The following is a 47,385-nucleotide window of genomic DNA, read 5'->3' on the forward strand; positions in this document are numbered from 1 at the left end:
GCAATTGAAGCTCGGATCGTTATCGCTTCCGTTGAAACCTACTTGAAGTATGCTGAAGCAGTTGGTTTGACCCAATCAGCAGCAGTACCTGCTTAATTAAGCAAGTTCCCAAGTCAGAGAATAACCATGACTCATATTTATAGTTATTCTCCTCATTCTAAACATTCCATAACCACAAATAACAAGGAATTAAAAAAATGGCAGTTGAAAAAACCAATTCTTCCTCCAGCTTGGCAGAAGTTATTGATAGAATCCTCGACAAAGGTATCGTAATTGACGCTTGGGTTCGTGTTTCCTTAGTTGGTATCGAATTACTAGCAATTGAAGCTCGGATCGTTATCGCTTCCGTTGAAACCTACTTGAAGTATGCTGAAGCAGTTGGTTTAACCCAATCAGCAGCAGTACCTGCTTAATTTAATTAAGCTCCATAATATCAGGATTAATTAATCCTGATATTGGTTCTGCTTTTTTTAATTATCTAGATATTTGGAAATCAACGCTTCTCAAAGGATATTACAAAAAAGTACGAATCCTTATAATGTAGTACCTGGAGAAGCAATTTCTGTTAGGTCTGGGCTAATTTACTATTTTTTGGAGAACTTCATGATTTCTTTAATGGCAAAAATCCGGCAAGAACATCAGTCAATAGCAGAGAAAGTGGCTGAACTATCTCTTGAGACCAGAGAATTCTTGTCCGTCACGACAGCGAAAAGACAAGAGCAAGCTGAAAAACAAGCTCAAGAACTGCAAGCATTCTACAAGGATCTTCAGGAAACAAGTCAGCAGTTTTTATCAGAAACAGCCCAAGCAAGAATTGCTCAAGCTGAAAAACAAGCGCAAGAACTGTTAGCATTCCACAAAGAACTTCAAGAAACAAGTCAGCAGTTTTTATCAGAAACAGCCCAAGCCAGAATTGCTCAAGCTGAAAAACAAGCGCAAGAACTGTTAGCATTTTATCAAGAAGTTCGGGAAACAAGTCAGCAGTTTTTATCAGCAACAGCCCAAGCAAGAATTGCTCAAGCTGAAAAACAAGCTCAAGAACTGTTAGCATTCCACAAAGAACTTCAAGAAACAAGTCAGCAGTTTTTATCAGCAACAGCCGACGCAAGAACTGCTCAAGCTAAGGAACAGAAGGAATCTCTCCTGAAATTCCGTCAGGATTTGTTTGTGAGTATCTTTGGTTAATAAATACTCTCATTACCTGTAGTCCATTTGTTGGACAATGGGGCTACATAATAAAACCCCCTGATATTCCAGTTGCAAGACTGGTAAGACAAGGGGGCGATTAATAAAATTCAACAACAATGACTCTTGGCGTGAAGTTTCGGTTGTCTATATTTATACTCCGTATTCGTTAACATAGAAAATCTGTCTAGCATTAACGTTGATACTCTTATTAAACTAGGCTTCGTGCTTCATATACAAACCCAAGTTTGGCAATAATATCCGCACAAACATAAACTTTTTTACCATCTTTAAATTATGACTACTACCAAGGTTAATCATAAAAGAGCCGTTCTTCGTCTTCGTCCAGGGCAGTTTGTCGTCACACCTGCTATCGAGCGAGTCGCAATTCGGGCGCTACGTTATCTCAAATCGGGGTTTCCTGTTCACTTACGCGGACCAGCCGGCACAGGGAAAACAACCCTAGCCATGCACTTGGCTAACTGTCTGGACAGACCAGTCATGTTACTGTTTGGAGACGACCAGTTTAAGAGTTCGGACTTGATTGGTAGTGAATCTGGTTACACTCACAAAAAGGTACTAGACAACTATATCCATAGTGTTGTTAAACTCGAGGACGAATTTAAGCAGAATTGGGTTGATTCCCGATTAACCTTAGCTTGTCGTGAAGGTTTCACCTTAGTTTATGATGAATTTAACCGTTCACGACCTGAAGTTAATAACGTCCTGCTGTCAGCATTAGAAGAAAAAATTCTCAGTCTTCCTCCTAGCAGCAATCAGCCAGAATACTTGAGTGTTAATCCTCAATTTCGGGTGATTTTTACATCGAATCCAGAAGAGTATGCGGGAGTTCACTCAACCCAAGATGCTTTGATGGATAGATTGGTAACTATTAGTATGCCAGAACCAGATGAAATCACTCAAACAGAGATATTAATTCAGAAAACAAATATAGATCGAGAATCTGCTAACTTCATCGTGCGGTTAGTTAAGTCATTTCGTCTAGCTACCGGCGCGGAGAAAACTTCCGGCTTACGGTCTTGTTTAATGATTGCTAAGGTCTGTGCTGATAATAATATTCCGGTGACAACAGAAAGTTTAGATTTTCCAGATATTGCTATAGATATTCTGTTCAACCGCTCTCATTTATCTATGAGCGAATCCACAAACATTTTCTTGGAGTTACTAGAGAAATTATCAGCCGAAGAACTGGAAATATTAAATAATAGAGTCACAGGAGACAATGATTTTCTGATTGACAATTCCCAATTTTTATCCCAACAATTAGCTGGTCAACCAAATTAGCTTAGAAAGTAGAAGCCTCTCACCTACCCGACCGGGAGGTGATGCGATCAATGCGGGCGGAGTCACTACTTGAGCGACTCGCGAAGTTGAGCATCGCTCAATCAACAGTGTTAGTCGCTGCGGAATGAACACTTTCTTGGTCAGTTTTTCTGCCGAATATTTGATATAATATTAAGCAAATAGGTGTAACTCAATAAATGTTGAGAAGCAACCTATCGAAAAAGTTAAAGCCTCAACTCTGCTCGGCTTTAAACCTGGGCAAAGCCTAAGAGGTTGTTTGAAAAGTTTTAGGTTGTGATTTTAGGCACTTACAGATCCCCCCTAACCCCCCTTAGCAAGGGGGGAACTAGAGTCAAAGTCCCCCTTTTTAAGGGGGATTTAGGGGGATCTGAAAATATTTGATACACCATGAGGGACTTTTCAAACACCCTCTAAGGGTTAAAAATTATTTCCAAAAGTCCAAGACTGTTGGTCTGTCACACTTACTTTGACGGGTTTTTGGTAGTGCGGGCATACTATGGCTAACGCCACGCTGCGCTATCGACAAGCTCAGTACAAGTCTTGCCCGCGTGAGGGTTTCGCTCACACTACAGCCCATCATTGTTATCTTGACAAACTACTAGTGGCCTGTCAAATTTCTATTTGTTGATGAGGTTTATAGTTTATAGGCTCTCTATTTTCCCTCAAAATCACAATTTTTAGCCCGACAGACCACTAGCGCGAATGCAAAAAAAGTTAATTTTTGCCAACTAATAATCAATGCTTTATTTTCTTTAGAGCAGGAATTTTTAGTCTGTAAAATCAGATATGAGTCCTATACCATTCAAGAGTTGAATTATTTGTGACTTCTACCCCAATACTGCCAACACGTCCTCAGACTAACTCAAGTCGAACTATTAACACATCTACCCAAGGTTCGACTTTAGCGGACATTCTCGAAAGGGTTTTAGATAAGGGCATTGTGATTGCTGGCGATATTTCTATATCTATCGCATCCACCGAACTTGTACATATTCGGATTCGCTTGTTAATTTCCTCTGTGGATAAAGCCAAGGAAATGGGCATCAATTGGTGGGAAAGCGATCCTTATCTCAGCACTAAGGCTCAACGTTTGGTTGAAGAAAATCAACAACTTCAGCATCGTCTAGAGAGTCTAGAGGCAAAGCTAAATTCACTGACATCTTCTAGTGTGAAAGAGGAAATCCCCTTAGCAGCAGATGTTAAAGATGATTTGTATCAAACCAGTGCAAAAATTCCATCACCTGTAGATACACCAATTGAAGTTCTAGATTTTCAGGCTCAATCCAGTGGGGGAACTCCACCATATGTAAATACATCAATGGAAATTCTCGATTTCCAGGCTCAAACCAGTGAAGAAAGTTCATCACCTGTAGGTTCAACCGTGGAAATTCTCGATTTCCAGGCTCAAACCAGTGAAGAAAGTTCATCACCTGTGGTTTCAACCGTGGAAATTCTCGATTTTCAGGCTCAAACCAGTGAAGAAAGTTCATCACCTGTAGGTTCAACCGTGGAAATTCTCGATTTTCAGGCTCAAACCAGTGAAGAAAGTTCATCATCCGTAGATCCAGCGATTGATGTCTAACCTAAACTATCTAGGCTTGAAGTATCTGAAACTCCTGAAACTTTAATAATCAAATTGCATCAAAGACATTTAAAACTTTAGGTTGCATCATAAAAATGGTTTGCACTCCCGCTGAAAACTTCAACAATTCACTGACCATTGCTTCTAAACCCAAGAATGAAGCGGGTTTAGCTCCTTTACTTTTGACTGTATTGGAATTGGTGCGTCAGTTGATGGAAGCTCAAGTAATTCGGCGCATGGAAGAGGATTTACTGAGTGAACCTGACTTAGAACGGGCAGCAGACAGTCTGCAAAAGTTAGAAGAACAAATCTTACATTTGTGTGAGATGTTTGAGGTTGACCCGGCAGATTTGAATATAAATTTGGGGGAGATTGGGACTCTTTTACCATCTTCCGGTTCTTATTATCCAGGTCAACCCAGTAGTCGTCCTTCTGTATTAGAGCTATTAGATCGACTTTTAAATACTGGAATTGTTGTAGATGGTGAGATAGATTTAGGTATCGCTCAAATCGATCTTATTCACGCTAAATTACGTTTAGTTTTGACATCAAAACCAATTTAATCCCAATTTATCAATCATAAATTTAGGTTTAATTTATTCACAGCTTATGAGTATTCCTCTTTATTTGTACGGCATTTTTCCAAATACAATTCCTGAAACTCTTGATCTTGAAGGATTGGATAAGCAACCTGTTCATAGTCAAGTGGTTGATGAGTTTTGTTTCTTATATTCAGAGGCTCGTCAAGAAAAATATTTGGCTTCTCGCCGTAATTTGTTAACTCATGAAAAAGTTTTAGAACAAACAATGCATGAGGGTTTTCGTGTTCTTCTCCCCCTGCGGTTTGGATTAGTGGTTAAAGATTGGGAAACTATCATGAGTCAATTGATTAATCCCCATAAAGATCAATTGAATCAATTGTTTCAAAAATTGGCAGGCAAAAGAGAGGTAAGCATTAAAATTTTCTGGGATGCTAAAGCGGAATTACAAACCATGATGGAGTCTCATCAGGATTTGAAGCAGCAGCGCGACAACATGGAAGGCAAAAAGTTGAGTATGGAGGAAGTCATCCAAATTGGACAATTAATTGAAATTAATCTCCTAGCCCGCAAACAAGCTGTAATTGAAGTTTTCTCTCAGGAGCTAAATCCTTTCGCTCAGGAGATTGTAGTCAGTGAGCCTATGACGGAAGAAATGATTTACAATGCAGCCTTTTTGATTCCTTGGGAAAGTGAATCTGAATTTAGCGAACGTGTTGAAGTGATTGATCAGAAATTTGGCGATCGCTTACGTATTCGCTACAACAATTTTACTGCTCCCTATACATTTGCCCAGCTTGATTCATAGGAGTTATTACGATGCTGACGAAACTGTTACTACTGCCCATCATGGGTCCTCTGAATGGAGTTGTCTGGATTGCAGAGCAAATCCAAGAGCGGACTAACACTGAATTTGACGCCCAAGAAAATTTGCATAAACAATTATTAAGCTTGCAACTTTCCTTTGATATTGGCGAAATTGGTGAGGAAGAATTCGAGATTCAAGAAGAAGAGATTCTTTTAAAAATTCAAGCCTTAGAAGAGGAAGCACGCTTGGAACTAGAAGCTGAACAAGAGGAAGCACGCTTAGAATTAGAAGCTGAACAGGAAGACTTTGAATATCCACCTCAATTCACAGCAGAAGTTAATAAAGATCAACATCTCGTCTTGTTACCTTAGTATTGATGGGCGCAAGTAAGCGACTTCTTTTTATATTCAAAACCCTTAGAAAACGGTAATTGGGAATTATCCTATAGGAATCCTATTTGATTGTTGAAAAAGTGAGAAAGTCCAAGCCTTTCCTGATCGGTGTTACAATCTAAGTATATTGAGTAAAATTCAAATAGGATGGTTATATAACTAGTAGTTTGTCAATATAAAAATGATGGACTGTAGTGTGAGCGTCTCGCTCACGCGGGCAAGATGCCCGCACTACCAAAAACCCGTCAAAATAAATTTGACAGATTACTAGTACAGAATGGATCTTAATATTCAACCTCAAAAGTTTGGTAATTATTCGACTCAACAAAAATATTTGAACGCACTATATTTTGAGCAGTATTTGAGTGAGGTTGACGCAATTTATGAATCGTTTTTTCTGTCGCTTCTATCTGTTGATTGAGGATATCTAAGCGTTGTTGAAGTAAACCCATTCGTTCTTTAATAGAATACATATCTCGCTGAATACGTTGTTTCTCCGTCACCATTTTATAAAGATCCAATTGACTTGATGCATCAGACTTAGTCCGAGGCATTGTGCTAATTTTAGCTCTGCTAATACTGCGATTACTAATTGTTTTCATGAAAAATACCTGAATATTTTTTATCATTATAACCAAGTTTTTGTAATTGTAAATCCCCAAATTATCTGGAAAAAAATTTATCTCTTATTTCCATGAATATGAACTTTAGGTACTTCGTAACAGCAAATATTTTTATCTAGGTGAAATATATGGAATTAGAAAATCTCTACACTTATGCTTTTTTGGAAATACCTAGCTCTCCCTTGATTTTGCCACAGGGTGCTGCTAATCAAGTAGTGCTAATTAATGGTACTGAACTTGCGGCTATTGTCGAACCGGGGATATTTTTAGAATCATTCCAAAATAATGATGAAAAAATTATCCAAATGGCTTTATCCCATGATCGAGTAATTTGTGAACTTTTTCAACAGATTACAGTTTTACCCTTGCGGTTTGGAACTTATTTTACTTCTACAAATAATCTGCTAAACCATTTAAAATCCCATGAAAAAGAATATCAAAATAAGCTAGAAAAGATCAATGGTAAAAACGAATTTACTTTAAAATTGATCCCACGAATGATAGAAGAAATAGTACCATCTGAAGGGGGAGGTAAGGATTATTTCTTAGCTAAAAAGCAACGCTATCAAAACCAAAATAACTTTAGTATTGCTCAAGCAGCAGAAAAACAAAATCTTATTGATTTAATCACCAAAGTTAATCAATTACCCGTTGTTGTTCAAGAACAAGAGGAACAAATACAGATTTACCTCTTAGTTAGTTGTCAAGATAAGACCTTACTTTTAGAACAGTTTTTAACCTGGCAGAAAGCTTGTCCAAAGTGGGATCTACTTTTAGGAGATTGTCTTCCTCCTTACCACTTTATTTAGTGATTATTTATTAAGTAAGTCGGCGCAAAGAAACCAAACTATGTAAAGATAAGTAAATACGGAAAATAAATCTACTGAGGTGATTAAAATATGGGCGCTCGTTTAAGGGTATTTTTAACTCGTGAGCAAGATAAGTACAAAACGTATTAAATTCAACAAACATACTCCTGCTTAACTTTTCCTTACATAGTTATAAACTTTTCCGCCGACCTACTTAGTCTTTTCGTTAATTTTTTAACTTTATTATGAACCAGTACGACTCACTTAATTTGGTCATGTTTAGCGGCAAAGGTGGAGTTGGCAAAACTACCACTTCTTGCAGTTTTGCTCGTTATTGGGCAAAACAGTTCCCAGAAGAAACAATTTTGTTACTTTCTACAGATCCGGCACATTCTTTAGGAGATGTATTACTGACAGAAGTGAAAGATTATGCTTCACCATTAACAGATTTGCCTAATTTGAGTGTTCAGGCTTTAGATGCTGAAAAACTGCTCTTAGAATTTAAGGCCAAATATAGCGAATTTTTAGAACTACTAGCAGACGGACAAGATTTAGCCCCAGTTTGGGATTTGAACTGGCCTGGTTTAAATGAATTAATGGGGTTACTAGAAATCCAACGTCTACTGTCTGAAAAAAAAGTAGATCGCATAGTAGTTGATATGGCTCCTTCTGGTCATACCTTAAACCTATTGCGATTGAAAGATTTCTTAGATGTGATTTTAAATTCATTAGAGTTATTCCAGAAAAAGCATCAGGTGATCACAGAAACTTTGACCAGAAAAAACTATACTCTTGATGAAGTTGATGACTTTTTGGCTGATCTAAAATTTCAATTAGCAGAAGGGAGACGACTGCTACAGGATAATCAATTTACAGGTTGTATAGTTGTCGCCATTTCCGAACCTATGTGTTTTGCCGAAACCGAGCGATTCATAGAAAGTTTAAAAAACCTAGATGTTCCCTATGCGGGAATAATAATCAATCGAATTTTGGCAAATTCAGATACAGAGCTAGACCGCTATGCAGAACAGCAAAACTTCATCAATAAATTCCTCAAAATTTCCCCAAATAAACCCGTTTTCATAGTACCACAACAGCAATTCCCACCTTTAGGTGGGTTAGCATTAGATAATCTAGCAGGACAAATTCAAAATATTGATCAAGTGGAACTCGCTTCTCCACCACCAATTCAATGGCCGACTAAAATTTTACCAAGCTTTACTGATTTTGTAGCGGAAGGCTGTCAATTGATTGTTGTCGGTGGCAAAGGAGGAGTTGGTAAAACCACAGTGTCAGCAGCCATGGCCTGGGCTTTTGCTAATCGTTATCCTGATAAAAACATTCGCGTAATTTCCATAGATCCTGCTCATTCCTTGGGAGATGCTTTTGGTGAAAAATTAGGACATGAACCAAAATTATTAGCTCCCAATTTAAGTGGACAAGAAATCAATGCTGAGAAAATATTAGATCAATTTCGTGCCGATTATCTTTGGGAATTGGCGGATATGATTAGTGGTGAAGGAACAGAAGCAGACGCAACAATAAATATTGCCTATCTTCCAGAGGCTTGGCGGCAGATTATGTCTCAAGCTTTACCAGGTATTGATGAGATGCTATCTCTAATCACCATCATGGATTTATTAGACAGCAACCAGCAAGATTTGATTATTCTAGATACAGCACCCACAGGTCATCTTCTGCAATTTTTGGAAATGCCAACTGCATTAGGAGATTGGTTATCTTGGATATTTAAGTTATGGATGAAATATCAGAATGTCTTAGGTCGAGTTGATTTCATTGGGCGGTTGCGAAATCTGCGCCAACAAGTGGTTAAAGCTCAGAAGAAATTAAAAAACCCAAAGCATACCCAATTTGTGGGTGTAATTCAGGGAGAAGCGGCAATTATAGCTGAACATATTCGCTTAACAGAATCTCTAAAAACCATAGGAATTCAACAGCGTTATGTGGTACAAAATCGCTACACTCAAGATGTAGAGATTGAGAGCAGCTTATTTTCACAGCAAACAATTATTCGCTTACCTAAGTTACCCAGATCTGTCGAACCCATGGCCAGAATTCAAGGTGCCGCCAATCTTTTATTTTAAGTGGATAATGTAGCCAAGAAACAATGGTTTTTTTAGAGTCAATTTTTGGAGGAATCTGATGAGTGATTTATTCAAGGGATTTGAGCAGTTACTAGAAATAGTAAAAACTCTGGAAGAAAAAGCAGAAAACGGAGAAATCAAGACCAATGTCCAGTTTAACTCCCGACCCCTAAGCAGTATTCCCAGAACAGGAAATATCCCTCGTACCAGTAATATGGGGGCTAATATGGGCAGTATGGGTAATGATGTGGGTACAAGTCGGATGAACACTCAATCCCCCCCAGCTTCTGGTGCAGGTCCCTCAGATCCAGTTGTTCCTCCCGATCCTACTTCAGGTATTGCTCTTAAAGATATCGGTGGACTGAGCGAAATTCTTAAAGAACTCAAGGAACTGATTGCTATTCCTTTAAAACGCCCTGACCTCCTCGCCAAATTGGGACTAGAACCCACCCATGGCGTATTATTAGTTGGTCCGCCAGGAACGGGCAAAACCCTCACCGCCCGGGCTTTAGCTGAAGAACTGGGCGTTAACTACATTGCCATTGTCGGTCCAGAAGTCATCAGTAAATATTACGGTGAAGCGGAACAAAGACTGCGCGGTATCTTTGAAAAAGCCGCCAAAAATGCTCCCTGTATTATTTTTATTGATGAAATTGATAGCCTCGCCCCAGACCGCAGTGCCGTAGAAGGGGAAGTTGAAAAGCGTCTGGTTGCCCAATTATTAGGCTTAATGGATGGTTTTTCCCATAGCCCAGGGGTGATTGTTCTCGCGGCTACCAACCGCCCTGACCACCTTGACCCAGCCCTGCGACGACCGGGAAGATTTGACCGAGAAGTGCAGTTTCGCATTCCTGATATCAACGGCCGCAAAGAAATCCTGCAAATTCTCACCCGTTCCATGCCCTTGGATAACACCGTTGACCTCGATTTTATCGCCGAGCGGGCGGTGGGATTTGTGGGGGCTGATTTGAAGGCCGTTTGTCAAAAGGCGGCTTACACAGCTTTGCGTCGTCAAGTTCCTTCTATAGAGGTGCAAGCGCCAGAAAACATGACGGTTACTCAAACTGATTTTTTGCAGGGACTAAAGGAAATCAAACCAGCTGTACTTCGCAGTGTGGAAGTTGAAGTTCCCCAAGTTGCTTGGGATGATATTGGTGGTTTAGAGAATATTAAGCAAACCCTGCGAGAATCCGTAGAAGGGGCGCTACTTTATCCAGAACTTTACCTACAAACTAAGGCTATTGCTCCCAAGGGGATTTTGCTATGGGGTCCTCCGGGAACTGGTAAAACTTTATTAGCCAAGGCTGTGGCTTCCCAGGCCAGGGCTAATTTTATTGGTGTCAACGGACCAGAGTTACTGACCCGTTGGGTGGGCGCTAGTGAACAAGCAGTGCGGGAATTATTTGCTAAAGCGCGACAAGCAGAACCCTGTGTCATATTCATTGATGAAATTGATACATTAGCTCCGGCAAGAGGAACTTACAGTGGTGATTCTGGCGTGAGTAACCGGGTAGTAGGGCAATTATTAACTGAGTTAGATGGTGTAGAAGTCGGTGCAAGTATTCTGGTCATTGGGGCGACAAACCGTCCTGATGCTCTTGACCCAGCGTTATTACGGGCAGGTAGGTTAGATCTACAACTTAAAGTAGATTTACCTGATTTGGCCAGTCGTTTAGATATTTTGCAGGTCTATACTCAGGGACGACCATTATTAGATGTGAATTTAACATATTGGTCTGAAGTCACAGAAGGCTGGAATGGCGCTGATTTAGTGTTGCTGTGCAATCAAGCTGCTGTGGAAGCTATTCGCCGTTTCCGAGGGCAAGGACAGACAGATCCTGCTGATATCAGAATTACTAATGATGATTTTGAATATTCTCATCAGGTTTTAGTCAGTCAACGTCATGCTTAATTAGATTCTCTCTGTTACCCCTGGCTGCAAGCAATTTGTCCGGGGGTCGCAAAACATAGAAAAGTAAGTGCAATGGCCATACTACTGGTAATTGTTTTCAGCGTCGCTACAACTGGATAGAATCGTTATGAATTGATTTAGCGATCGCTTTACAGCAGTTTCCGATATTATGGGGTAAAGACACCTTTTTGATTTGGCATTTAACAGGTGGTACAGAAGGCGGTTTGCATATCACTGATGTTACCAACCCACCTTCCGCACCCTAAACTGTCACACAAGGAAAAATGGTCGTTTGGGGATTTGAGATTGGCGAACTGCTTGCAGCAGCGCTTCGCTATCGCCACCTAAGATTCCAACAATTTTGTATCAAAATTATCATCAAAGGTATTCAAAAATCCGAAATTACCGATTGTGACACTGGGGGGTGCGGAATGTCGGTTACAGATAACGGTGGTGTTTATTTTGTCCCTGCTTTTTCTGGGTTATTTGCTCCCTATTGGCGCAATGATGCTAGGGGTGTAATTGTGGGGATGACTCGCTACACCAATAAAGGTCATATTGCCCGTGCGGTGTTAGAAGCTACAGCATGGCAGACTCGTGAAGTTTTGGATGCGATGAGAGAAGACGCGCAGGTAAATTTAACTGCTTTGAAGGTAGATGGAGGGATGGTTTATAACAACCTGCTAATGCAATTTCAAAGCGATGTGTTAGGTGTGCAAGTGATTCGTCCCCAGGTATCAGAAACTACTGCTTTAGGGGCAGCTTATGCTGCTGGGTTGGCGACTGGTTTCTGGAGTAGTCTGGAGGAGTTAGCTGATAATTGGCTTTTAGATCAGACTTGGGAAGCGAAGATGGATGCTGTGGAGAGGGAAGGTTGTTATCGGCTTTGGAAGAAGGCGGTTACTAAAACTTTTGATTGGGTGTAATCAGTTGCAAGGGCAGATTTACCATGCCCCTACAATTTAGGATAATTTATATGGATGCACTCAAGTCAATACGTTTATGCAAATCTATCTTCAGTATATGCCTTTATGGATCGGGGTCTAACTGTTTGCCAGGGATATCGAGGTTGTAACTTGTTTAACGGGAAACTACCAAGACGATTTTCAATATGATCTTTTTCTCTGTCAGTGATGTTGAACATGGTGTAAACAGTTTCATCAATTTGGTTAAGAGCATTGAAAAAATCGGATTCAACTTCTTGAAAATCAGCAAATCGCTGGCGATAGTTTTGCATCAAAGTGGTATAATCTTGAGGCACATTCAATTTTTGAATGGTTGCCTTAGAAATAGTTTCATCAGTGCTATTAGTTAAGAGTAAATAAACTAATTCTGCTAAATCAGCATCAACCAGTTCTAGTGAAAACAAATCTGCCCCAATACAGTTACCATCCAAGGTTAATTCTTCTGCTAATACGTCTTCTGTACTCCAGCTAGAAAAGTTTAAACCCAAACGGCGATCGCTCAACCTGTAGCGACTTGTGACAATTTGCTTTTCTACTTCTGATAATAGCCACTCATTGGGATTGTTTCTAGCAATACCAGCTAAACGAGATAGATTATTATACCCATCTACTAATTGCTGTTCTATATCAGGTGCTAAATTTTTGATCCAAGGTAATGCTTCGAGGACACGAGGGTAAATATGTGAACGAGAAGAACCTTCCAATACTCCTGATCTCAGTCTAATTAAGTAGTAAAAACGAACTAATTTACTATTTATAAAAGAAGTAATTGCCTTTGCTGATATTCCGTCTGTTTTTGGTAAAGCTACAACAATGCTATTACGAGCAGCAAGGTCTTCTCTCTCCACGACAGAAGCAAATGGAACAAGTGCTAATTCAGCCACAGCAATAAATGATGAATGTGTAAGCTCCCCCCAAATACTAAGTTTCTGGACATCTTCAAGATTGAGCCATCCTTCCGGTTCCCCGTGCCAACCCATTGCCAAATTTCCACCTGTTAATATTTGGATAGAACGATTGCCTGTAGAACTTTCAGTAACTTGTGCCTCTCTACCTGCTTGAATGCCATAGGTAAACCAAAATGGACGGTTATTTCGGCTCATTTGTTTTGCAACGGCTTCTTTTAACTCAACAACGTTTCTACCATTATCGTTTGGATAAAGTTTTTTTAGTATTGGAACATCATTAGGATGCAGCAATGGTAACAAATAATCTCCCCACAAACCTTCTGTGGGATTACTTGGATCAATAGCAGTAATTCTTGGACTAATTTTGGCATCAAAAAAATCTTTGTATTTAATTTTTACCGATTGTTCATTACTTGGCCATTTTGACGGTACATAAACTTCAATTTCATCATCTTCTTGGGCTGATGTTTTTTCAATTACTAACAACATAGGAATTACATTTGCATCCCACTGTTTTCCAGCAAACTCCAGCCAAACTATTTTTCGTAGTGCTGCATTTTGTCTAGGATAAAGCAGTTTCCAAACCTTTGCGGCTGCTTCAGAATTAGCGTAGCCACCACTTACCACCATGCCTAAAAAACCATTCGGTTCTAGCCATTCTGTCAAAGAACGATAGAGAAAAACTAAACCTGTGTCGGCATTTTGTCCCCAGACTTGTTGCCATAGTCCTTTCATTTCCTCGCCATATTTTACCCGTTCTGCACGAATATAAGGCGGATTTCCGAGAATGTATTTCCACTGACTGCGATCGCGTTCCAATGATCCAGGAGATAAGAAATCTTCTCCTAAAATCGAAACCAAATCATCATCCCGAAGCAAACTGTTTAAGTTATAAACATAAATATTGGGAATATCTGTTTGATTTCTAGAAGGTTTAAATCTTATCATTGCCCACATTAATTGAAAGTGGCTGATAAAAGCAGCAAATGGATTCAGATCAAACCCCCAAACATTTTTTTGTAGTTCTTGCAATACAAAATCTACATCTAAACCTCTTGCTTTTGCATCTTCTAAACAGCGATGAACATAGCGTACGAGAAATGAACCACTGCCACAAGATGGATCTAGTAATTTTCCTTCTTCGTGCCTGAAAACTGTTTGTTCTAATAACCAATCAACAATGGTCGGAGGTGTATAAAATTCTCCTAAGCGTTTCCGTTTAGCAGCAGGTAAAAATGCTTGATAAATGTCTCCTAAAATTTCTTCAGATAAACCCGAAAAATCATAAGCATTAAATCGGAGAATCAGACGTTGTAAGGCTTCATTTAATGCTCCATTGGTTTCATAAATCCAATCAAACACATTTTGTTCAAATGGCTCATGATACAGCCGCCCCAAATCCTCAGCAACCAGTTTTACTAATGCCTTTGCATCTCCAATTAGGTGATCAACAAACGCTGACCAATCTTGTGGACCACCATTAGAAAGTCGTCGTCTATTGGTTAATCCCAAATCTTCTACCAATCGTAGAAATAAAACTCGTGCAATCAATACAGCTACAGAATCAGCTGCAAATGCTTCCCTAATTCTTTCTTGCGCTTGTTGACCTTTTGCATTAACTTCTCGACCATATTGATCTTCAAACTGAGGTAAAATATCCTCACATAAATGCCTTTCAAAATTAAACTTACGTTTCAGGCGCATCATTGCTCGACGTTTACTATCTTCTGTCGCAGATGCTAAATTGCCCTCAGCTTCTTTTTCTTGCTGCTTAAAATATTCATAATTTTTACTTAATTCTGCAATAACATCTTCTGCGGCAGCGTTTAATTCTGTAAAACTAATTTGTAAATCTTTTCGTAATTGATTTAAAGTATCATTTTCATCAAGTTTTAAATAAATATAAGGTAGTTTTCCCTCAATAAAAGTTTGCCATTGATTATTGTGAGATGCTTGTGAATAAGCAATAAATTTGAGGGTTTCTCTCAATTCTTCAAAAGTAATATTAGATAAAAAAATTGGATTTTCTAATCCTTCAACAGCCTCACCTGTTGGCATAACAATCCAAAGATAGTGAGCCGTCAGAAATACAACATAACGAGTTAAACCTTCAACATATTTGCGTTTTTGATTCCATAACTTTTGTCGTCCGGGTTCTGTAGTCAGTTCTTTATCATCTTTTTTTAAATCACCCACAACCCAAGCAATTTTTTCAGAGGTTAAAAGCTTAATATCTGGATATCCTCCTCCACCTGCATCCTCTGTGACAACATAATCTTTAGGATAATCAAGCAATCCTGCCAAAAAATCTCGGACATCTGGATTGTAGGATCTTTCTGGCCTATTCCACTCTAAAGCCAGCCATTTTTCTAATGGGTTCAGGTGTTGTTTTGGTGATCTACTATTTTTAGGCACAGTCTAACCTCTTTATATTTCAGTGATGATTGATATTCTAATATACAACAGATTAGTATTATGCGATTTGCTTGCAGCGGCACTTCGCTATCGCTCATCCTTTCCTTTCTCTCTCAATAAGCGATCGCTACTAAAAAATATCACTGAGTAATTGTAAATGTTGCTGCACAGGCGCAATAGTATTAGCAACAATCATCCCACTAGCAGCCACAGCCGGCAACCCAATCCCCGGAAAAGTCGAATCTCCACAACACAACAACCCCGATAAAGGTGTATTCCCACCAGGAAATAAACCCTTCCCTGCCGCTATAGCTGGTCCATAACTACCATGATGACGACGCAAAAATCGCCCATGAGTAAGGGGAGTACCCACCAAACTGACTTCACAACGAGAACGAATATCAGGAATAATTCTTTCTAAAGCTTGCCACATCACTTCCGCACGTTCTTGTTTTAACAACGCATATTCTTCGCTATTGCGTTCCTTTCCTTGCCAAATAGCATAAGGTTCATTACCAGGAGTATAAACGTGAATTACGTGCTTACCCACTGGTGCTAAAGACGAATCAAGAACTGAAGGAATAGATACAACTACCACATTTTGCGGTGCAGTTACGCCTTTGTCCCAATCGTTAACGACAATGTAGTGAATACCTAGATTCTCAGGTAATCCTGCTGCATCAATACCTAAATGCAGGTGCATAAAACTATCACATTCAGGAGTTGCTTGTTGCTTTTCTACATACCGTTTAGGTAAAGCACCTTCAGGAATGAGTTTGAGGGTATCCCAAACAGAAGCATTAGAAACAACAGCTTTACTGGCTCGGATTTCTTGACCACTCCGCAGACGTACCCCGACAGCACGGTTATTTTCTACTAAAACTTGCTCCACATGAGCATTCAAAACTAACTTACCACCATGTTTATTCAACCCCCGTACCAGTGCATCAACTAATGCACCACTTCCCCCAATCGGATAATCTAACTGCACATGAGGACGATACCAATCTGCAAACATAAACGCCACTTCTGCGGCTATTGTCCCATTTGCGGGTAATCCAGATAACAAAAAACAAAGTAAATCTAACCAGTTGCGAATAAAAAGGTCTGTGATTACACCATCAATAATGTTAGAAAAAGACCCTGTTAATTTGATCACGTTAGCGGCCTGTTGCAGTAAAGCTGGGGCAAATTTACCCATAGTTAACACCGCACCTAAATCGTAGCGTAAGGCAGAGGGTGGGAGAGCAGTGGCACTCTTACCCAAAGGTGTCATAATTTCCTGGAGTTTGCGCCATTGTGCTACAGCTTTATCTCCCCGCAGTTGTTGCAATATTTCACAGAACTGGTCAGCACCAACTTGAGCATCAAAGTAGCCTTCTGGTAAATAACAACCCCAGGTATCGTAATTGACGCAGGGTAAATCTTCGCCAATGGCATCTAAAACTTGACGTAAGGGATTAGGTGAAGGGGTATAAGATAAACCAGAATATAAAGAGGGTCCAGACTCAAATTTGTAACCGTTGCGTTCAAAAGCATGAGCCGCACCACCGGCAATGGAGTGGCTTTCTACTACTGTGACATCAATTCCATAGCGTGCTAAGAGTGCAGCGCAACTCAATCCGCCAATACCGCTACCAATTACGACTACTTCTGTGTTACTCATAAAGAATGCTTGATGACTGGGCTTTTTCAAAAATCATAGATAATGGATTTATTCTCAATTCTCGTCAACTTTGGTTAGCAGCAGGTTAGCTGGAAAAATTCAAATCATGTAACGGTATGTAAGGTTGATTCAATCCGTTATTGTTGTTGAGTTTTAGCAATTTTACAAAACCCAATATATTTGGATTTTATCACACGAACCTATTTACCTATTGATGATTCATGTCAACAAGAATAAAAATTTTATCCATTTGAATGTGTTTTCATAAAAAATTACAATTTTACTTTTGTTATATCTGGCTTTATTTTAGCATTTTAGTCATCTCCTAAAAGGGTTGCAGCATAACCATACTTATTTTGATGATTCTTATTTAACCATCTTTTAACAGCCGCATTTTCACAATCTTGTTTTTGATGTCCATCTTGTTTTTTAATAAATTCTGGTTCTAAATTAATTACTTGTTTTTGATTAGGAGAAACTACAATGGGTGTGACACAGCCATGAAAATAAGTTGTAGTTCCATTTCGATGATTACGAAAATTACAATGAGGGCAACTAATTTTCTTAGATGAGAAATATTCTGTCCCATCTAAAGCGATTAAAATTTCTTCATCTAAGTAGACAAACTTTTTCAAAACTCCATTTTTATTTAACCATTCATAGACCTCTTGAAAAGTCATAAAGAATATTTAAATTCACCTGATGTCTAATGACCAAGTTGGGCTTTAGCCTGTTGCCACAGGGCATCTAATTCTTCTAAACTATAATCTGTCAACGGACGTTCAATTACATCTTCCATTTTTTGCAATCGTTGAATAAATCGCTGACTTGTCCCTTGTAAACCCGCACTAGGATCAAGTTTATGCCATCTGGCAATTTGAATAATGGCAAATAGTAAATCACCTAATTCCGATTCTTGTCTTTCTTTGGTTTCTTCAGCTAAAGCCTGTTGAAATTCCCCTAACTCTTCGTGAAATTTTCCCCAAACTTCATCTACATTATTCCACTCAAAACCAACTTTAGCAGCTTTTTCAGATATCTTCATCGCCGCATTTAAGGGCGGAAGACTGCGACGATAACGATTCAATTTATCACTGAGTTTTTGCTCTTCTACAGTTTCTCCTTTTTCCGCTGCTTTGATGGTTTCCCAATTTTTGTGTACCTCTTCCATATTTGCCACAGTCACATCAGCAAATACATGAGGATGACGACGTATTAACTTTTGAGCAATACCCTCAGCTACTTCTTGCAGAGAAAAATCACCCGCTTCACTGGCAATTTGCGCCTGTAATACTACTTGTAATAATAAATCACCTAATTCTTCAGAAATAGCCTTTTTATCCCCAGTTTGAATTGCATCTACCACCTCATAAGCCTCCTCAATCACGTAAGGAGTCAGGCTTGACGGGGTTTGTGCCAAATCCCAAGGACAACCTTGAGGTGATCTTAATTTTGCCACCACATCTATTAATTCTTGTAACGCCAGCAAAGTTTGATTAACTTCCATATTTTTTACCGCTTTTTTGCACTGCGACGACTGGGGCTAACTTTACGTTTCTTAATTTTGCCACGGGGAAGTAAACCTTGAATACCCTGTTTTTGAAAGCGCTTATAACCGGAAACAGTCCAATCGCTGCAAGAATGACTCATTGCACCGAGTTCACAGCCGACAAAGAGGGCAAAAAATTCTCCATAATATATATAGATGGTCTTCCCCACAGTTCCCCACACTTCCCCCCAGTTCCAAGCCACATTTCCCAACTTGGTGAAAATCATCACCACCACAATGGCCACCAAGGCCAAAAAAGTCGTCAGATACACCACTCTTAATGTTGTACCAATAATCGGACCGTGAGATAAAAAAGAGCGATGGCGCAGACTTTTTTGATAAGGTAGCCAAATCCACCGCAGAAAACCCCACCGCTGAAATTGACGGGAGTAAATATCCAAATCGGGACCAAACATCAGCCCCCCAAACATAAACCCACCCGCCACTAACAAAGTCATATTACTGCTGTGAGTGGAAACCAGCGTTATACTCGCCACTACAGGCATAGACCAAATAGTAATGCGATCATGCGTTTGACCAGAGGGCATCTTAGAAAATTAAAAATTAAAAGTTCAAAATTAAAAATTTTAGTCCTGAGTTAGTATAGCTCAATACCGTTTAAATCAAGCTTTCCCAGCTCTAAAAAAAAGTTTATCAAAAGACTTGCAAAATTTGGCAAGGCTATGCTATATTGATTGAGTGAAAGAAACGGGCGGTTAGCTCAGTTGGTAGAGCGCCTGCCTTACAAGCAGGATGTCATCAGTTCGAGTCTGGTACTGCCCATTTAACCCGTTTGTTTGCAGCGCAAAACTTTTTGTGACTTTACCCATATCTTTGCTGAGACGGCAAGCTTATGCTTCCTACTCAATCCGGCAAAGTTATGGGTTTAGCTTTTGAAGCTATACTCAAAACGCTTGGGACATAGACTTTTATAAAATCACGAAAAACCTAGATTTGTAAGGGTTTAGCAGTACTGATATGTGTCAACTTAACGTAAAATCATGGACCCCTGGGAATGAATTCCCAGTCTAATAGCCAAAGCCCGCCTGGGAATGAATTCCCAGTCTAATAGCCAAAGTTATCTAAAGATAACTAAATATAAAAAAATCTTTAGAGACTTCCAATTTAAAAAAATATCCCAAAATTTCTTGTAGTGCGGGCATCTTGCCCGCTAATAATACAAGGACGGGCAAGATACCCTTGGTGTGCGAGAGAGTTGGAGAAGTTTGGTATAAATTTGACGATCGCCTGCTTTGAAAAATGTTTTATTCTTCCTCCTCAAGCTTACCAATAGCGTCATCAAACTTATTGATGATGTCGAGTAATTTCGATACGACTCGCGCAAAGATTTTTTTACGCTCTAATAATTTCGGTTTTTCGTTGCAAGCACTCAACACCGTTTCCCTTAACGGTTCTTTCCCAGAGAATTTGTAGTCAGCAATCATTTGATTAACGGCTTCGATCTTGAGGTTCTCCTCTGTGCAGAGTCGCTGAATCGCTGCAATACGTTCTTGATTCCAGAAGTCTTTAAAAACAGTTTCGATTTTCTCTTCTGGTTCAATGCTAGGCATTCGCTCTTCAATAAATTTCTCCAGTAGATCCCGCTTACTGCGTAGTTGGGCTTCTTTCCCGATTATCTCAAGGATATAGGCTTTCTGATTTTGGTAATCTTCTTGCGTAGCATCATTGTCGCGCTGGAGTTTGCCCAAAAGCTCAAGAATATAAGTAACATTAATTTCATCTCTGTGGATCAGTTCTAATTCAAAATCAACTTCCTCAACCAGAGATTCCTTTTCTTTATCGGGTTTGGGTCGCGTTTGATCATAGATGTCCAGATATTTGCTTTTATAATCTTCAAAGGTTTGTTCATCCAGATTTAAGTCGGAAAAACTAAACTCAGTAAATGATTTACTAACATTTAATAGGCGGATAAGATTACGAAAGGCTTTAACAAACTCAACTTGCTCCTCTTCACTAATCAGTTTATTGACATCGTTGGGAATAGTGGCGATCGCTCTGAGTTCTTGCACCCCGGCATTAAATTTTTCAATGTAATATTCGTAGGGTTCGATGAAAATTTGTTCACTTGCGTTGGTGTCGGAAAAGAGGATAACTGCTTGATCGGTATTATCTTTGAGGTTGCGGAAACAAACTATATTTCCCTGGGATTTAAGTTCGCCCAAAATGCGATTAGTGCGGGAGTATGCTTGAATTAATCCGTGATATTTCAGATTTTTGTCAACGTAAAGTGTATTCAGCTTTTTGACATCAAAGCCCGTGAGAAACATATTGACTACTAACAGAATATCGGCGCGTTCCTGATCCTGAAAGTTTTCTCGATCCCTGTCCTTCATCCGCTTGGAGATGTCTTTATAATAGGCATAAAAAGCCTGACTATCCTTGGCTGAATGTTGGGTTTTATATATCTGGTTATAGTCCGCGATAAATTGATTTAATTTGTCGCGGCTATGACTGCGGTTACTTGTATCTGCGCTGATATTGAAACCAGGTTCTCCAATTAAGCCGTTTGCGTCTTCGTCTTCTTCGTTATCGCTGGGGGTAAAAATAGTAATTACTCGCAGATCATGTAATCCCTGTTTTTGTTTATTTTTAAAGGTTTCATAATAAGTAATTAGAGTATCTACATTACTGACGCAGAGCATAGCAGAGAATTTTATGCCGTGGGTTTTACGGTGATGGTTGGCAATAATCCAATCTACAATTAGAGAAATTCGGTCGGGATTTTCAAAAAATTCTCGGTCTAATTTTGGTTCTGTGATCAGTGTGCCGTCTTTGCGTTTGATTTTGCCCCAATACTCGACGGAAAATTTAAGAACATTTTCATCAGCGATCGCATTGGTGATTACATATTTATGCAGACATTCTTGGAATAGGTCTTTAGTGGTGCGTTTACCGTGTTGATTACTGGCAGCGTTATCGGCAAAGATGGGAGTACCAGTAAAGCCAAACATTTGGGCTTTGGTAAAGAATTTGACGATATTTTTATGGGTTTCACCAAATTGGGAACGGTGGCATTCATCAAAGATAAACACAATGCGCTGATCTTTCAAGCCCTCCATTGCGGCTTCATGGCGAGGCTTTTTGATAGCGGTGTTCAGTTTTTGGATGGTGGTGACAATGAGGCGACTATCCCCAGCCATTTGGTTAACGAGTTGTTTAGTGTTATCGGTGGTGTCTACGCAGTCGGGGCTGAAATCATTAAATTCTCTGCTGGTTTGGTAGTCAAGGTCAGCACGATCAACCACAAACAGCACTTTATGTACTTTGGGGAGTTGGGTAAGGATTTGGGCAGCTTTGAAGCTGGTGAGGGTTTTACCTGATCCGGTGGTATGCCAGATATAGCCATTTTTATCGGTATCCTTGACTCGCTCAATAATGGCTTCTACTGCGTAGTATTGATAGGGACGCAACACCATTAGCACTTTATCGGATTCGTGCAGGACAATGTATTTACAGATCATTTTGGAGACGTGGCATTTTTCCAGAAAGCTGTCGGCGAAGTCTTCCAGTTGGGTTATGAGGTTGTTTTCTTGATCTGCCCAATAGAAGGTTTGTTTAAATTCTTGTTTTCGGTTGTTGGCGTAGTAGCGGGTATTAACTCCGTTGGAGATAACGAAAATTTGGACATATTGGAAGAGTCCATTTTCTGCGCCGTAGGAATGGCGTTGGTAGCGGTTGATTTGGTTGAAGGCTTCTTTGAGTTCCAGTCCTCGGCGTTTGAGTTCAATTTGCACCAGGGGTAAGCCGTTAATCAGCAAGGTTACGTCGTAGCGATTTTTGTAATTGCCTTGCTGGGTGATCTGGTTGGTGACTTGATATTGATTTTGACACCAATGTTCAGTGTTGAGAAATTCTAGGTAAAAGGTTGTACCATCATCGCGGCTAAGTTCCATTTTGTCTCGCAGACGTTTGGCGCGGTCAAAGATGTTACCTTTATCGAGGTGGTTGAGGATGCTTTTAAATTCGGTGTCGCTGAGGGTAATACCGTTATGTTTTTCCAGTCGGGCTTTGAGATTGGCTTTCAGGTCTTCGGCATTGCTAATGTTGACTGGTTCATAGCCTAGCCCCGTTAGACGTTTGATCAGGTTTTGTTCGAGTTCTAGTTCAGATTGGGGCATGATGATCGATCGCCTGAAATGATTGAATTGATTAAGATTCTGGGGTAAGGTTTAGACCCCGATAAACTTGTTCAATGGGGAAGCTGAAATTGATGCTTTTTAGTTCAATGGTGTCACTTTCTCCATAGTTAATAATCATCCATTGTCCCGCATCATTTTTGTGATACAAATCTATTTCGATTGCAGTGGAACTAACCAATAGGTAATCTTTCAATACTGGGTTGTTTTGATACATTCTAAACTTGCCGCCTCTGTCGTAGGCTTCGGTAGTTTTTGAGAGAACTTCAATGATTAAGCAGGGGTAGGTAATATATTGGGTGCTGGTTTTGTCCCGTTCGTCACAGGTGACACTGATATCTGGATGGGTATAATTATTGGTTTCAGCAATATTAACTCTCAGGTCTGAGTTACCTATTTCGCAGCCACTTCCTTCTAGATGGTTGACGAATAAGGTAATGAGTCGGACGGAGATGCGGCTATGATTAACGCTAACGCCAGTCATGGCGTAAACTTGACCGTCTATCAGTTCGTGTTTTTCTAGTTGCTGTTCTTCCCAAGTAAAGTATTCTTCTGGGGTTAAGTTTGTGAGTTTGTCTTTGGCTACGATCATGATTGAGTTAGCTTTTGTGTAGCGAAATTGATGGTATTACCTTATTTTATACAAACATTTTTTGGAGTAAGCCTTTTTTGAATTGTTCGGTTTGGTCAATTTGGCGGGAGATGGTTTCAATTTTGCGATCAATTGCGGTTAGGAAGTTGGCTATTTTTTCTTGTTCTTGTTTATCTGGAATAGGAATTTTTACTGTAGTAATATCTTCTTGACCTATTGTAGTCATTGTTCCTGTTTTTCCACGAGCAAATAATTGCTTCCTTGCGATACTACTCTTTAAAAGAAATGCCATAAACTGAGGATTATTTTCTTCAATATCAAAACGAAATCTTATCAAATGACCATCATAGGTAATATCTGAATCGTTTGTTAATAAGACATTAGAATGAGCAATACCTTCCTTGACTAGTGAAGAGCGAGTAAAAAATATATCCCCATATTTGGCTTGATTTTTCACAAATTCTTTTTCATCAATCAGTAGTCTAGAGAGAGTTTCAACATTAATAGAATCACCCTCATACATATCCTTTACATTAATTAGGCGATAACCTTTACCTACTTTATTAGGATCGTTAAAAACTCCATTTGAAAAACCATCAATTGCAATATTCCCCAACTTCTTCCTTTCCCACTCAGGAAACTCAGATCCAATCGCATCTTTAAACCGAATTTTTTGAGAAAAGATTTTCTGCATAACGCCGCGTTTGTAGGTTTGCAGGAGTTTTCGTTTGCGACGGAGTTGGGTTAGACGGCGATCTATAGCCCCTAGTAAACTAGCGATCTTCTCTTGTTCTGCGATCGAGGGCAATAAAAATTTGGAATTTAGAAAATCAGAAAAATGTACTCTTTTTTTCTCTACTAAAGACCCCATTGCAATACTGTCATAGAATCTAATGGAACTACTCTTAGTTAGGAGATAATCAACAAAAATGACATTCGCTTTTGGATTAACAGAAAATATATTGTAATACTTAGAGACTTTTACAAGTTTTGACTCTGTATGTCTTGCCAATGCACCAAAACGTAAATTCATTGGGTTATAAGCAAAATCATTAGGTTGAACAACCTTATATGCTTCTTCTTCATTTTTCACAAGAAAGCTTCTCTCATATCTCTCTGTTTTAGGGACAATTCCACTTTCAATAGTCAAGCTATATAATGGCAATTCTTCAGAAGCTAGAACATTGCTTTCAATCAAGATATTTTTAAGTTTTTGTGATTGCCAATCGCCCTCAAACTCAGGAAACCGCAAAACAGGAACATTTTTATTTAACTTATTACCCATTACCTATTACCTATTACCTAACTTTCCAGTGGCAAAGAAAGAACTTTTACTTGGCTGATTTTGGACAACTGCTTATCATTTGTAATCAACATCGCATCACATTCCCAAGCACTAGCAACAATAATAGCATCAGGCATCTTTAAGCTATACTGCCGCCGTAATTGAATTGTTTTTTCAACAATATTTGCACTTATGTACACCTGAACCAGACTTTGTAGACTTGATCTAATTAGACTTTCTTCTTGTGAAGATAAACCCTTAAAAGATAAAACTTCAATATTTGTAATGACAGAATAACCGATCACTCCATTTGGAACTGGTTGAGTTAATTCTTCATTAAATAACGAGATTAAGATATTAGTATCAATGAGATAATCTAGTTTCATCCCACTCACTCCTAATTTGCTGTTGCCAAGCTAAAGCATTAACCCCTTGAAAAGCCTTGATTTTTCCTGATAGTTCGTTAAGGGAATGCTGTGCGCCTTGTTGGTTATGGAGTTTTTGACTGAGATATTGCAAAACCTCTTGTTGTTCTGCCCAAGATAATTGTTCCAGTAAACTAAACACTTGATCCTTCGTAATTTGCAAAGTCACCATAGCCAAAATCTCCATAAATTTAATAAAACCAATCTAGCAAAAAAGATCAATAAAATCAGTAATTTCCTGATAAAAAACCTGCCCCTTTTCTCTACTGCTACTTGCAGTTACTACTAATCTTAAAGTTTCCACCAACGAACTGATAGCAGCATCACAAACCAAATCAAAAAGCTGACCTAAATCATCTTGGTTTTGTTGTCCATAAGCTAAAGCATTAATATAATTATTGCGAATTTTATTATTAATCACCACAATGGGATACCCGGCACGAATTAACAATAAATTCATTAATAATCTAGCCGTTCTGCCATTCCCATCCCGAAAAGGATGGATCGAGACAAAACGATAATGAGCCATTGTTGCATATTCTACAGGATGGAGGGGTAAAGTAGCATTTGAATTGAGCCAGATTGCAAAATCCGCCATTAATTGAGACAGTAAATAATGGGGAGGATAAAGATAATTTTTTCCTGCTGCCATTACATCCAGCGTCCGATAACAACCCGCTTCATTAGGGTTAATTTTTCTCAGAATCAGATTGTGAATTTGTTTAATTTCCCATTCATTAATTTCTGTATCTTTTTGGGCTAAACTCTCAATATAGTCTATCGCCTCTTTATGTCCAATCACCTCCAAATGTTCATCAAGAGTCTTACCACCAATTGTAATCCCTTTAGTTAACACTAACTCGGTTTCACTTTGAGTTAAAGTATTCCCTTCAATGGCATTAGAGTTATAAGTAAAGCGGACATCATACAGCTTTTTGAGTTCCGCGATCATTGTTGTGTCAAAGGGTCTAAAGTCATCTAGCCAAACTTTTAGCTTGTCTATTTGCTCTAATTTAAGTTGATAATTCATACTCACATATTTACTTATTAAAGCAGTTAAGGAAAAATCTTTTTTTTGACTTAAACCAATTACCTGTTGAATAAACTGCTCGTAAAGTTGAGAGGAAGATACTAGCATAGGGTAATTGGTAATGGGTAATGGGTAATGGGTAATGGGTAATTGGTGATGAAATCTCTACTTTCATCCTGTAAATCCTTAAATCCTGGATATCCTGATTCTGACAAAAAAATTCTGACAATTTCCCCAGCCTCTAAAACGGTGCTTCAATCCCCAACTCCCTACAAAAACCCCGAATTAATTGATCCGTCTCCACCATATTGCGATCAATTTCCCGGATCTCCCTAGCCACCGCATCTAAATCAATCTCCTCCTCCTCCTCAAAAGTATCCACATAACGGGGAATATTCAAATTAAAATCATTCTCGGCAATCTCCGCTAACGGGGCGCGATAGCTATACTTTTCCTCCTCCAACCGTTGGCGATAGGTAGAGACAATTTTATCAACATCCTCATCCCGCAAATAGTTCTGATTCTTCGCTTTTTCAAAATAGGCACTGGCATCAATAAATAAAATATCGTCAGGATATTCCCGACACTTCTTAAACACTAAAATACAAGTTGGGATACTCGTCCCATAAAAAATATTCGCTGGCAACCCAATCACCGCATCTAACCAATTCCTTTCCTTGATTAGATACTTACGAATATGCCCCTCTGCCGCACCACGAAACAAAACCCCGTGGGGCAACACCACCGCCATAATGGCGTTTTCATCCAGATGATGAATCATGTGTTGGACAAAGGCAAAATCAGCCTTAGAAGCCGGGGCTAACTTCCCATATTGACTAAAGCGATCATCTGACTCAAACAGCTTATTCGCACTCCAATTGGCCGAAAACGGCGGATTTGCCACCACCGCCTCAAACCGCATCCCCTCATGCTGGGGTTTCTCCAGCGTATCCTCTTGCCTAAGATCAAAATTCCGATAATGTACCCCATGCAAAATCATGTTCATCCGCGCCAAGTTGTAAGTTGTGCGGTTCATTTCTTGTCCGTAAAAATCCCCGACTGATTCTACCTCCCGCGCTACCCGCAACAACAAAGATCCCGAACCACAAGTTGGGTCATAAACCGACTTCAACCGACTTTTCCCCGTCGTCACAATCTTCGCCAATACCTTAGAAACCTGCTGGGGTGTGTAAAACTCCCCTGCTTTTTTACCTGCACCACTGGCAAACTGCCCAATCAAATATTCGTATGCATCCCCCAGTACATCGCTTTCCGTATCCTCTAGCCGAAAATCAATTTTATTCAAATGCACTAAAATCTTGGCAATTAACGCATTTTTGGCCTTCGGAGTCCGCCCCAATTTCGTCGAATTCAGATCCAGATCCTCAAACAAATGATCAAAATCCTCCTCACTTTCCCCGCCCATTGTGGAGCGTTCAATGTTGTTTAAAACATCCGTCAAGTCCCCCAAAATAAAAATTGAACTCTGTTCTAACTCCTCATCACTAATCTCATCCTTATCCGCCTGATTGCCTAATGCCCGTTTAGCCAGAGAACTAAACAACTCAGATGGCTTCAAAAAATAACCCAATTCGGCAATAGATTCTTCTTTAATTGCTGCTAAATATTCCTGCCCATCTTCCGAGGATTCATCAAGCTTTAAAAAATCAATCTTATCCTCCGCCAAAATCTCATTGGCGTAAAGATGCTGACGCTCGGATAGGTACTTATAGAAAATAAACCCTAAGCAATAATCCCGAAACTCATCGGCGTTCATCTTGCCCCGTAGAGAATCGGCAATATTCCAAAGCTGAGTTTCTAATTTTTTCTTTTGTCCGTTTTGTCCGTTCAGTCCGTTCGTCATTTATCTCTCTTATTGGGCGTTACCGCAGGTCAGCGTAGCTATCTCTAGCACTGCTAAAAATAGTGTCTCAGCCAAGTATAGGACATAGCAAGGGACTAGGCATGGAAAAGTTATAAGGAAAATGCCGAAAACCCTTGAAGGTGTGGCTGACTGAGTCAGCCACACCTGTTCTTTAGACGAGGGATGAAGGCTAGGGGTAGGATTTATCCTGCATTGACGTTAATTGCGCTGAGTATTTGTATCTAATCGTCATTCAAATTTTCTCCTAATTAACCCTGGTCAGTTTCGCCAGGGTTTTTTATTGCTGAATTTGAATACTAATGAATTAAAAAAGCAGATTTCGCCACCTTTTTTAATTTCGAGTTTCATTTTAATAAATTTATTTTTCCTCACTAATTGTTGGGGGAATGAGATAAATTATTCCGGAAACAATTGTTAAGATTACAGATATCCAAAAGGCAATTAAAACCGGAGTTTGCCAAGTTGGAGATAAGGGGGCAATTAGTAGAGATATGGCGATGATTTGACTAACCGTTTTCAGTTTACCCCAAATATTTGCCCCAGTAATAGTAGTTTGATTAACTCGCCAACCTGCGATCGCTAATTCCCGTGCTAAAATTATAAACACTGCCCAAGCTGGAATTTTTCCCAATTCTACCAATACTAACAATGGTGCAAGTACCAATAATTTATCTACTAAAGGATCAAGAAACTTACCTAACTCGCTAATTTGGTTAAGTTTTCTGGCTAAATATCCATCTAACCAATCAGTTAACGCTGCAATTAAAAATATTGTCAAACATATCCACTTTGCTTGATTTGTGGGATTGTATAAACCGTAAAGTAAAAAAGGTATTCCTAGCAGTCGAGAAAAAGTAATCCAATTAGGTAGAGTCATGACAATTTAAAATTTAATAATTCACTGAGTCTTCCATACCCACCAGGTACACCACTAGCAACATTAGTCAGCCAAACACCACGAATTTCTGTAGTTACAGGTAGAGAATTTGAATTTTGAGTATAACTAGGATTTGCAGAAATTGGAAATATTGTTAAACTAATGACAAATCCCAAACACAAAAAATACACAAAAAACCGCCGTAATACAGAATTCATTAGTTAAATAAGTCTAGATTGCTAATATCTATATAACTACAAAATCCAATTTTATTGTCGGGATTAGATAAAGATATGAATATTTTTTGATAAAACAAGGAACAGAGAAGAGGGAACAGGAAACAGGGAACAGAAAAATATTGATTCTTCATTCTGACTCCTGACTCCTGACTCCTTTCTTAGAATCTTTCTACACCTGAGAATTGTTGAATAGATGCTTTTGCTGCTTCTCCACAAGTGCGAGGTGTGGGAAAAATCTTGCCAGGATTTGCCAAACCTTGGGGATTAAATACCTGTCTTACCCATTGCATTGTTTCTAAATCAGCTTCACTAAACATATCTGGCATATAGCATTTTTTATCAGCACCAATACCATGTTCACCGGAAATACTTCCACCTACTCTTACACATAGCCTGAGAATTTCTCCTCCCAATTCTTCGACTTTTTCCAATTCTCCATGTACAGAATTATCAAATAAAATTAATGGATGTAAATTACCATCTCCAGCATGAAAAACATTGGCAATGGGATAACCATATTCATGACTTAATCTTTCAATTTCCTGGAGAACATAAGGTAATTGAGTGCGAGGAATTACCCCATCTTGCACATAATAATCAGGGCTAATATGTCCCGCAGCCGCAAAAGCTGCTTTTCTGCCTTTCCATAATTTTAATCTAGTTTCTGGGTCACTAGCACTAGTAACATTTCGCGCCCCATTCTTTTTGCAAATTTCTATGACTCGCTGTTTATTGGCAGAAACTTCTACTTCTAAACCATCAATTTCTACTAACAAAATTGCCGTCGCATCACGAGGATAACAATTAGTGGCAACAACATCTTCTACAGCATTGATACTAATATTATCCATCATTTCCATGCCACCGGGAATAATCCCCGCGCTAATAATATCAGAAACGGTGGCAGCCGCAGCATCTACGCTAGTAAAATCTGCTAGTAAGACACAAATAGATTCCGCACTCTTGAGAATCTTCAGGGTGATTTCTGTGGCAATTCCTAATGTTCCTTCTGAACCCACAAATACACCAGGTAAATCATAACCTGGGGTTTCGGGAATTTGTCCACCAACATCAACTATTTCACCGTTAGGAAGGACAAGTTTTAAGCCCAAAACATGATTTGTTGTCACACCATATTTTAAACAATGGACTCCTCCAGAATTTTCGGCAATATTGCCACCAATAGAACAAATAATTTGACTAGAAGGGTCAGGTGCAAAGTAAAAACCAGCACCACTAACAGCTTGAGTCACCCAACTATTAATTACTCCTGGTTGCACTACAGCCCGTTGATTTTCTAAATCAATACTAAGGATTTGTCGCATTAAAGAAGTGACAATTAAAACAGAATTTTCCGTTGGTAAAGCCCCACCAGATAAACCTGTTCCTGAACCTCTAGCAATGAAGGGAACGGAATATTGATTGCAAATTTTGACAATTTCTGAGACTTGTTCTGTGGTTCTGGGTAATACTGCGACTGGGGGACATTGTTTATAGCTGGTTAAACCGTCACATTCATAGGTGAGAAGTTCTTCTTTGCGTTGAACTACGCCTTTTTCACCAACTACAGCGACAAATTTTTTGATAATAGGTTTCCAGTTGATTTCTTTTTTATTTTTGGTAAGCATGGATTTTTTTATTTGTGGTAGATATTGACTGTATTTATTATTTTATATAAAGAATATAACTTATATTGTATTTTTGAAAGAATTGGTACAGGATAATTTGATATGATTTAGAAATTAACCATTGACAAAAAATCGAATTTATGTTTTGTGAGATATTTTTTATGGCACACAAATAATACCTAATCCTGCCATCTGACGAATATGCTCATCAAAGGCAAAAACTTCAAAGACACTTAAACGATTTGCCATTACTAAAATAGAACAATCAGTATAACTCCATTCTTTATCATTATATTTACAAAAAGTCTCCCAGATAAGCTGGTCATCTTGATCAGAAATATTGATGTAACGATGTTCAGTTCTTAAAACTTGACCAATTTTAATAGAAGCATCACTAGAAATTTTACTTCTAATCCAAGTGACTGTCTCATCAAATACTGTTTCTAAGATAATCCAGCGATGATTTAGATTATGGTATGTATATTGCTTTGCTATTTGATGATTGGTTTCAGATTTAACGAAAAAAGCAATTAAAGCTGAGGTATCAACAATTATTTCTTGATTCATGGTTTTATATTAAAATACTTGAGTTTAATATAAAACATCATCAATATGTTCTGCATAGTTAGTAGATAGTTCTGCTTTTTGATCTTTAATTATAAATTCAGGATCAGGATTAGGAATTTCTAAACTTCCACAGAGTTCCCAAGTCTTAGTTTTAATTAAATTTGATTGTTCTTTCGCTAAATATGCTTCCAGAGCTTTAAGCAAAATATTTTGTAAAGAATCAGATTGATTTTGCAATTGATTCATTAATTGATCAGGAATCTCTAATGTAACTTTATTCATGGTGATTTAGAGATAAAAATCTGTTTTATGAAAATTATACCCTAATTTGTATTTTAGATCAACAAGGTTTGAGTTTGACACTGAGATAAAAAATAAGTGTAAGCATTCAGCTATCAGTGGTTAGCAGTCAGCTAAAACCGGATTTTAGGATCTTATTCAAGTGCATACCGCTATAACCAGCTAATAATGTATCATAAGTTAGAGATTTTTTTAAAATCCTGAATTTCTAAATTTAAAAATAATTAATTTTATGAATTTTCGTGATGAGTTTAAATTGTTACTCCGCGCTCGTTATCCGTTGATTTATATTCCTACTTATGAGGAAGAACGGGTAGAAGCGGCGATTCGGGAAGAGGCGATAAATCAAGGTAATCGTCCGGTGTATACTTGGGATTTTGTGGACGGTTATCAAGGAAGTCCCAATGATGTGGGGTTTGGTAAACGTAACCCGTTACAGGCTTTGGAGTTTGTGGAAAAGTTGACTGCTGCTGCACCTGCGGTGTTGATTTTACGAGATTATCATAGATTTTTGGATGATGTGGCTATTTCTCGTAAACTTCGTAATTTAGCCAAACTGCTGAAATCACAACCGAAAAATATTGTCCTATTATCCCCTCGCGTCGCTATTCCTGACGATTTGACGGAAGTGCTGACGGTGGTTGAGTTTCCCCTACCTAACGCCTCGGAAATCAAAATGGAGGTGGAACGGTTGTTACAAGCCACCGGGAATCCCCCTGTTGGCAAGTTTTTGGATGATTTGGTGCGTTCTTGTCAAGGGTTGTCTATGGAAAGAATCCGCCGGGTATTGGCGCGAGGAATCGCCACTCATGGACAATTAGAACCGGAAGATGTAGATTTAGTTTTGGCAGAAAAGCGGCAAACTATCCGCCAAACCCAAATTCTTGATTTTTACCCCGCCACTGAGGAAATTACTGATATTGGTGGTTTGGATAATTTGAAAGATTGGTTAATTCGGCGTGGGGGTTCGTTTAGCGAAAAAGCCCGACAATATGGTTTACCTTATCCCCGTGGGTTAATGTTGGTGGGAATTCAAGGAACTGGTAAATCTTTAACGGCCAAAGCGATCGCTCACCATTGGCATTTACCTCTGTTACGATTAGACGTAGGGCGGTTATTTGGTGGTTTGGTGGGTGAGTCAGAATCCCGCACCCGGCAAATGATTCAAGTCGCAGAAGCGCTCGCTCCCTGTATACTTTGGATTGATGAAATTGACAAAGCTTTTTCGGGTTTGGGTAGCAAAGGTGATGCAGGAACTACCAGCCGGGTATTTGGGACTTTTATCAATTGGTTAGCGGAAAAAACTTCTCCTGTATTTGTTGTGGCTACTGCTAATGATATTCAGGCGTTACCACCAGAAATGTTAAGAAAAGGGCGATTTGATGAAATTTTCTTTGTCGGTTTACCCAGCCAAGAAGAAAGAAAAGCCATTTTCAATGTGCATTTATCCCGATTGCGTCCCCATAATTTGAACAGCTATGAAATCGAAAGATTAGCCTACGAAACTCCCGATTTTTCCGGTGCAGAAATTGAACAAACTTTAATTGAAGCCATGCACATTGGCTTTAGTCAAAACCGTGATTTCACCACTGATGATATTTTAGAGGCTGCTAGTCAAATTATCCCCTTGGCACGAACTGCCCTCGAACAGATTCAAAAACTCCAAGAATGGGCAGCATCCGGTAGGGCGCGTCTAGCCTCAAAATACAGTCCTTTAAGCGATCGCATTCAACGTCAATTATAGGAGTCAGGAGTCAGGAGTCAGGAGTCAGGAGTCAGGAGTCAGGAGTCAGGAGTCAGGAGGAAGAAAAGAAAGAAGAAAGAAGAAAGAAGAAAGAAGGAAGAAGGAAGAAGGAAGAAAATTTCTCCCAATTACCAATTACCAATTACCAATTACCAATTACCAATTCCCTACTATATGCTTACAAACTTACTTAAAGTTATACTCGGTTTTATTTTAGCGATCGCAGTTTTATTAGGTACTGGCTTAACAGTTGCCCTATATTTTGTTAACCGTACCGCAGTAACTCCTCCCAAGCCACTGTATGCTAACGATAATCCTTCTAGACAAATTAAAAAGCCCAAAGCCACTCCCAAATCTCAACCGCAAAAACCAGCTACTCCCAACCCCACATCTAGCCCTACAGCTACTCCCACACCCACAGAATCACCCAAACCATTACCACCAGATGCTTACGAAGGAACAGTTACTTGGGCGCAAGGACTAAGTATGCGGTCTGAACCAGACGCAAATTCTTCCACTACTGGTGGAGTTGGTGGTAATAAAAAAGTAATTATTTTAGAAGAAAGCGCCGATAAAAAATGGCAAAAAATTCGCATTGCTGATACCGATAAAGAAGGTTGGGTAAAAGCAGGTAATATTCAACGTTCCCAGTAAGTAGGTGAGGATTAAAAATTATCCTATTTATGCTGATAAAATAGTCGGTTTTAACCGACTTTAGCTTTTAGACAGGGAATTTATTCCCTGGCTTGAAGGGAAATCAATACCGCGTTTAATTTGTTCACGTTCAATAGCTTGAAATAAAGCCAGAAAATTACCTTCTCCAAAACCTTGGGCAAAAGAACGACGTTCAATAAACTCAAAGAAGAAAGTTGGTCTTGAAAAAATTGGTTGACTGAAAATTTGCAATAATAACTGACCTGGGTGAGAATTTTCATGCCAGTCTACCAGAATTTCCTGATGAGATATAGCTTGTAATTCTTCAGTTGACAGAGAAAATTTATATCGTTGTTGTAGCTGGGAATAGTAACTTTGGGGAACAGAAAGAAAAGATAAACCAGCAGCGCGAAATCGAGAAATTGCATTCACAAGATCAGGTATTAATAAAGCAATATGTTGAATACCTGCCCCTCGATTTACATCCAAAAACTCCTGAATTTGCGAACTAGGCGAAGCCGGTTCATTAATTGGTAATTGAATATTACCATGAGGTGAAATCATTACCTGACTATGCAAACCAGAACGATCAGTTTTAATATTAAAAGTTTGTTGAGGTTGAAAATCAAATATTTTTTGATACCAATTAACAGCAGTTTCTAATTCACCAACTCCCACATTCAAAACTAGATGATCAATCGCCGTAATAGAATCATGTAAAATATTTTCGTTATCTGCTATTCTTGCTGTATTTTTAGTAATTAACGTATGATTTAAACTACCCCAAGCAGCAATTTTGGCATACTGACAAAATCCAGCATCTTCAACAGGTTGGAGAATCCTGGCCCCATTACTTATAGCCCTTGCTGTCAAAGCTTCCACATCATCAACTACAAAGGCTATATCAGCCACACCGGGAGGATGTTGACGCAAAAACTCAGCCACCGGGCTAGTCGGTAAAATCGCAGAAGAAAGTAAAAAGTAGACAGATCCACTTTTCACCACTTCTGTCCGAGTATGTAACGATTTTTGATGATGAGAAAGACTTGGAAAAAAGCCATCATTTACTGTTTGAAAACCAAGACAATAAACAAACCAATCTCGCCACCTTTGGGCATCTTCGACATAAAAGTGAACGTGATCAATTTGCAGCATAATTTATTTTAAATCCAGTATTTACTATCACCTTTATCTATGACATACTAAAAAAATAAATGACTCTCAGGTTGAATATTAATTTCCATGGGTATAGCCTGGGGTTCGGCAGATAAAGCATAAAAAATAGCATTTGCCGCAGTTTCACAACTCAGCATTTTACTCCGATCTACTTTTAAATTTACCTTATCCCAAAAAGAAGAATCTATCCCCCCAAAGTAAAAAAGCGTAATTTTCACCCCAAAGCGTTTCAGTTCTTCCGCTATACATTTACTAAAACCCACCACACCGAACTTAGACGCAGAATAAGCCGCAGCCATAGGCATTGAATGTTTACCAAGAATACCGACAACATTACAAATATGACCAGATTTCCGTTTTTGCATCTCCTTCGCTGCGGCTTGAGTGGTGTAAAAACAGCCTTTTAAATTCAAATCCAGCATTGCATCTAAATCTGCCGATTCAATGGTGTTGTAGGCTTTGAGAATACCCGCTCCGGCTGCATTTACCAAAACATCAATTTGTCCAAACTGAGCTATTGTCCTTTGAATTAATGCGTCTACCTGTTGAGGTTGAGTAATATCAGTAGGAACTGTCAGCACCTCTCCTGATAACTCATTAGCTAATGCTGCTAAACTTTCCCCGTCTCTAGCTACAAGTACCAACCTCGCACCAGTGGAGGATAACTGACGAGTTAAGGTAGAACCAATACCACCAGTAGCACCGACAATGACAATAACTTTATCTTGTAGCATCATAATATTTACATTTCTTTACAGACTATATTTATAGTACAGTCTATCTCGGTATTCTGGGTTTAATCCTCTAAATCAAATTAATTATCCAAATCCAACAAATCATAGTCCAGATTTTTTCACACCCACTTCCCATTTTTTACCGACTTGCTGAATTTGCAAAGAATGACAAGAATGGAGAAATTTAGCAAAACTACCCCCAATCTTTAATTGTTTGATTTGTTCAGTTATTGGTTTACCATATTGCTGATAAAATTTACTTGCCAAAATACTAATATCAACAGATTTATGATTATCTACCTTGCTTAAATTAGTCAAAATATTCTTGATTGCTTGCTCTAAATCTGCGGAAGAATTAATAGGATATAATACTTTTGATGTCAGAATTTCCTGTTGTGAATTATCCTGAGTATTTTCTGATTTCGATTGATGATGTTCAAAAAGGGTGACATATAATTCAGATTTCTCATCAATTTGATGAACTACAATCTCAGATGGATAGTGAATAAATACGTCTTTGGCTTGCTTACCGGGAAAGTGATGAGCAATAATTTGGCTAATGGTTAATTGATGTTTGCTTTTAAATAATTTAGACAGAATCGAAAGCTTAATCCAATAACTTTTAGTTTGTTTTTGTTGTAATTTAATCAAACCCTTCATTTGCAAAAGAAACTGCTCTATAGATGGTATCTCTGGCAAAGGTTTAAGAGAATAATTAATAGTTTCACTTGTTAAACTATTGAATACTTTAATATTTTCTCCATGCTGAGTAACTTGATAAACTAATATCCCATTTTGTTGTAGTGTATTACATAAGTTTGTCATTACCTTATCTGACGAACAAACAAACACCTCCTTCACATGAGGATAGCGTTCATGAATAGAAGAACCCACCGCAATCATTTTACCATCAGCATTATCTCTACCAGCAGGAACATGAATTAAATCATAGCCACGTTCATGTAATTCTACATCCAACTTTCCGCGATTTGACCAATTAGCAAAAGCAATTTTAACTTGTACAGGACAATGACAAATTGTAGTTAAAAACTTTTCTGTATTCGTGTTTAGTTGCAGGTTTTCTGCATCTAAAAGCAAAATAGTTATACTAGCAGATTGTCGTTGGAGTAAATGGTTAGTATTTACATCAATATTTTCTGGATTTAGCTGCTCAACAGCAGATATTAAATCTGATAGTATTTGTGAATCAAAAGCTGCGGGAACAAGCACCGCTTTAAGTGATGATTGCAGTCTTTGTAATAATTCATCCCAGCTTTGAGTTTGACTGAGTATGGCTGTGAATTTTGTACTTAAAGCCGATTTATTTGTAGATATTTGCCAGTTAATAGTTCGATATTTTGCAATCAAGAATTCTGGTTGCTGTTTTTGAATAGCAATAATTGATTGACAAATCTCGACAGAGATTTTTTGTAATAAGGCAGAATCATGATAGGACATAGCTTACAGCGTACAGTAGAGCATCCTGAGTATGAAGCCTCAAGTCTGAAAATATATTTTCCAGAACTCAACCTTCAGTAACTTCTATAACTTTAACTGTTACCTTACCTTGTGCCAACTGAATCACTAAATTTTCTCCTATAGTTAATTCTGATACAGAACGAGGAATTACACCATTTTCTGTTATCACCACTGCATAGCCACGCTGTAAAACGGACTTGGGGTCAATACTAGCCAATTTTTGTCGTAACATTTCTAAGTGTTGGTCGGCCTGTTGTAATTTTCCCGTTGTTACCTGTAATAATTGCCGATGTTTCCAAGATAACTTGTCTCTTTCCTGTTCTACTTGTCTATCTAACCGCAATTGACGCAACCGATGTTTTAATCCTTGAAGTTGCTTTTCCCTAGCTGCTAATGATGAATTTACGGCTGTACACAAGCCTGTAATTCGCTGTTGGTGTTGAATTTGCAAATCAGCCAATGCAGGTACTACGGTTTCCGCTGCGGCTGTTGGTGTATGTACGCATAAATCGGCCACCAAATCAGTTAAGGATTCATCCCTTTCATGTCCAATACCAGTAATAACGGGAATTGGACAATTAGCAACAGCCATAACCACTCTTTCATCATTAAAACAAGCTAATTCCTCAACAGCACCACCACCTCTTGATAAAATTAATACTTCTGCACGTCCATCTTTTTTAACCCGTTCAATGGCTTTTACGATAGATGCTGGTGCTTGTTCACCTTGTACTGTTGCGGGAGAAAATAAGATGTGTAAGCCGGGATATCTATGTTTAAGGGTTTTTTGAATATCACCCCAAGCGGCTGCTGTTGGGGACGTAATAACGGCGATAATTTGCGGATGTGAGGGAAAGTATCTTTTTCTCTCTGTATCAAATAGTCCCTCAGCCTGTAAGCGATTTTTCAGTTGTTGATAGCGTAATGCCTGTAAACCTACACCAGCAGGTAAGGCTTGCCACACTGTTAATTGATACTCTCCCCGTTGCGGGTAAATACGAATACTGCCTAAAATAATTAACTGTTCACCAGGAACTGGCATTTGTGCTAATTTTGCTACTTGACTTTTCCAAGCCACGCACTTAATCGCGGCTGTACTATCAGTATCTCTTAATGTAAAAAATAACCCACTCTGGTGATGATTGGTGCTGGAAACTTCTCCAGTTACCCACACTTGTCTGAGAATTTCATCTTGTTCTAAGAGTAATTTTAGATAGTCGGTTAAACCAGCTACGGAAAGGGCGGTATTAGGAAAGTCAAAGGTCATAGCAGTAGGTGATAGGTGATACAAATAACCGAGATCCCCGACTTTTTGATCACCTTTTGTTCATGGATTGATGATTGGAAAATGAAAAAAATTAGGGGAGAGTTCTTAATTGAGTTAGTATTATTGTATCATAAAGGTCTAATGCCTTGATTTGTGCAGATTATTGATAATTTCCCTCACGCTTTGAGAATCGGGATAATAAAACTTTATATACTGATATAAGAAAATACTAATTTATGACAAGACAACCGCACGACCAACTTGCTAAAGAATATCTAGAAGAATTATTAGCACCTTTAGGAGAGGTCAAAACCAGTAAAGATGTAAAAAGCGAAGTTCAGGAAATAGATGTTTGGTTTGTTCCGACAACAACAGTTATAAATTCAGAATTAGGATTATTAGGAAAAATGGCAGTTACAAGCTGTCTTTTTGAACCTTACCGTAATGCACGTAATGAGATAGAAATTAGAAGTTGTTTGTTAAAATTGTATAGCGTTCAGGGTGAATTGTTAAGACAAGCAAAAAGAGAAAAACGTTCTATCTCTGAAGAAGAATTACCCTTTCTATGGATTTTAACACCAACTTGTTCTGAAAGAATCTTGGAAGGGTTTGGAGCAAAAACAAAGGAGGGATGGGAAAAAGGAGTTTATTTTCTGCCAAAATACCAGAAAGCGGCTATTGTTGCTATTAACCAATTACCCATAATAGAGGATACACTATGGTTAAGGGCAATGGGAAAAGGCAAAACTCAAACTGAAGCTATCAGCAAAGTTGTTGAACTTTCACGAGAGAATGATAAATTGAACAAACTGGTAGCAATTTTCGCATCTTGGCAGAAAAATTTAGAATTGAATAGTGATGTCAATGATGAAGAAGTAAGGGAGTTAATTATGAGTTTATCACCAGCATATCTTAAACAGTGTGAAGAATGGAAACAAGAGGGAATAGAAGAAGGAAGACAGGAAGGAAGACAGGAAGGACAACAAGACGGACAGCGTTTGATGGTCGAGAGTTTGTTAGCGGTGCGTTTTGGTAATTTAGATGAGGAGTTATCTACTATTGTGATTCCGATGATGGAACTTTCTTTAACGGAAAGAACCCAGTTATTACTTAATTTATCTAATCTTTCCCGTGAGGAATTGTTAGCTAGGTTTAAAGTTGATTAGATGTTTTGAAAAACAATGTAGAGACGTTTCATGAAACGTCTCTTTTATAAGTTTGAATGGAATTATCTATCGAATAAAAATGGAAGAAAATAATAATAGCGATGAAGATAAGGAGTTAAGGATAGCTTGATCACCAGCATATTTATACCATCAGTTTCTTGTTTTGATGTTTGTTGCAGCACTTTCAAAATTTGGAAGTTTAAGAAAGTACCTTAACTGTTTGCCATTTGTTAGCTAAACAGTGCAAAGTCGCGGCTTTACCTTGGATATTGCCAATGCTTTCACTGATTTGTAAAGACTGCTGGTAGAGGGCGATAGCTTCCCTCGCCGTAGGCATCGCTTCTCTACATCAACGATTGCATAAAAGCATTCACTGCATCATATTGATCTGCCATTCGAGAATAAAACTCTAGTGACCGCAAATCTAATTCTGGTAATAATTCACTCTTACTTACTAAATCATATCCTGTAGAACGCAAACAATAAACCGAAATTACACCATCTTGCCAAAACCAAACCTCTGATACTCCGACTCGACGATAAATTTCTAGGGTGTCAATTCCACCACTGGTGACTATTACCTCAATTGCCAAGTCTGGAACTGGTTTGCGTTTACTCAGACAATAAGACTCATCTGGTTCTTTGCGTGCGCCTAATTCTTTTGTCCCAATTGTTGTACTACCACGTCCATAAAAACGAATATTTTTCACCCGCATATAAATCTCTAAAAGCTGACCTAAAGTATTTTTAGGTTCTTCATGGGCATCAGATAAAGGAGTCATAATTTCTAAATACCCATCTAAATAAGTTAACTGCGCTCCAGTTTCTGCCAAATCTGCATCTAATTTTTCCAGAGTTTCCCATGTTAGATTTGATAGCAAAGCTCCAACTGGATTTTTTTTAGCTTCAGAAATTGTGACAACCATCTGATTCACCTTTTACGCTATTTTTATAATATCCTAATTGCCTATAAAACCTATGGTAATTGCTCATATTCATCTTCTAGTTGCCATATTTAGCGGCTTCATAATTGTCATCCTTGTTGTTTTGCGATATGCCCTAACCACCATAATGTCATGGCTTTACCTTGGATATCCCCAATGCTTTCATTGAGTTGTAAAGACTGCTGAAAGAGGGCGATAGCTTCGCTCGCCGTAGGCATCGCTTCCCAATAATGCTCGGTTAAGCCTCAAAAAGTCATTATATGGTAGGTTGGGTTGGGTCACGTGAACGTATCCCTGGGGGACACTGCGTGAACGCCAAGCAATAGAACGTATCCCTGACGGGAGGCGTTAGCCATAACCCAACGAAATCATTGGTAATGTTGGGTTTTGTTACCTCAACCCAACCTACGAATAACTTGTGTAACAGAAGGAAAAGTCTTTTCTCTGTCTCAAGATTTAGGTTTAAAGAATGATGTGGTTAATATAGATAGCTTAATGGCTCTCTGCTTGTTACCTTTATTTGATCAGTCTCTATCAATGATGTCTTTAGTGGAATATTGGCAAAAGTTTAGACCTTTTAATCCTCTGACTGGCAACCCTGTAGAAAAGATAGAAGTTTTTCACTTATTACAAACGCTGCTCTTGGTTTTCCATGATTTTGATTTGATTATGTTAGAGACTCAATATTGATTCTAGTTAGTAGTGAGTGATTTATCACTCAGATTTTGAATAATGAGGACTGAAGTCCTCACTACGAACTTGAGTTTATTTATTAACATAAGGACGAATATTATTAACTACAGCTAGGGAATCTAAGCCTTGTTCTACTAATTCGGGAAATTGAGATAAACTCTTCATAATAGTTTTGGCAAAGTTGTATTGTGGATTGTCTCCATAATTAACTGTCAGGTACTCTAATAGCTCTAAAGCGTAATCAGGAAAACCTAAAACATCAGCTACACAAGCTACTTTGAAGATTTTACCAGGTTCTTTAACAACAGGATTGACATTTTTATCTATAGGATCTTGAAGATAGAAAGCATCTCCCCAGAGTATCTGTCCAGAGCGATTTTTTGATACTATTGGTGAACGGGCGCGAGGACGATAGGCAGTTGCTAAGTTAAATAATGTAAAACCATTTTTTCTGAGATGGGTATCCACATCAGCAAACAAAGGTTGATTTAAATATAAAGGCGAAAACTCAACTTCAATCTGCACCCCCAACACCCCACGTGTTAAAATCTCAGATGCTCCTTGTAAAACGTCTAAATCTGCACCTTGCACATCTATCTGCAAGAAATCTATTGTCTCAATTCCTTCTGCTTGACAAAAAGCATCTAATGTCGTTGTCTCAATTTCTATAGTAAAATCCAAACCTGCTAATTCTGGCAAATTTACAAATCTGGAAAGCAATGGCTCATTTGGTTCATACAATGAACTACACATGGGGTGTTTAGTTACATATAGAGTAACAGCACCTATACATTTACCCAGAGCTAAAGGAATATGTTTTTCAGTCCAATTTATTCCTTTTGATTCCAGTTCGGCTTCTGCCGCTTCACAAGCATCAGCATCAGCATCAAAACCATAAATAGTTAAGTTAGGTGCAAAAACGTTCCAATCTCCAGCGCCATAATCATCTGCTGATGATAGTTTCCGTGAACCTACATTACATATTGTGATCTGAACTTGGTTAAGAAGACCTTGCTCTTTCAGAGTTTGTAGAAAAACAGGCATAAAATTTTCCAGTGAGATTACTTATTGATAAGTAGGTAAGCAAAATTGATTATATAATAATTGTCAGAATCAGGATATCCAGGATTTAATTTTTTGCTAAATCTCTACAATGGGTTAAAAAGAAAATCTCTTTCTTTGCGTCTTTGCTCCTTTGCGACTTTGCGCGAAATAATTTTCATTACCGTAACATTCCAGGCGAACTGCTTGCAGCAGTGCTTCGCTATCGCTGCTAAACTCAATAAAGCCTTACCCTTCCATACTTTTGATCACTTCTACCAATTTCTGAAGATGTCCTAACTCATGGGTAGCCATGACAGATATTCTAATCCGACTGGTGCTAACTGTGGGGGGACGAATAGCTGGGGCAAAAATTCCTGATTCTCGCAAATACTTTCCGGCTGTTAATGCGGCTGCTGCACTAGATAATTGAAAACATAATATCGCCGATTCTGTGGGTAATAATTTTAAATTAGGTAAATTCTCTGTAATTAATTGTTTTAAATAATTGACATTTTGCCACAGTTGCGATCGCCTTTCCGGTTCTTCTCGCACTATCTTCATAGCGGCTATTGCTGCTGCTGTGTCTGCGGGAGAAAGGGCGGTGGTATAAATCCAACTGGGGGCGCGATTGCGTAAAAAGTCAATCAGGGAGCTACTTCCGGCTACATATCCGCCTAAACTTCCCAAGGCTTTACTTAATGTGCCAATTTGAATTAATTCCCTCCCTGTACACCCAAAATGTTCTACACAGCCAGCGCCAGTTTTTCCCATGACTCCCGTAGCATGAGCTTCATCGAGCAGTAGCATACTCCTAAATTCTTCAGCTAAATCTAGCAGTTGGGGTAATGGACATAAATCACCATCCATGCTAAAGACGCTATCAGTGATGATCAAACAGCGGCGAAAATTTTTCCTGTGTTCCCATAACTTTTCTTGCAGTACTGCAGTACCACCGTGCGGATATTCCATGACAGTTGCACCGCTGAGAATTGCCCCTTTTTTTAAGCTGGAATGGTTATATTCATCAGAGAAAATTAAGTCTCTTTTGCCGACTATGGCCGCAATTGTCCCTAAATTTGCTAAATAACCAGAACTAAATACTAATGCGTCTTGGGTTTGCTTAGTAGATGCGATTCCCTGTTCTAATTCTCTATGTATTTCTCGATGCCCACTGAGTAATCTAGAACCTGTACTACCAGTGCCGAATTGTTGAATAGCAGTAATGGCGGCTATTTGTAAGCGTTCATCTCCTGCTAATCCTAAGTAATCATTACTGGCAAAATTAATAACCTCTTGCCCAGATAAGACCACAGTTGCACCGGGTCGGCTGTGAATAGTTTGCACGGAACGATACCAGTCAGCCCGATGAATAGTGGCGAGAGATTCATTTATCCAAGCATAGGGATTATTATTGATCATGAATTAGGAACACTCTACTTCACTACTGCTAAGATAGGCGATCGCTTGTCTAATCCAATCTTCCACATAGGCATTTTTGGGTAAACCAATATTTTCGCTAACTGTGTGCAAAGCGTGACTGACTTCATGGGCAGTATATCCCAAAGCGAAAAGAGTCATTTGCACTTCTTCTAAAATTCCTGGTGCGGGTCCCCCTGTAGCCACAAAGAAGCCCGCTGATTTGCGCCATTCGATGAGTTTACTCTTTAGTTCTAAACAAATGCGTTCAGCGGTTTTCTTGCCCACTCCAGGGGCTTGAATTAGCATTTGGATGTTAGCAGCGACAATGGCTTGGACTAACTCTGGTAATTCCATTGTATCCAAGAGAGCGATCGCTAATGCTGCACCAATACCGCTAACACTGAGCAAATGGCGAAATAAATCCCGTTCGGAAGGAGAAGAAAAACCGTAAAGCATGGGTACTTCTTCCCGAATCTGGTAATGGGTAAAGATTTGGATCACATCCCCAGTTGAGGTTAACTGGTTAGCCAGACGTTGGGGAATTTGTAAATCGTAACCTGTGCCATTGACTTCTAAGGTCAAGATGACGCGATTAGGAGTAATGGCTTGGACACCGGCGACAATACCTTTAAGATAGCTAATCATTCTAGGAAACCAAAATATTTTAAACCTTCCATAATCCCAGCAGCACAACGGTTTTGGGCGAGGTAACGGTAGTCCGCAGGATGCTGATGATACCATTGGAGTAACTCTGGACGAGCATTCCCGACAATGATTCCCCGTTCCTGACCGACAGCGAATAAAGCAATATCATTACCCGAATCGCCACAAACAACAGTCTGCTCGGCTGCAAATTTCCACTTCTGTCGTAAAAACTGCATTGCTTGACCTTTATCGCTGGTATGGGGTAAAATGTCAAGGTCAATTTCACTACTATAAATTAACTTTACATTTAGTTGAGTTTTTTGCAACTCGGTTTCAAGTTGTGGTATAGTCAGGCGAATTTGGTTTGAAAACGACTATATATAAGGAGCATACTGTCTGTGACTCAATTTCTTTTCATTACCGATCTTGATCACACCCTCGTGGGTGATGATCAAGCAATGGAAGGACTGAATCGCAAATTAGAACTATATCGTCAGCAACACAATACAAAAATTGTTTACTCCACTGGGCGATCGCTATATCTGTATCAGCAACTAGAACAACAACAAAATCACAAACAAATAGCACTTTTACAGCCAAATATACTCATTTGCGCCGTAGGTACAGAAATTTACTCTTATAATCATCAAGATCAATTGATTATTAATAATCAGTGGTCAGAGAATCTATCTGAAGATTGGGATAGAGAATTAGTTGTAAAAATAGCTGCCAATTTTACTCAATTAAAACCACAGCCGGAAAGTGAGCAAAGACCTTTTAAAGTTAGCTATTTTCTCCAAGAAAAAACGGCTCTACAAATAGTATCAGACTTAGAAAAAGCCTTACTCCAACAAAGTTTAGATATTCAAGTTATTTATAGTGATAACAAAGACCTAGACATCCTACCACGTAAAGCCAACAAAGGTATGTCCATGACCTTTGTCCGCGAATATTTAGAAATAGAACCAGCCAAAACAGTTGCGTGTGGGGACTCTGGTAATGATATTGCCCTCTTTGCCAATAGAAAAGAAAAAGGTATTATTGTTGCAAATGCTAAACAAGAATTACTAGATTGGCACAACGAAAACCCAAACGAAAATCGTTACTTAGCAAAAGCTGAGTTTGCGGCAGGAATTGAAGAAGGTTTAAGGCATTTTGAATTTTTGGAAGAATAAAACTTAATAGTTCCGTTTTTTTTGATTCAACCAGCTTATTTGTTAATCTCTTGAAGCTCCTAATTCTTCTAAAACAGATATTTGGGCAGGATCTAAATTTTTAACTCCAGAAATATTCATACCCTGGTACGGTTTATCAAGTTCTATGGTGTGAAGACTAATATTAATTTTACTAATCTCCTTATTCTTATCTACCTCTACATCCCAAAACCTAATAGTCTGGTCTTGTCCACAACTAATTAACCTCTTGCAATCAGGAGTAAATACTATAGATTCTACAGCGCGTTTATGTCCTTTAAGTATCTTGATTTTTTTGAATACATATTCATTTTTTTCATTTTTTTCTATTTTCCATAGTATAATAATGCGATCATGCCCGGCACTAGCAATAATTAGTTCTGTGGGGTGACACGCAACAGAAAGTATTCTTTGACCTTCATTCACAGAACATAGTTTCTCCACAGAGGTATTATTGTGATTAATCCCCCATAATATCAGTTGTCTATCAAAACCACTGCTAACCAAAAAGGGTTTAATTTCCTGGGTTTCTGGAGGATTTTCCTGTTCTTTTGGAAAAACTAAACCTTCAGTGTTTTTAATAAAAGCAATACTATGAACTTGATCTTGATGCCCCTCCAGTTGTTTTTCCAAAACCGAAGAGTTTGACTGCTGGTCATTGCTTGGTTCACTATCTACAATGTCTATCAAACGAATAGTCTTATCCCGACTGCTACTAGCTAAGAAATGACCATCTGGACTAAAAGCTAGGGATAACACTCGGTCGGTGTGATTCGTAAATTTGGATAATACTTTTATATTATTCAGATTTCTTAGATCCCATAGAATAACTATATTATCATTCCCTGTACTAGCTAAAATATTTTCCGTAGGATGAAAAGCAACACATCTAACGCGTTTAGTATGTTTTATGTTAAGTAAGTGGTTTGTTTGTGATGTATTTTCTGCTTCAGGATTTATAAGATTCCAGTTGTTATCTTTAAACTGCCAAAGACCAATAGTCTTATCTTCACTAGCACTAGCTAAAAGTGTTCCATCATGGTTGAAGGCTACTGACCAAACCCAATCCTTATGTTTGGAAAGGGTGTAACTAGGAATATGTGTGCGATCATTGTAATTCCAAATATGAATGTTATTATCTTCACATCCACAAGCAAAAATTGATTGATTTTCATTCTTACTAAATGCCACTGACCAGAGGCGATTAGCGTATCCTCTCAAATTATCTTGACATTTCCATTTTTTTTTGTCTTGATCCCAATCCCAGAGTTTGACAATGCGTCCATCACCACCGCTTATAAAAAATCGAGGTTTAGCAGTGTTAGGACTAAATGCAGGGGAAACGCATCTAATTTTTTTTGACAAAATGTAACTTCTATGAATAGATAAAAAGGGCAGTATTACCATGTTAATATCAAGCCAATAAATGAGTATGAAGAAAATTTGATGGTAAATTCG

Annotated in this window: 44 protein-coding genes, 1 tRNA gene and 2 pseudogenes; 17 read left to right on the plus strand and 30 right to left on the minus strand. The window is 38.7% G+C overall.

The annotated features are described in order from the left end of the window. The first annotated feature begins 197 nt into the window (after window positions 1–197). The 7 genes from gvpA (at window position 198) to FJR09_RS21935 (ending at window position 5,811) form a co-directional block, all read left to right on the plus strand. A complete protein-coding gene (gene gvpA, locus FJR09_RS21905; RefSeq protein ID WP_015080752.1) occupies window positions 198–413 on the plus strand; it encodes a gas vesicle structural protein GvpA in 216 nt (71 codons plus the stop codon). Window positions 414–603: 190 nt separating this feature from the next. Beyond that, on the plus strand, window positions 604–1,185 hold the full coding sequence (gene gvpC / locus FJR09_RS21910; protein WP_053538585.1) for a gas vesicle protein GvpC: 582 nt from the start codon (window positions 604–606) through the stop codon (window positions 1,183–1,185). Between the two features lie 297 nt (window positions 1,186–1,482). After that, window positions 1,483–2,490, plus strand: a complete 1,008-nt coding sequence (gvpN, locus tag FJR09_RS21915) for a gas vesicle protein GvpN (RefSeq protein ID WP_015080754.1) — start codon at window positions 1,483–1,485, stop codon at window positions 2,488–2,490. 841 nt (window positions 2,491–3,331) lie between these two features. Further along, window positions 3,332–4,093, plus strand: coding sequence for a gas vesicle protein (gene gvpJ, locus FJR09_RS25590; RefSeq protein WP_015080755.1), 762 nt, complete (start codon window positions 3,332–3,334; stop codon window positions 4,091–4,093). 95 nt (window positions 4,094–4,188) lie between these two features. Then, window positions 4,189–4,656 (plus strand): gas vesicle protein GvpJ, encoded by a 468-nt coding sequence (locus FJR09_RS21925; protein ID WP_015080756.1) that lies wholly within the window; start codon window positions 4,189–4,191, stop codon window positions 4,654–4,656. A gap of 46 nt (window positions 4,657–4,702) precedes the next feature. Next, a complete protein-coding gene (locus tag FJR09_RS21930; protein WP_015080757.1) occupies window positions 4,703–5,440 on the plus strand; it encodes a GvpL/GvpF family gas vesicle protein in 738 nt (245 codons plus the stop codon). Between the two features lie 11 nt (window positions 5,441–5,451). Then, window positions 5,452–5,811, plus strand: a complete 360-nt coding sequence (locus FJR09_RS21935) for a gas vesicle protein GvpG (RefSeq protein WP_039203147.1) — start codon at window positions 5,452–5,454, stop codon at window positions 5,809–5,811. Window positions 5,812–6,116: 305 nt separating this feature from the next. Here the strand turns inward: FJR09_RS21935 and FJR09_RS21940 are convergent, their stop codons facing one another. Beyond that, a complete protein-coding gene (locus FJR09_RS21940; RefSeq protein WP_041458074.1) occupies window positions 6,117–6,434 on the minus strand; it encodes a hypothetical protein in 318 nt (105 codons plus the stop codon). Window positions 6,435–6,583: 149 nt separating this feature from the next. On the opposite strand from FJR09_RS21940, the gene FJR09_RS21945 reads away from it, so the two are divergent. The 4 genes from FJR09_RS21945 (at window position 6,584) to FJR09_RS21960 (ending at window position 12,207) form a co-directional block, all read left to right on the plus strand. Continuing rightward, window positions 6,584–7,264 (plus strand): GvpL/GvpF family gas vesicle protein, encoded by a 681-nt coding sequence (locus FJR09_RS21945; RefSeq protein ID WP_015080759.1) that lies wholly within the window; start codon window positions 6,584–6,586, stop codon window positions 7,262–7,264. Between the two features lie 245 nt (window positions 7,265–7,509). After that, entirely contained in the window at window positions 7,510–9,369 is a 1,860-nt protein-coding gene (locus FJR09_RS21950) for an ArsA family ATPase (protein WP_174783365.1), read from the plus strand. 58 nt (window positions 9,370–9,427) lie between these two features. Continuing rightward, complete coding sequence (locus FJR09_RS21955; protein ID WP_168654184.1) at window positions 9,428–11,281, plus strand: AAA family ATPase; 1,854 nt, start codon at window positions 9,428–9,430, stop codon at window positions 11,279–11,281. 284 nt (window positions 11,282–11,565) lie between these two features. Then, a complete protein-coding gene (locus tag FJR09_RS21960; protein WP_015080762.1) occupies window positions 11,566–12,207 on the plus strand; it encodes an FGGY-family carbohydrate kinase in 642 nt (213 codons plus the stop codon). Between the two features lie 74 nt (window positions 12,208–12,281). On the opposite strand, the gene FJR09_RS21965 is transcribed toward FJR09_RS21960, so the two are convergent. The 5 genes and pseudogenes from FJR09_RS21965 to FJR09_RS21985 form a co-directional block, all read right to left on the minus strand. Further along, window positions 12,282–15,569: an N-6 DNA methylase gene (locus FJR09_RS21965; protein WP_168652871.1), complete on the minus strand. Its 3,288-nt coding sequence runs from the start codon at window positions 15,567–15,569 to the stop codon at window positions 12,282–12,284. Between the two features lie 130 nt (window positions 15,570–15,699). Further along, window positions 15,700–17,235, minus strand: a complete 1,536-nt coding sequence (locus tag FJR09_RS21970) for an NAD(P)/FAD-dependent oxidoreductase (RefSeq protein WP_168652872.1) — start codon at window positions 17,233–17,235, stop codon at window positions 15,700–15,702. A 317-nt stretch (window positions 17,236–17,552) separates the two neighbouring features. Then, window positions 17,553–17,912 (minus strand): annotated as a pseudogene (locus tag FJR09_RS21975) (ISNCY family transposase); the annotation flags it as partial. Between the two features lie 29 nt (window positions 17,913–17,941). Next, window positions 17,942–18,742: a nucleoside triphosphate pyrophosphohydrolase gene (gene mazG, locus FJR09_RS21980; protein ID WP_168652873.1), complete on the minus strand. Its 801-nt coding sequence runs from the start codon at window positions 18,740–18,742 to the stop codon at window positions 17,942–17,944. A 5-nt stretch (window positions 18,743–18,747) separates the two neighbouring features. Then, on the minus strand, window positions 18,748–19,332 hold the full coding sequence (locus tag FJR09_RS21985) for a metal-binding protein (RefSeq protein WP_168650245.1): 585 nt from the start codon (window positions 19,330–19,332) through the stop codon (window positions 18,748–18,750). Window positions 19,333–19,494: 162 nt separating this feature from the next. On the opposite strand from FJR09_RS21985, the gene FJR09_RS21990 reads away from it, so the two are divergent. Beyond that, window positions 19,495–19,567: transfer RNA gene (locus tag FJR09_RS21990), tRNA-Val, on the plus strand. A gap of 482 nt (window positions 19,568–20,049) precedes the next feature. On the opposite strand, the gene FJR09_RS21995 is transcribed toward FJR09_RS21990, so the two are convergent. The 12 genes from FJR09_RS21995 to FJR09_RS22050 form a co-directional block, all read right to left on the minus strand. Then, window positions 20,050–22,923 carry a type I restriction endonuclease subunit R gene (locus tag FJR09_RS21995; protein ID WP_168652874.1) on the minus strand — a complete coding sequence of 958 codons (2,874 nt, stop codon included), beginning with the start codon at window positions 22,921–22,923 and terminating at the stop codon, window positions 20,050–20,052. Window positions 22,924–22,954: 31 nt separating this feature from the next. Beyond that, on the minus strand, window positions 22,955–23,533 hold the full coding sequence (locus FJR09_RS22000) for a Uma2 family endonuclease (protein WP_168650241.1): 579 nt from the start codon (window positions 23,531–23,533) through the stop codon (window positions 22,955–22,957). A gap of 46 nt (window positions 23,534–23,579) precedes the next feature. Further along, the gene (locus FJR09_RS22005; protein WP_168650239.1) at window positions 23,580–24,818 is read right to left on the minus strand and encodes a restriction endonuclease subunit S; all 1,239 of its coding nucleotides are present in this window, start codon (window positions 24,816–24,818) and stop codon (window positions 23,580–23,582) included. Window positions 24,819–24,835: 17 nt separating this feature from the next. Continuing rightward, window positions 24,836–25,204, minus strand: a complete 369-nt coding sequence (locus tag FJR09_RS22010) for a type II toxin-antitoxin system VapC family toxin (RefSeq protein WP_041458077.1) — start codon at window positions 25,202–25,204, stop codon at window positions 24,836–24,838. Then, window positions 25,182–25,430: a hypothetical protein gene (locus FJR09_RS22015; RefSeq protein WP_015080771.1), complete on the minus strand. Its 249-nt coding sequence runs from the start codon at window positions 25,428–25,430 to the stop codon at window positions 25,182–25,184. The genes FJR09_RS22010 and FJR09_RS22015 overlap by 23 nt, the downstream gene beginning before the upstream one ends. Window positions 25,431–25,448: 18 nt before the next feature. Continuing rightward, entirely contained in the window at window positions 25,449–26,381 is a 933-nt protein-coding gene (locus FJR09_RS22020; RefSeq protein WP_015080772.1) for a Fic family protein, read from the minus strand. Between the two features lie 133 nt (window positions 26,382–26,514). Further along, window positions 26,515–28,137, minus strand: a complete 1,623-nt coding sequence (locus FJR09_RS22025; RefSeq protein ID WP_168650237.1) for a type I restriction-modification system subunit M — start codon at window positions 28,135–28,137, stop codon at window positions 26,515–26,517. Window positions 28,138–28,516: 379 nt separating this feature from the next. After that, window positions 28,517–29,035: a CDP-diacylglycerol--glycerol-3-phosphate 3-phosphatidyltransferase gene (gene pgsA / locus FJR09_RS22030; RefSeq protein ID WP_015080774.1), complete on the minus strand. Its 519-nt coding sequence runs from the start codon at window positions 29,033–29,035 to the stop codon at window positions 28,517–28,519. Beyond that, window positions 29,032–29,253 (minus strand): hypothetical protein, encoded by a 222-nt coding sequence (locus FJR09_RS22035; RefSeq protein ID WP_015080775.1) that lies wholly within the window; start codon window positions 29,251–29,253, stop codon window positions 29,032–29,034. Before FJR09_RS22035 ends, pgsA begins: the two co-directional genes overlap by 4 nt. A 179-nt stretch (window positions 29,254–29,432) precedes the next feature. Beyond that, window positions 29,433–30,902: a glycolate oxidase subunit GlcD gene (glcD, locus tag FJR09_RS22040; RefSeq protein WP_015080776.1), complete on the minus strand. Its 1,470-nt coding sequence runs from the start codon at window positions 30,900–30,902 to the stop codon at window positions 29,433–29,435. 159 nt (window positions 30,903–31,061) lie between these two features. Beyond that, on the minus strand, window positions 31,062–31,469 hold the full coding sequence (locus FJR09_RS22045; RefSeq protein WP_015080777.1) for a type II toxin-antitoxin system VapC family toxin: 408 nt from the start codon (window positions 31,467–31,469) through the stop codon (window positions 31,062–31,064). A 24-nt stretch (window positions 31,470–31,493) separates the two neighbouring features. Further along, entirely contained in the window at window positions 31,494–31,751 is a 258-nt protein-coding gene (locus FJR09_RS22050; protein WP_015080778.1) for a hypothetical protein, read from the minus strand. A 250-nt stretch (window positions 31,752–32,001) separates the two neighbouring features. Here FJR09_RS22050 and FJR09_RS22055 point away from each other — a divergent pair, with 250 nt between their 5' ends. Together FJR09_RS22055 and FJR09_RS22060 are read left to right on the plus strand one after the other, a co-directional pair. Next, window positions 32,002–33,513 carry an AAA family ATPase gene (locus FJR09_RS22055; protein WP_015080779.1) on the plus strand — a complete coding sequence of 504 codons (1,512 nt, stop codon included), beginning with the start codon at window positions 32,002–32,004 and terminating at the stop codon, window positions 33,511–33,513. Between the two features lie 174 nt (window positions 33,514–33,687). Next, entirely contained in the window at window positions 33,688–34,167 is a 480-nt protein-coding gene (locus tag FJR09_RS22060; RefSeq protein WP_168652875.1) for an SH3 domain-containing protein, read from the plus strand. 60 nt (window positions 34,168–34,227) lie between these two features. Here FJR09_RS22060 and hppD read toward each other — a convergent pair whose 3' ends face one another. The 4 genes from hppD to xseA form a co-directional block, all read right to left on the minus strand. After that, window positions 34,228–35,322, minus strand: coding sequence for a 4-hydroxyphenylpyruvate dioxygenase (gene hppD / locus FJR09_RS22065; protein WP_174782879.1), 1,095 nt, complete (start codon window positions 35,320–35,322; stop codon window positions 34,228–34,230). Window positions 35,323–35,369: 47 nt separating this feature from the next. Continuing rightward, window positions 35,370–36,080 carry an SDR family oxidoreductase gene (locus FJR09_RS22070; RefSeq protein WP_015080782.1) on the minus strand — a complete coding sequence of 237 codons (711 nt, stop codon included), beginning with the start codon at window positions 36,078–36,080 and terminating at the stop codon, window positions 35,370–35,372. 99 nt (window positions 36,081–36,179) lie between these two features. After that, a complete protein-coding gene (locus tag FJR09_RS22075; protein ID WP_168652876.1) occupies window positions 36,180–37,535 on the minus strand; it encodes an NYN domain-containing protein in 1,356 nt (451 codons plus the stop codon). 67 nt (window positions 37,536–37,602) lie between these two features. Continuing rightward, window positions 37,603–38,823 carry an exodeoxyribonuclease VII large subunit gene (gene xseA / locus FJR09_RS22080; RefSeq protein WP_041458079.1) on the minus strand — a complete coding sequence of 407 codons (1,221 nt, stop codon included), beginning with the start codon at window positions 38,821–38,823 and terminating at the stop codon, window positions 37,603–37,605. 236 nt (window positions 38,824–39,059) lie between these two features. On the opposite strand from xseA, the gene FJR09_RS22085 reads away from it, so the two are divergent. Continuing rightward, entirely contained in the window at window positions 39,060–39,989 is a 930-nt protein-coding gene (locus tag FJR09_RS22085; RefSeq protein WP_015080785.1) for a Yae1 family protein, read from the plus strand. A 199-nt stretch (window positions 39,990–40,188) separates the two neighbouring features. On the opposite strand, the gene FJR09_RS22090 is transcribed toward FJR09_RS22085, so the two are convergent. The 3 genes from FJR09_RS22090 to FJR09_RS26030 form a co-directional block, all read right to left on the minus strand. Beyond that, window positions 40,189–40,326 carry a hypothetical protein gene (locus tag FJR09_RS22090; RefSeq protein WP_168650211.1) on the minus strand — a complete coding sequence of 46 codons (138 nt, stop codon included), beginning with the start codon at window positions 40,324–40,326 and terminating at the stop codon, window positions 40,189–40,191. Between the two features lie 7 nt (window positions 40,327–40,333). Then, window positions 40,334–40,915 (minus strand): Uma2 family endonuclease, encoded by a 582-nt coding sequence (locus FJR09_RS22095; RefSeq protein WP_168652877.1) that lies wholly within the window; start codon window positions 40,913–40,915, stop codon window positions 40,334–40,336. A gap of 107 nt (window positions 40,916–41,022) precedes the next feature. Beyond that, window positions 41,023–41,151 (minus strand): hypothetical protein, encoded by a 129-nt coding sequence (locus FJR09_RS26030; RefSeq protein WP_256369471.1) that lies wholly within the window; start codon window positions 41,149–41,151, stop codon window positions 41,023–41,025. Between the two features lie 169 nt (window positions 41,152–41,320). On the opposite strand from FJR09_RS26030, the gene FJR09_RS22105 reads away from it, so the two are divergent. Beyond that, complete coding sequence (locus FJR09_RS22105) at window positions 41,321–41,623, plus strand: hypothetical protein (RefSeq protein ID WP_168650221.1); 303 nt, start codon at window positions 41,321–41,323, stop codon at window positions 41,621–41,623. A 75-nt stretch (window positions 41,624–41,698) separates the two neighbouring features. Here the strand turns inward: FJR09_RS22105 and FJR09_RS22110 are convergent, their stop codons facing one another. From FJR09_RS22110 to FJR09_RS22125, 4 genes and pseudogenes are all read right to left on the minus strand, one after another. Then, on the minus strand, window positions 41,699–42,670 hold the full coding sequence (locus FJR09_RS22110; protein ID WP_168650219.1) for an FkbM family methyltransferase: 972 nt from the start codon (window positions 42,668–42,670) through the stop codon (window positions 41,699–41,701). 246 nt (window positions 42,671–42,916) lie between these two features. Continuing rightward, entirely contained in the window at window positions 42,917–44,086 is a 1,170-nt protein-coding gene (gene bioF, locus FJR09_RS22115; protein ID WP_168652881.1) for an 8-amino-7-oxononanoate synthase, read from the minus strand. A gap of 6 nt (window positions 44,087–44,092) precedes the next feature. Then, window positions 44,093–44,734 (minus strand): Holliday junction branch migration protein RuvA, encoded by a 642-nt coding sequence (ruvA, locus tag FJR09_RS22120; RefSeq protein WP_168632195.1) that lies wholly within the window; start codon window positions 44,732–44,734, stop codon window positions 44,093–44,095. Next, window positions 44,731–45,081, minus strand: a pseudogene (locus FJR09_RS22125) (HAD-IIB family hydrolase); the annotation flags it as partial. The gene ruvA and the pseudogene FJR09_RS22125, both read right to left, overlap by 4 nt. Before the next feature lie 51 nt (window positions 45,082–45,132). On the opposite strand from FJR09_RS22125, the gene FJR09_RS22130 reads away from it, so the two are divergent. Next, on the plus strand, window positions 45,133–45,909 hold the full coding sequence (locus tag FJR09_RS22130; RefSeq protein ID WP_168652878.1) for a sucrose-phosphate phosphatase: 777 nt from the start codon (window positions 45,133–45,135) through the stop codon (window positions 45,907–45,909). Between the two features lie 42 nt (window positions 45,910–45,951). On the opposite strand, the gene FJR09_RS22135 is transcribed toward FJR09_RS22130, so the two are convergent. Then, window positions 45,952–47,292 carry a WD40 repeat domain-containing protein gene (locus FJR09_RS22135; RefSeq protein WP_168654185.1) on the minus strand — a complete coding sequence of 447 codons (1,341 nt, stop codon included), beginning with the start codon at window positions 47,290–47,292 and terminating at the stop codon, window positions 45,952–45,954. Window positions 47,293–47,385 lie beyond the last annotated feature (93 nt).

The sequence above is a fragment of the Dolichospermum sp. UHCC 0406 genome (assembly GCF_009712025.1).
Taxonomy (GTDB): domain Bacteria; phylum Cyanobacteriota; class Cyanobacteriia; order Cyanobacteriales; family Nostocaceae; genus Dolichospermum; species Dolichospermum lemmermannii.

Excerpts from the sequence above, each read along its gene's own strand:
- FJR09_RS22000 (WP_168650241.1), bottom strand. The coding sequence starts at position 23,533 with ATGATCGTAGCCAAAGACAAACTCACAAACTTAACCCCAGAAGAATAC.
- FJR09_RS22070 (WP_015080782.1), bottom strand. The coding sequence starts at position 36,080 with ATGATGCTACAAGATAAAGTTATTGTCATTGTCGGTGCTACTGGTGGT.
- FJR09_RS22005 (WP_168650239.1), bottom strand. The coding sequence starts at position 24,818 with ATGGGTAATAAGTTAAATAAAAATGTTCCTGTTTTGCGGTTTCCTGAG.
- gvpC (WP_053538585.1), top strand. The coding sequence starts at position 604 with ATGATTTCTTTAATGGCAAAAATCCGGCAAGAACATCAGTCAATAGCA.
- FJR09_RS22045 (WP_015080777.1), bottom strand. The coding sequence starts at position 31,469 with ATGAATCAAGAAATAATTGTTGATACCTCAGCTTTAATTGCTTTTTTC.
- pgsA (WP_015080774.1), bottom strand. The coding sequence starts at position 29,035 with ATGACTCTACCTAATTGGATTACTTTTTCTCGACTGCTAGGAATACCT.
- FJR09_RS21930 (WP_015080757.1), top strand. The coding sequence starts at position 4,703 with ATGAGTATTCCTCTTTATTTGTACGGCATTTTTCCAAATACAATTCCT.
- FJR09_RS22090 (WP_168650211.1), bottom strand. The coding sequence starts at position 40,326 with ATGCCTACGGCGAGGGAAGCTATCGCCCTCTACCAGCAGTCTTTACAA.
- FJR09_RS21970 (WP_168652872.1), bottom strand. The coding sequence starts at position 17,235 with ATGAGTAACACAGAAGTAGTCGTAATTGGTAGCGGTATTGGCGGATTG.
- xseA (WP_041458079.1), bottom strand. The coding sequence starts at position 38,823 with ATGACCTTTGACTTTCCTAATACCGCCCTTTCCGTAGCTGGTTTAACC.
- FJR09_RS22025 (WP_168650237.1), bottom strand. The coding sequence starts at position 28,137 with ATGACGAACGGACTGAACGGACAAAACGGACAAAAGAAAAAATTAGAA.
- FJR09_RS22095 (WP_168652877.1), bottom strand. The coding sequence starts at position 40,915 with ATGGTTGTCACAATTTCTGAAGCTAAAAAAAATCCAGTTGGAGCTTTG.
- mazG (WP_168652873.1), bottom strand. The coding sequence starts at position 18,742 with ATGGAAGTTAATCAAACTTTGCTGGCGTTACAAGAATTAATAGATGTG.
- FJR09_RS22035 (WP_015080775.1), bottom strand. The coding sequence starts at position 29,253 with ATGAATTCTGTATTACGGCGGTTTTTTGTGTATTTTTTGTGTTTGGGA.
- FJR09_RS21950 (WP_174783365.1), top strand. The coding sequence starts at position 7,510 with ATGAACCAGTACGACTCACTTAATTTGGTCATGTTTAGCGGCAAAGGT.
- FJR09_RS21925 (WP_015080756.1), top strand. The coding sequence starts at position 4,189 with ATGGTTTGCACTCCCGCTGAAAACTTCAACAATTCACTGACCATTGCT.
- FJR09_RS21940 (WP_041458074.1), bottom strand. The coding sequence starts at position 6,434 with ATGAAAACAATTAGTAATCGCAGTATTAGCAGAGCTAAAATTAGCACA.
- FJR09_RS21935 (WP_039203147.1), top strand. The coding sequence starts at position 5,452 with ATGCTGACGAAACTGTTACTACTGCCCATCATGGGTCCTCTGAATGGA.
- FJR09_RS21960 (WP_015080762.1), top strand. The coding sequence starts at position 11,566 with ATGGTCGTTTGGGGATTTGAGATTGGCGAACTGCTTGCAGCAGCGCTT.
- FJR09_RS22055 (WP_015080779.1), top strand. The coding sequence starts at position 32,002 with ATGAATTTTCGTGATGAGTTTAAATTGTTACTCCGCGCTCGTTATCCG.
- FJR09_RS22015 (WP_015080771.1), bottom strand. The coding sequence starts at position 25,430 with ATGGAGATTTTGGCTATGGTGACTTTGCAAATTACGAAGGATCAAGTG.
- FJR09_RS22085 (WP_015080785.1), top strand. The coding sequence starts at position 39,060 with ATGACAAGACAACCGCACGACCAACTTGCTAAAGAATATCTAGAAGAA.
- gvpA (WP_015080752.1), top strand. The coding sequence starts at position 198 with ATGGCAGTTGAAAAAACCAATTCTTCCTCCAGCTTGGCAGAAGTTATT.
- glcD (WP_015080776.1), bottom strand. The coding sequence starts at position 30,902 with ATGCTTACCAAAAATAAAAAAGAAATCAACTGGAAACCTATTATCAAA.
- hppD (WP_174782879.1), bottom strand. The coding sequence starts at position 35,322 with ATGCTGCAAATTGATCACGTTCACTTTTATGTCGAAGATGCCCAAAGG.
- FJR09_RS21985 (WP_168650245.1), bottom strand. The coding sequence starts at position 19,332 with ATGCCCTCTGGTCAAACGCATGATCGCATTACTATTTGGTCTATGCCT.
- FJR09_RS22020 (WP_015080772.1), bottom strand. The coding sequence starts at position 26,381 with ATGCTAGTATCTTCCTCTCAACTTTACGAGCAGTTTATTCAACAGGTA.
- FJR09_RS26030 (WP_256369471.1), bottom strand. The coding sequence starts at position 41,151 with ATGCCTACGGCGAGCGAAGCTATCGCCCTCTTTCAGCAGTCTTTACAA.
- FJR09_RS22050 (WP_015080778.1), bottom strand. The coding sequence starts at position 31,751 with ATGAATAAAGTTACATTAGAGATTCCTGATCAATTAATGAATCAATTG.
- FJR09_RS22110 (WP_168650219.1), bottom strand. The coding sequence starts at position 42,670 with ATGCCTGTTTTTCTACAAACTCTGAAAGAGCAAGGTCTTCTTAACCAA.
- FJR09_RS21955 (WP_168654184.1), top strand. The coding sequence starts at position 9,428 with ATGAGTGATTTATTCAAGGGATTTGAGCAGTTACTAGAAATAGTAAAA.
- ruvA (WP_168632195.1), bottom strand. The coding sequence starts at position 44,734 with ATGATTAGCTATCTTAAAGGTATTGTCGCCGGTGTCCAAGCCATTACT.
- FJR09_RS21995 (WP_168652874.1), bottom strand. The coding sequence starts at position 22,923 with ATGCCCCAATCTGAACTAGAACTCGAACAAAACCTGATCAAACGTCTA.
- FJR09_RS21945 (WP_015080759.1), top strand. The coding sequence starts at position 6,584 with ATGGAATTAGAAAATCTCTACACTTATGCTTTTTTGGAAATACCTAGC.
- FJR09_RS22010 (WP_041458077.1), bottom strand. The coding sequence starts at position 25,204 with ATGAAACTAGATTATCTCATTGATACTAATATCTTAATCTCGTTATTT.
- gvpN (WP_015080754.1), top strand. The coding sequence starts at position 1,483 with ATGACTACTACCAAGGTTAATCATAAAAGAGCCGTTCTTCGTCTTCGT.
- FJR09_RS22060 (WP_168652875.1), top strand. The coding sequence starts at position 33,688 with ATGCTTACAAACTTACTTAAAGTTATACTCGGTTTTATTTTAGCGATC.
- FJR09_RS22075 (WP_168652876.1), bottom strand. The coding sequence starts at position 37,535 with ATGTCCTATCATGATTCTGCCTTATTACAAAAAATCTCTGTCGAGATT.